The organism is Streptomyces sp. NPDC001970, assembly GCF_053594115.1.
In genome coordinates, this window is record NZ_JBSFDW010000022.1 from 57,672 (window position 1) to 113,839 (window position 56,168).

Annotated in this window: 51 protein-coding genes, 4 tRNA genes, 1 other RNA gene and 5 pseudogenes (2 of these 61 cut by a window edge); 29 read left to right on the forward strand and 32 right to left on the reverse strand. The window is 70.9% G+C overall.

Going from position 1 to position 56,168, the window contains the following annotated elements; translation table 11 throughout:
* The 4 genes from purM to ACWCP0_RS24985 form a co-directional block, all read right to left on the reverse strand.
* Nucleotides 1-163: the start of a phosphoribosylformylglycinamidine cyclo-ligase gene (gene purM, locus ACWCP0_RS24970; RefSeq protein WP_451081020.1), read on the reverse strand. 905 nt of this gene lie to the left of the window's left edge; 163 of the gene's 1,068 nt are visible here — the first part of the coding sequence; it begins with the start codon at nt 161-163; the stop codon falls past the left edge of the window.
* A 36-nt stretch (nt 164-199) separates the two neighbouring features.
* Nucleotides 200-1,717, reverse strand: coding sequence for an amidophosphoribosyltransferase (gene purF / locus ACWCP0_RS24975; RefSeq protein ID WP_451081021.1), 1,518 nt, complete (start codon nt 1,715-1,717; stop codon nt 200-202).
* 295 nt (nt 1,718-2,012) lie between these two features.
* Nucleotides 2,013-2,831 (reverse strand): META domain-containing protein, encoded by an 819-nt coding sequence (locus ACWCP0_RS24980; protein WP_451081022.1) that lies wholly within the window; start codon nt 2,829-2,831, stop codon nt 2,013-2,015.
* Between the two features lie 60 nt (nt 2,832-2,891).
* Nucleotides 2,892-3,695, reverse strand: a complete 804-nt coding sequence (locus ACWCP0_RS24985) for a sterol carrier family protein (protein WP_451081023.1) — start codon at nt 3,693-3,695, stop codon at nt 2,892-2,894.
* 44 nt (nt 3,696-3,739) lie between these two features.
* On the opposite strand from ACWCP0_RS24985, the pseudogene ACWCP0_RS24990 reads away from it, so the two are divergent.
* Together ACWCP0_RS24990 and ACWCP0_RS24995 are read left to right on the forward strand one after the other, a co-directional pair.
* A pseudogene (locus ACWCP0_RS24990) lies at nt 3,740-3,891 on the forward strand (bifunctional DNA primase/polymerase); the annotation flags it as partial.
* Nucleotides 3,892-3,980: 89 nt separating this feature from the next.
* On the forward strand, nt 3,981-4,388 hold the full coding sequence (locus ACWCP0_RS24995; RefSeq protein ID WP_451081024.1) for a nuclear transport factor 2 family protein: 408 nt from the start codon (nt 3,981-3,983) through the stop codon (nt 4,386-4,388).
* Between the two features lie 99 nt (nt 4,389-4,487).
* On the opposite strand, the gene purL is transcribed toward ACWCP0_RS24995, so the two are convergent.
* From purL to purS, 3 genes are read right to left on the reverse strand one after another with little or no spacing between them, the layout of a single operon-like run.
* On the reverse strand, nt 4,488-6,737 hold the full coding sequence (gene purL, locus ACWCP0_RS25000) for a phosphoribosylformylglycinamidine synthase subunit PurL (protein ID WP_451081025.1): 2,250 nt from the start codon (nt 6,735-6,737) through the stop codon (nt 4,488-4,490).
* Nucleotides 6,737-7,417 (reverse strand): phosphoribosylformylglycinamidine synthase subunit PurQ, encoded by a 681-nt coding sequence (gene purQ / locus ACWCP0_RS25005; RefSeq protein ID WP_451081026.1) that lies wholly within the window; start codon nt 7,415-7,417, stop codon nt 6,737-6,739. The genes purL and purQ overlap by 1 nt, the downstream gene beginning before the upstream one ends.
* Nucleotides 7,414-7,659: a phosphoribosylformylglycinamidine synthase subunit PurS gene (gene purS, locus ACWCP0_RS25010; protein ID WP_215092426.1), complete on the reverse strand. Its 246-nt coding sequence runs from the start codon at nt 7,657-7,659 to the stop codon at nt 7,414-7,416. Before purS ends, purQ begins: the two co-directional genes overlap by 4 nt.
* 344 nt (nt 7,660-8,003) lie before the next feature.
* Here purS and ACWCP0_RS25015 point away from each other — a divergent pair, with 344 nt between their 5' ends.
* From ACWCP0_RS25015 to ACWCP0_RS25040, 6 genes and pseudogenes are all read left to right on the forward strand, one after another.
* Complete coding sequence (locus ACWCP0_RS25015) at nt 8,004-8,333, forward strand: histone-like nucleoid-structuring protein Lsr2 (protein WP_451081027.1); 330 nt, start codon at nt 8,004-8,006, stop codon at nt 8,331-8,333.
* A 137-nt stretch (nt 8,334-8,470) separates the two neighbouring features.
* Nucleotides 8,471-8,542, forward strand: a tRNA-Gly gene (locus ACWCP0_RS25020).
* A 79-nt stretch (nt 8,543-8,621) separates the two neighbouring features.
* Nucleotides 8,622-8,694: transfer RNA gene (locus tag ACWCP0_RS25025), tRNA-Gly, on the forward strand.
* Nucleotides 8,695-8,828: 134 nt separating this feature from the next.
* A pseudogene (locus ACWCP0_RS25030) lies at nt 8,829-9,631 on the forward strand (ABC transporter ATP-binding protein); the annotation flags it as partial.
* Nucleotides 9,580-10,203 carry a response regulator gene (locus tag ACWCP0_RS25035; protein ID WP_451081097.1) on the forward strand — a complete coding sequence of 208 codons (624 nt, stop codon included), beginning with the start codon at nt 9,580-9,582 and terminating at the stop codon, nt 10,201-10,203. The pseudogene ACWCP0_RS25030 and the gene ACWCP0_RS25035, both read left to right, overlap by 52 nt.
* 22 nt (nt 10,204-10,225) lie before the next feature.
* Nucleotides 10,226-10,298: transfer RNA gene (locus ACWCP0_RS25040), tRNA-Gly, on the forward strand.
* 47 nt (nt 10,299-10,345) lie between these two features.
* On the opposite strand, the gene ACWCP0_RS25045 is transcribed toward ACWCP0_RS25040, so the two are convergent.
* The 6 genes from ACWCP0_RS25045 to ffs form a co-directional block, all read right to left on the reverse strand.
* Nucleotides 10,346-11,245, reverse strand: coding sequence for a phosphoribosylaminoimidazolesuccinocarboxamide synthase (locus ACWCP0_RS25045; RefSeq protein ID WP_451081028.1), 900 nt, complete (start codon nt 11,243-11,245; stop codon nt 10,346-10,348).
* Nucleotides 11,246-11,326: 81 nt separating this feature from the next.
* Nucleotides 11,327-12,784, reverse strand: coding sequence for a N,N-dimethylformamidase beta subunit family domain-containing protein (locus ACWCP0_RS25050; RefSeq protein WP_451081029.1), 1,458 nt, complete (start codon nt 12,782-12,784; stop codon nt 11,327-11,329).
* A 205-nt stretch (nt 12,785-12,989) separates the two neighbouring features.
* Nucleotides 12,990-14,888 carry a hypothetical protein gene (locus tag ACWCP0_RS25055; protein WP_451081030.1) on the reverse strand — a complete coding sequence of 633 codons (1,899 nt, stop codon included), beginning with the start codon at nt 14,886-14,888 and terminating at the stop codon, nt 12,990-12,992.
* Between the two features lie 211 nt (nt 14,889-15,099).
* Nucleotides 15,100-16,350 carry a phosphoribosylamine--glycine ligase gene (gene purD / locus ACWCP0_RS25060; protein WP_451081031.1) on the reverse strand — a complete coding sequence of 417 codons (1,251 nt, stop codon included), beginning with the start codon at nt 16,348-16,350 and terminating at the stop codon, nt 15,100-15,102.
* A 61-nt stretch (nt 16,351-16,411) separates the two neighbouring features.
* On the reverse strand, nt 16,412-18,700 hold the full coding sequence (locus ACWCP0_RS25065; protein WP_451081032.1) for a DNA polymerase III subunit gamma and tau: 2,289 nt from the start codon (nt 18,698-18,700) through the stop codon (nt 16,412-16,414).
* An 86-nt stretch (nt 18,701-18,786) separates the two neighbouring features.
* Nucleotides 18,787-18,881: signal recognition particle sRNA small type (gene ffs, locus ACWCP0_RS25070), an RNA gene on the reverse strand.
* A 73-nt stretch (nt 18,882-18,954) separates the two neighbouring features.
* Between ffs and ACWCP0_RS25075 the strand changes: the two genes are divergently transcribed.
* Nucleotides 18,955-19,042, forward strand: a tRNA-Ser gene (locus tag ACWCP0_RS25075).
* A gap of 89 nt (nt 19,043-19,131) precedes the next feature.
* On the opposite strand, the pseudogene ACWCP0_RS25080 reads toward ACWCP0_RS25075, so the two are convergent.
* The 8 genes and pseudogenes from ACWCP0_RS25080 to ACWCP0_RS25115 form a co-directional block, all read right to left on the reverse strand.
* Nucleotides 19,132-19,404 (reverse strand): annotated as a pseudogene (locus ACWCP0_RS25080) (site-specific integrase); the annotation flags it as partial.
* Nucleotides 19,405-19,660: 256 nt separating this feature from the next.
* The gene (locus ACWCP0_RS25085) at nt 19,661-19,798 is read right to left on the reverse strand and encodes a DUF6959 family protein (RefSeq protein ID WP_451081033.1); all 138 of its coding nucleotides are present in this window, start codon (nt 19,796-19,798) and stop codon (nt 19,661-19,663) included.
* A gap of 37 nt (nt 19,799-19,835) precedes the next feature.
* On the reverse strand, nt 19,836-19,967 hold the full coding sequence (locus ACWCP0_RS25090; RefSeq protein WP_451081034.1) for a DUF6959 family protein: 132 nt from the start codon (nt 19,965-19,967) through the stop codon (nt 19,836-19,838).
* Nucleotides 19,968-20,208: 241 nt separating this feature from the next.
* Nucleotides 20,209-20,832, reverse strand: a complete 624-nt coding sequence (gene kdpC, locus ACWCP0_RS25095; protein WP_451081035.1) for a potassium-transporting ATPase subunit KdpC — start codon at nt 20,830-20,832, stop codon at nt 20,209-20,211.
* Between the two features lie 19 nt (nt 20,833-20,851).
* Nucleotides 20,852-22,975, reverse strand: a complete 2,124-nt coding sequence (gene kdpB, locus ACWCP0_RS25100; RefSeq protein WP_451081036.1) for a potassium-transporting ATPase subunit KdpB — start codon at nt 22,973-22,975, stop codon at nt 20,852-20,854.
* Nucleotides 22,975-24,639 (reverse strand): potassium-transporting ATPase subunit KdpA, encoded by a 1,665-nt coding sequence (gene kdpA, locus ACWCP0_RS25105; RefSeq protein WP_451081037.1) that lies wholly within the window; start codon nt 24,637-24,639, stop codon nt 22,975-22,977. The genes kdpB and kdpA overlap by 1 nt, the downstream gene beginning before the upstream one ends.
* The gene (locus ACWCP0_RS25110) at nt 24,639-24,728 is read right to left on the reverse strand and encodes a K(+)-transporting ATPase subunit F (RefSeq protein WP_451081038.1); all 90 of its coding nucleotides are present in this window, start codon (nt 24,726-24,728) and stop codon (nt 24,639-24,641) included. The genes kdpA and ACWCP0_RS25110 overlap by 1 nt, the downstream gene beginning before the upstream one ends.
* A 643-nt stretch (nt 24,729-25,371) precedes the next feature.
* Nucleotides 25,372-25,674 (reverse strand): annotated as a pseudogene (locus ACWCP0_RS25115) (integrase core domain-containing protein); the annotation flags it as partial.
* A gap of 120 nt (nt 25,675-25,794) precedes the next feature.
* Between ACWCP0_RS25115 and ACWCP0_RS25120 the strand changes: the two are divergent.
* Entirely contained in the window at nt 25,795-26,817 is a 1,023-nt protein-coding gene (locus tag ACWCP0_RS25120; protein ID WP_451081039.1) for an arsenic resistance protein, read from the forward strand.
* 411 nt (nt 26,818-27,228) lie between these two features.
* On the opposite strand, the gene ACWCP0_RS25125 is transcribed toward ACWCP0_RS25120, so the two are convergent.
* Entirely contained in the window at nt 27,229-29,463 is a 2,235-nt protein-coding gene (locus tag ACWCP0_RS25125; RefSeq protein ID WP_451081040.1) for an FG-GAP repeat domain-containing protein, read from the reverse strand.
* 561 nt (nt 29,464-30,024) lie between these two features.
* On the opposite strand from ACWCP0_RS25125, the gene ACWCP0_RS25130 reads away from it, so the two are divergent.
* From ACWCP0_RS25130 to ACWCP0_RS25140, 3 genes are all read left to right on the forward strand, one after another.
* Entirely contained in the window at nt 30,025-30,336 is a 312-nt protein-coding gene (locus ACWCP0_RS25130; RefSeq protein ID WP_451081041.1) for a hypothetical protein, read from the forward strand.
* Nucleotides 30,337-30,937: 601 nt separating this feature from the next.
* Nucleotides 30,938-31,150 carry a DUF4287 domain-containing protein gene (locus tag ACWCP0_RS25135; protein WP_451081042.1) on the forward strand — a complete coding sequence of 71 codons (213 nt, stop codon included), beginning with the start codon at nt 30,938-30,940 and terminating at the stop codon, nt 31,148-31,150.
* A gap of 261 nt (nt 31,151-31,411) precedes the next feature.
* Nucleotides 31,412-32,110, forward strand: coding sequence for a L,D-transpeptidase (locus tag ACWCP0_RS25140; RefSeq protein WP_451081043.1), 699 nt, complete (start codon nt 31,412-31,414; stop codon nt 32,108-32,110).
* 28 nt (nt 32,111-32,138) lie between these two features.
* On the opposite strand, the gene ACWCP0_RS25145 is transcribed toward ACWCP0_RS25140, so the two are convergent.
* The 3 genes from ACWCP0_RS25145 to ACWCP0_RS25155 are packed head-to-tail and all read right to left on the reverse strand — an operon-like array spanning nt 32,139 to nt 33,807.
* A complete protein-coding gene (locus ACWCP0_RS25145) occupies nt 32,139-33,110 on the reverse strand; it encodes an NAD(P)-dependent alcohol dehydrogenase (protein WP_451081044.1) in 972 nt (323 codons plus the stop codon).
* Complete coding sequence (locus ACWCP0_RS25150; protein WP_451081045.1) at nt 33,107-33,400, reverse strand: helix-turn-helix transcriptional regulator; 294 nt, start codon at nt 33,398-33,400, stop codon at nt 33,107-33,109. The genes ACWCP0_RS25145 and ACWCP0_RS25150 overlap by 4 nt, the downstream gene beginning before the upstream one ends.
* Nucleotides 33,379-33,807, reverse strand: a complete 429-nt coding sequence (locus ACWCP0_RS25155) for a hypothetical protein (protein ID WP_451081046.1) — start codon at nt 33,805-33,807, stop codon at nt 33,379-33,381. The genes ACWCP0_RS25150 and ACWCP0_RS25155 overlap by 22 nt, the downstream gene beginning before the upstream one ends.
* A 145-nt stretch (nt 33,808-33,952) precedes the next feature.
* On the opposite strand from ACWCP0_RS25155, the gene ACWCP0_RS25160 reads away from it, so the two are divergent.
* Nucleotides 33,953-37,237: an ATP-binding protein gene (locus ACWCP0_RS25160; protein ID WP_451081047.1), complete on the forward strand. Its 3,285-nt coding sequence runs from the start codon at nt 33,953-33,955 to the stop codon at nt 37,235-37,237.
* 6 nt (nt 37,238-37,243) lie between these two features.
* Here the strand turns inward: ACWCP0_RS25160 and ACWCP0_RS25165 are convergent, their stop codons facing one another.
* From ACWCP0_RS25165 to ACWCP0_RS25175, 3 genes are all read right to left on the reverse strand, one after another.
* Entirely contained in the window at nt 37,244-38,515 is a 1,272-nt protein-coding gene (locus tag ACWCP0_RS25165; protein ID WP_451081048.1) for a cytochrome P450, read from the reverse strand.
* 67 nt (nt 38,516-38,582) lie between these two features.
* Nucleotides 38,583-39,413: an ABC transporter permease gene (locus tag ACWCP0_RS25170; protein WP_451081049.1), complete on the reverse strand. Its 831-nt coding sequence runs from the start codon at nt 39,411-39,413 to the stop codon at nt 38,583-38,585.
* Nucleotides 39,410-40,381: an ATP-binding cassette domain-containing protein gene (locus tag ACWCP0_RS25175; RefSeq protein ID WP_451081050.1), complete on the reverse strand. Its 972-nt coding sequence runs from the start codon at nt 40,379-40,381 to the stop codon at nt 39,410-39,412. The genes ACWCP0_RS25170 and ACWCP0_RS25175 overlap by 4 nt, the downstream gene beginning before the upstream one ends.
* A gap of 167 nt (nt 40,382-40,548) precedes the next feature.
* Between ACWCP0_RS25175 and ACWCP0_RS25180 the strand changes: the two genes are divergently transcribed.
* The 3 genes from ACWCP0_RS25180 to ACWCP0_RS25190 all read left to right on the forward strand — a co-directional run bounded on the left by ACWCP0_RS25180 (nt 40,549) and on the right by ACWCP0_RS25190 (nt 43,079).
* Nucleotides 40,549-41,004 carry a DUF6153 family protein gene (locus ACWCP0_RS25180; protein ID WP_451081051.1) on the forward strand — a complete coding sequence of 152 codons (456 nt, stop codon included), beginning with the start codon at nt 40,549-40,551 and terminating at the stop codon, nt 41,002-41,004.
* Between the two features lie 103 nt (nt 41,005-41,107).
* Nucleotides 41,108-41,806, forward strand: a complete 699-nt coding sequence (locus ACWCP0_RS25185) for a DUF305 domain-containing protein (protein ID WP_451081052.1) — start codon at nt 41,108-41,110, stop codon at nt 41,804-41,806.
* Nucleotides 41,807-42,320: 514 nt separating this feature from the next.
* Nucleotides 42,321-43,079 carry a CAP domain-containing protein gene (locus ACWCP0_RS25190; protein ID WP_451081053.1) on the forward strand — a complete coding sequence of 253 codons (759 nt, stop codon included), beginning with the start codon at nt 42,321-42,323 and terminating at the stop codon, nt 43,077-43,079.
* A 43-nt stretch (nt 43,080-43,122) separates the two neighbouring features.
* On the opposite strand, the gene ACWCP0_RS25195 is transcribed toward ACWCP0_RS25190, so the two are convergent.
* Nucleotides 43,123-43,266: a hypothetical protein gene (locus ACWCP0_RS25195; protein WP_451081054.1), complete on the reverse strand. Its 144-nt coding sequence runs from the start codon at nt 43,264-43,266 to the stop codon at nt 43,123-43,125.
* A 276-nt stretch (nt 43,267-43,542) separates the two neighbouring features.
* On the opposite strand from ACWCP0_RS25195, the gene ACWCP0_RS25200 reads away from it, so the two are divergent.
* Nucleotides 43,543-44,394, forward strand: coding sequence for a nitroreductase/quinone reductase family protein (locus tag ACWCP0_RS25200; protein ID WP_451081055.1), 852 nt, complete (start codon nt 43,543-43,545; stop codon nt 44,392-44,394).
* Nucleotides 44,395-44,398: 4 nt separating this feature from the next.
* Here the strand turns inward: ACWCP0_RS25200 and ACWCP0_RS25205 are convergent, their stop codons facing one another.
* Nucleotides 44,399-44,782 (reverse strand): ArsR/SmtB family transcription factor, encoded by a 384-nt coding sequence (locus ACWCP0_RS25205; RefSeq protein WP_451081056.1) that lies wholly within the window; start codon nt 44,780-44,782, stop codon nt 44,399-44,401.
* A 97-nt stretch (nt 44,783-44,879) separates the two neighbouring features.
* On the opposite strand from ACWCP0_RS25205, the gene ACWCP0_RS25210 reads away from it, so the two are divergent.
* From ACWCP0_RS25210 to ACWCP0_RS25245, 8 genes are all read left to right on the forward strand, one after another.
* Nucleotides 44,880-45,857: a quinone oxidoreductase family protein gene (locus ACWCP0_RS25210; protein WP_451081057.1), complete on the forward strand. Its 978-nt coding sequence runs from the start codon at nt 44,880-44,882 to the stop codon at nt 45,855-45,857.
* Nucleotides 45,854-46,840 (forward strand): 2-dehydropantoate 2-reductase, encoded by a 987-nt coding sequence (locus tag ACWCP0_RS25215; protein WP_451081058.1) that lies wholly within the window; start codon nt 45,854-45,856, stop codon nt 46,838-46,840. The genes ACWCP0_RS25210 and ACWCP0_RS25215 overlap by 4 nt, the downstream gene beginning before the upstream one ends.
* 111 nt (nt 46,841-46,951) lie before the next feature.
* Entirely contained in the window at nt 46,952-47,371 is a 420-nt protein-coding gene (locus ACWCP0_RS25220) for a YciI family protein (protein WP_451081059.1), read from the forward strand.
* Complete coding sequence (locus ACWCP0_RS25225) at nt 47,368-48,600, forward strand: RNA polymerase sigma factor (RefSeq protein ID WP_451081060.1); 1,233 nt, start codon at nt 47,368-47,370, stop codon at nt 48,598-48,600. The genes ACWCP0_RS25220 and ACWCP0_RS25225 overlap by 4 nt, the downstream gene beginning before the upstream one ends.
* A gap of 127 nt (nt 48,601-48,727) precedes the next feature.
* Complete coding sequence (locus tag ACWCP0_RS25230) at nt 48,728-49,981, forward strand: YncE family protein (RefSeq protein ID WP_451081061.1); 1,254 nt, start codon at nt 48,728-48,730, stop codon at nt 49,979-49,981.
* A 129-nt stretch (nt 49,982-50,110) separates the two neighbouring features.
* On the forward strand, nt 50,111-50,872 hold the full coding sequence (locus tag ACWCP0_RS25235; RefSeq protein ID WP_451081062.1) for a class I SAM-dependent methyltransferase: 762 nt from the start codon (nt 50,111-50,113) through the stop codon (nt 50,870-50,872).
* A 45-nt stretch (nt 50,873-50,917) separates the two neighbouring features.
* Complete coding sequence (locus tag ACWCP0_RS25240) at nt 50,918-51,499, forward strand: HhH-GPD-type base excision DNA repair protein (protein WP_451081063.1); 582 nt, start codon at nt 50,918-50,920, stop codon at nt 51,497-51,499.
* A 160-nt stretch (nt 51,500-51,659) separates the two neighbouring features.
* Nucleotides 51,660-53,201, forward strand: coding sequence for a M28 family metallopeptidase (locus tag ACWCP0_RS25245; RefSeq protein ID WP_451081098.1), 1,542 nt, complete (start codon nt 51,660-51,662; stop codon nt 53,199-53,201).
* A gap of 186 nt (nt 53,202-53,387) precedes the next feature.
* On the opposite strand, the pseudogene ACWCP0_RS25250 reads toward ACWCP0_RS25245, so the two are convergent.
* Nucleotides 53,388-53,870, reverse strand: a pseudogene (locus tag ACWCP0_RS25250) (helicase HerA-like domain-containing protein); the annotation flags it as partial.
* 239 nt (nt 53,871-54,109) lie between these two features.
* Here ACWCP0_RS25250 and ACWCP0_RS25255 point away from each other — a divergent pair.
* Together ACWCP0_RS25255 and ACWCP0_RS25260 are read left to right on the forward strand one after the other, a co-directional pair.
* Complete coding sequence (locus ACWCP0_RS25255; protein WP_003999914.1) at nt 54,110-54,406, forward strand: type II toxin-antitoxin system VapB family antitoxin; 297 nt, start codon at nt 54,110-54,112, stop codon at nt 54,404-54,406.
* A gap of 207 nt (nt 54,407-54,613) precedes the next feature.
* Entirely contained in the window at nt 54,614-55,234 is a 621-nt protein-coding gene (locus ACWCP0_RS25260; protein ID WP_451081064.1) for a LytR C-terminal domain-containing protein, read from the forward strand.
* Nucleotides 55,235-55,367: 133 nt separating this feature from the next.
* Here the strand turns inward: ACWCP0_RS25260 and upp are convergent, their stop codons facing one another.
* Nucleotides 55,368-56,003 carry a uracil phosphoribosyltransferase gene (gene upp / locus ACWCP0_RS25265; protein WP_351231118.1) on the reverse strand — a complete coding sequence of 212 codons (636 nt, stop codon included), beginning with the start codon at nt 56,001-56,003 and terminating at the stop codon, nt 55,368-55,370.
* 99 nt (nt 56,004-56,102) lie between these two features.
* Between upp and ACWCP0_RS25270 the strand changes: the two genes are divergently transcribed.
* On the forward strand, nt 56,103-56,168 hold the start of the coding sequence (locus ACWCP0_RS25270) for a hypothetical protein (RefSeq protein WP_451081099.1). It continues 162 nt past the right edge of the window; the window shows 66 of its 228 coding nt (coding positions 1-66); its start codon is at nt 56,103-56,105; the stop codon falls past the right edge of the window.

Here is a 56,168-nt window from a genome sequence, read left to right on the forward strand (position 1 = left end):
TGAGCGCGGAGGCGTCGAAGAGGCCGGCGAAGCCGCCGATGCCGCCGAGGACCTCGGGGCGCCGCGTCTTCTTCACCCACTCCTTCATGAGCTCGACGGCGCGGTCGCCCGCCTCGATGTCGACGCCCGCAGCCGCGTAGGAAGCACCAGCAGTCTCAGACATTGCCTGAAATCTTTCGATTGGTTGAACGGGGCCTGATTACGGACGACGGAGCGCGTCGGCGGCGTCGGCGCCGCCCGCAAGCTCGGTCTCCAGCAGCTGCTTGCCCAGCAGCTCGGGATCGGGCAGCTCCATCGGGTACTCGCCGTCGAAGCAGGCGCGGCACAGGTTCGGCTTGGCGATGGTGGTCGCCTCGATCATGCCGTCGAGGGAGATGTACGCGAGGGAGTCGGCCCCGAGCGAGGTGCCGATCTCCTCGATGGACATGCCGTTCGCGATGAGCTCGGCACGGGTGGCGAAATCTATGCCGAAGAAGCACGGCCACTTGACGGGCGGCGACGAGATCCGGATGTGGACCTCGGCGGCGCCGGCCTCACGGAGCATCCTGACCAGGGCGCGCTGGGTGTTGCCGCGGACGATCGAGTCGTCGACGACCACCAGGCGCTTGCCCTTGATGACTTCCTTGAGGGGGTTCAGCTTGAGGCGGATGCCGAGCTGGCGGATGGTCTGCGAGGGCTGGATGAAGGTCCGGCCGACGTACGCGTTCTTGACCAGTCCCGCGCCGTAGGGGATGCCGGAAGCCTCCGCGTAGCCGATGGCGGCGGGGGTGCCGGATTCGGGCGTCGCTATGACGAGGTCGGCCTCGGCGGGCGCCTCCTTCGCGAGGCGGCGGCCCATCTCCACACGGGAGAGATAGACGTTGCGCCCGGCGATGTCGGTGTCGGGGCGGGCGAGGTACACGTACTCGAAAACACAGCCCTTGGGCTTCGCTTCTGCGAAGCGAGAGGTGCGCAGGCCGTTCTCGTCGATCGCGATGAGCTCGCCCGCCTCGATCTCGCGGACGAAGCTCGCACCGCAGATGTCGAGGGCGGCGGTCTCGGACGCGACGACCCAGCCGCGCTCCAGCCGGCCGAGGACCAGAGGGCGGATGCCCTGCGGGTCGCGGGCGGCATAGAGCGTGTGCTCGTCCATGAAGACGAGGGAGAAGGCGCCCTTGACCTCGGGCAGGACCTTGGCGGCCGCTTCCTCGATGGTCAGCGGCTTGCCGTCCGCGTCGGTCTGCCCGGCGAGCAGCGCGGTGACGAGGTCGGTGTCGTTGGTGGCGGCGACCTGGGTGGCGCGGCCGTCCTTGCGGGGCAGATCGGCGACCATCTCGGCGAGCTGCGCCGTGTTCACCAGATTGCCGTTGTGGCCGAGCGCGATCGAACCGTGGGCGGTGGCCCGGAAGGTCGGCTGCGCGTTCTCCCACACGGACGCACCAGTGGTCGAGTAGCGGGCGTGACCGACCGCGATATGCCCCTGGAGGGAGCCGAGGGAAGTCTCGTCGAAGACCTGGGACACAAGGCCCATGTCCTTGAAGACGAGGATCTGGGAGCCGTTGCTGACCGCGATACCCGCGGATTCCTGGCCCCGGTGTTGGAGGGCGTAGAGCCCGAAGTACGTGAGCTTGGCGACCTCTTCGCCCGGAGCCCAGACACCGAAGACGCCGCAAGCGTCCTGGGGGCCCTTCTCGCCGGGGAGCAGGTCGTGGTTGAGTCGTCCGTCACCACGTGGCACGGCACCGAGTGTAGGCGAGATCGACCACTGGTCCGAATTGGGGACGGGGCGGGAGCGGGCCCGAAGGGCTCGGAGGTTCCCACAAAAGCCGCGTAACGAAGCCTTTGGGGGCTTGTACGGGCCGTTGGGGGACGTCCGGAGGCGTGCCGCACATCACTCTCCGCACTGTCCCGGCAGGCCGCTGCCGAGCCCTTGTGCGCCCCGCGAGGCTCCGGCCCACCGCAGACCATCGGTGACCGCACGGTCACGCTCATGGAGCGCCGACATGCCGACCGCACAGGGCCCGTCCGCGAGCTCAGCCGGCCGTCGCCGCCAGCCCCTCGCCGCCCTGCGCGGTGAGGGTCAGGCCGCGGTGCTGCAGCTCGTACGTCACCCTGCCCCGCAGGACCTTGGCCACGGCCCGCTCCAGGGTCGTCTCGGGGCCCGGGCACATCCTGCGTGTGGTGGCCAGCCGGCCGAAGGTGATCTCGGATCCGGAGATCTTCGCGGCGCCGCTGAAGGTGTTGCAGCCGAGGCTGCCGCGTACGGAACCGTCCTTGCCGAAGACGAAGTGCGCCTTCTTCTCCGTGCCGGCCGGCAGGGAGGCAGCCGTGTCGCCCGTCAGCAGGGACGTGACCGTCCACTCGGTGCCGACGAGCGGGGCGGCGGTCTGCCTGGTCAGGGCGATGGAGTCGCCGCTCGCCGTCGTCAGGGTGAGGTTCTGGTTCCTGTCCGACAGCTTCGCCGTGAGCGTGCCGGAGAACGCCTTGGTCATCGCCTGCTCGAAGGCCGCCAGGTCGTCCGGGCAGCCGATGAGGGTCGTCTCGACCGGTCCTACCGTGATCGTGTCGCCCTCGACGGTGACGTCGGCGCCGAAGTGGTTGCAGCCGGAGTTGCCGGTGGCCCGGCCCTTGGTGCCGATCTCGACGTGGGCGCCTTCGGGGGCCGCGGTCTTCTTCCCGCCGACGGTGACGCTCTGGACGGTCCAGTGGATGCCGGTGACGGGCACCTCGGGCCGTACGGAACCGCCCGCGCTGCCCGAGCCCGAGTCCGAGCCGGCCTCCGTGCCACAGGCGGTGAGCGTGAGGACGGCGGTCACGGCGGCCGCGACGGGAACGATCAGCTTGGTTCGCATGCCGATGTGACGGTGCGGCCGCGACAGCGGTTCCCTCGTCGGCCCGGCCGGAACGGCGGCTCAGCCCAGCAGGGGCAGCAACCCGGACAGGTCGGCCCGCTCCCCGCTCGCGCTCACCTTCGCCGCGCCGACCGCCTCACGCCACTCCGTACGCCCCGTCGCCAGCCGGATCCAGGTCAACGGGTCGGTCTCGACGACGTTCGGCGGGGTGCCACGCGTGTGCCGTGGCCCCTCGACGCACTGCACCACGGCGTACGGCGGGATCCGCACCTCCACCGAGCCACCGGGCGCCTTCACGGCGAGCGCGTCCGCGAGCAGCCGTACGCAAGCGGCGAGCGCCTGCCGGTCGTACGGGACGTCGAGGCCGGTCGCGGCGTTGAGGTCGTCGGTGTGGACGACGAGTTCGACGGTCCGGGTGACCAGGTGGTCGCCGAGCCGCATCGCTCCCGTCCGGGCCTGGATCAACCGGTCGTCGGAGGTCGCCGCCAGTGTGTCGGCGAGCTCCGCGGCGGTGCGCTCGTACAGCGCGTGGAGCGCGTCGAGGTCCTGGGCCGCCTCGGTGATGGCGCGCGTGTCCTCGTCGATCACCCCGGCCCGCTCGGCCGTCGTGAACGGCCAGTCCAGCAGCGCGACGTCCCGCTTCGGCGGCTCCGGCTGTCCGGCGTTCCGGGCGACGGACCCGACCGCGAGCGCGAAGTGGGCGGCCAGCTCGCGGACGGTCCAGTCGCCGAGCCGCGTGGGCAGGTCGAGCTGCTCGGGCGTCAACGCCCACACCGCCTCCCGCACATGCCCGAACTGCGCGAGCACGGCGGCACGGATCTTGGCGGAGTCATAGCTGCGGGTGCGCTTCCTGGCCGGGGGCATGGAGCGAGGCTAGCCTCCCCCGGAGCTTCGCCCGGGAGGTGCCCTCATCCCACCGCCGCGACCCGCAGCCGGTCCTCTGCCGCGGCGAGTGCGGGCTGCCCGGGCACGGTGTGTACGACGCCACGACGGACCCGGCCGGCGTACGCGCCCTGTTCGCCGCCCCTGGGCCACGGGGTACGGCATCGCCTGCGGACGGCTCCGCCTGGCAGGTGGTACGGACCCGGCGGAGGATGGGAGAGGGCGGATCCATCACGGACGTACTCGTACGAAAGGCGTGAAACGATCATGGCTGAGCACCCGGACAGCGCCCTCGTACGCCGCGGCTACGAAGCATTCCGCAAAGGCGACTGGGACACCCTCGCGTCCATGACGACAGCGGACGTCGTCCACCACGTTCCCGGGAACAACCCGGTCTCCGGGCACCACAAGGGCCGCGACGCGGTGCTGGAGCTCTACGGGAAGCTCGCCGAGCTGACGCATGGCACCTACCGGACCGACCTGAGGACGGTGTCCGCCGACGGCCGCGGACACGTCATGGCCTTCCACCGGACCTTCGCCGAGTGCGGCGACCGCGGGATCGAGATGAACAACGGGCTGTTCTTCACCATCGTCGGCGGCAAGATCAGCGACATCGACGAATGTGTCGAGGACATCGACGAGTCGGACGCGTTCTGGCACGCCGCCGCAGCCTGAGCCGGGAGCCCGCGCTCCGACGGCACGCGGCCCCGCTCCCTGGTGGGAGCGGGGCCGCGAACGCGTCCGAGCAGGGCGCCTGGCGTCAGGCCTCAGGCCTCAGGCGAGCAGAGCCGGAATGGTCTCCTCGTGCGCGGTGCGCAGCTCGCTCAGCGGAATGCCGAACTCGCCCTGCACCTCCACCGCGTCCCCGTCGACCACACCGATCCGCGTCGCCGGCAGACCCCGCGCGCCGCACATGTCGGTGAAGCGGAGCTCCTCGCTGCGCGGGACGGCGACGACCGCGCGGCCCGCCGACTCGCTGAAGAGGAACGTGAACGCGTCGAGGCCGTCGGGGACGACCAGGCGCGCGCCCTTGCCGCCGCGCAGGCACGACTCGGTGACCGCCTGGATCAGGCCGCCGTCCGACACGTCGTGCGCCGCGTCGACCATGCCGTCGCGGGAGGCGGAGATCAGGATCTCGCCGAGCAGCTTCTCCCGGTCCAGGTCGACCTTCGGCGGCAGGCCGCCGAGGTGGTCGTGGACGACCTGCGACCAGGCCGAGCCGCCGAACTCCTCGCGCGTCTCGCCCAGCAGGTAGAGCAGCTGGCCCTCCTCGGCGAAGGCGATCGGCGTACGGCGCGTGACGTCGTCGATCACACCGAGGACGGCCACGACCGGCGTCGGGTGGATCGCCGTCTCGCCCGTCTGGTTGTAGAGCGAGACGTTGCCGCCGGTCACCGGCGTGCCGAGCTGCAGGCAGCCGTCCGCCAGGCCGCGCGTGGCCTCGGCGAACTGCCACATGACGGCCGGGTCCTCGGGCGAGCCGAAGTTCAGGCAGTCCGAGATCGCGAGCGGCTTGGCACCCGACGCGGCGACATTGCGGTACGCCTCGGCCAGGGCGAGCTGCGCGCCCGTGTACGGGTCGAGCTTCGCGAACCGGCCGTTGCCGTCCGTGGCGACCGCGACACCGAGGTTGGTGTCCGGGTCGATCCGGATCATGCCGGAGTCCTCGGGCTGGGCGAGCACGGTGTTGCCCTGCACGAAGCGGTCGTACTGGCCGGTGATCCACGCCTTCGACGCCTGGTTCGGCGACGCGACGACCTTGAGCACCTGCGCGCGCAGCTCCTCGGCGGTCGCCGGACGGGGCAGCGCACCCGCGTCGTCGGCCTGCAGCGCGTCCTGCCACTCGGGGCGGGCGTAGGGGCGCTCGTACACCGGGCCCTCGTGCGCCACGGTCCGCGGCGGCACGTCGACGATCTGCTCGCCGTGCCAGAAGATCTCCAGGCGCTCGCCGTCCGTCACCTCGCCGATGACGGTGGCGATGACGTCCCACTTCTCGCAGATCTCCAGGAAGCGGTCGACGTGCTGGGGCTCGACGATCGCGCACATGCGCTCCTGCGACTCGCTCATGAGGATCTCCTCGGGCGAGAGCGTCGCGTCACGCAGCGGCACGGTGTCGAGCTCGACCCGCATACCGCCGGAGCCGGCGGAGGCGAGCTCGCTGGTGGCGCAGGACAGACCGGCGCCGCCGAGGTCCTGGATGCCCGCGACCAGCTGCTCCTTGAAGATCTCGAGCGTGCACTCGATGAGGAGCTTCTCCTGGAACGGGTCGCCGACCTGGACGGCCGGGCGCTTGGCCGGGCCGGTCGAATCGAAGGTCTCGCTCGCCAGGACCGACACGCCGCCGATGCCGTCGCCGCCGGTACGGGCGCCGTACAGGATCACCTTGTTGCCGGCGCCGGACGCCTTCGCGAGGTGGATGTCCTCGTGCTTCATGACGCCCACGCACAGGGCGTTGACCAGCGGGTTGCCCTGGTAGCAGGAGTCGAAGACGACCTCGCCGCCGATGTTCGGCAGGCCCAGGCAGTTGCCGTAGCCACCGATGCCCGCGACGACGCCCGGCAGGACGCGCTTGGTGTCGGGGTGGTCGGCCGCGCCGAAGCGCAGCGGGTCCATGACGGCGACCGGGCGGGCACCCATGGCGAGGATGTCGCGGACGATGCCGCCGACGCCGGTGGCCGCGCCCTGGTAGGGCTCGATGTAGCTGGGGTGGTTGTGCGACTCGACCTTGAAGGTGACCGCGTACCCCTGGCCGACGTCCACGACGCCGGCGTTCTCGCCGATGCCGACGAGGAGGGCGTCGTTCTCGGGGGCCTTCTCGCCGAACTGGCGCAGGTGGACCTTGCTGCTCTTGTACGAGCAGTGCTCGGACCACATGACGGAGTACATGGCGAGCTCGGCGCCGGTGGGCCGGCGGCCGAGGATCTCGCGGATGCGCGCGTACTCGTCCTCCTTGAGGCCGAGCTCCTTCCAGGGCTGCTCGACCTCGGGCGTCTCGGTGGCGTGCTTGACGGTGTCGAGAGTCATCAGACGTTGACCAGCTTCTTCAGGATCGAGGTGAAGAATCCGAGGCCGTCGGTGCGGCCGGTCCCGATCAGCGGCTCCACGGCGTGCTCGGGGTGCGGCATCAGGCCGACGACGTTGCCGGCGGCGTTGGTGATGCCGGCGATGTCGCGCAGCGAGCCGTTGGGGTTCACGTCGACGTAGCGGAACGCGACACGGCCCTCGGCCTCCAGCTCGTCGAGGACGCGCTCGTCCGCGACGTACCGGCCGTCGATGTTCTTGAGCGGGACGGAGATCTCCTGGCCCGCTTCGTAGTCGGCCGTCCAGGCGGTGTCCGCGTTCTCGACGCGGAGCTTCTGGTCACGGCAGATGAAGTGCAGGTGGTTGTTGCGCAGCATCGCACCGGGGAGCAGGTGCGTCTCGGTGAGCACCTGGAAGCCGTTGCAGATGCCGAGAACCGGCATTCCGGCCTTCGCCTGGTCGATGATCGTCTCCATCACCGGCGAGAAGCGGGAGATCGCTCCGGCCCGCAGATAGTCGCCGTAGGAGAAGCCACCGGGCAGGACGACCGCGTCGACCTGCTTGAGGTCCTTGTCGCGGTGCCACAGCGACACCGGCTCGGCGCCCGCGATACGGACGGCACGCAGTGTGTCCCGGTCGTCGAGCGTTCCGGGGAAGGTGACGACTCCGATGCGAGCTGTCACGACTCCACCTTTACGACGAAGTCCTCGATGACGGTGTTGGCGAGGAACGTTTCGGCCATCTCGTGGATGCGGGCGAGGGCGGCGTCGTCGACGGGCCCTTCCACCTCGAGTTCGAAGCGCTTTCCCTGACGTACGTCGGCGATCCCGTCGAAGCCCAGGCGGGGCAGTGCGCGCTGCACCGCCTGCCCCTGCGGGTCGAGGATCTCCGGCTTGAGCATGACGTCGACTACGACGCGTGCCACTGGCACTCCCGGTGGTGTGGTGCTGAAGGCGGTTCCCTCAGCGTACCCGCCCGAAAAATCTACGCGCATAGATATCCGGAGAGCCCCGGTGAAACCCCATGTGAAAATCCAGAGAAAAACCTTCCCGCCCCATTGCGGAAGACACGCTGATGCAATTGGCTGGGCTTCACAATGCGATGCCGACCGCTGTACAAAGGAATACAGCGGAAAGCAGCATTGCCCACGCATCAGCCGGAATACCGGTACCGCCGCATGTCAACACCGACCGGATGGCAATCCGGTCGCGATCCGGTCGCATCCGACCGGTCCCGACACGGCGAAACCGCAGGAAAGGACCGATATCCGTGGCTCAGCGCGTAGTGGTCACGCTCTTCGACGACATCGACGGCGGAGAAGCGGCGGAAACGGTCACGTTCGGCCTGGACGGGAAGTCGTACGAGATCGACCTGAATCCCGCCAATGCAGAGAAACTGCGCAACGCACTCGCCCCATACGTGGCGGCAGGACGCAAGGCGTCCAGGCACGCGGGCAAGGCCCGCGCGGAGTACCGGCACACCGCACTCGAACCCGCCCCGGCCGCCGTCCGCGCCTGGGCCCAGTCCAACAAGATGGACGTGCCGGCCCGCGGCCGGATCCCCAAGCGGGTCTACGAGGCCTTCCGCGAAGCGAGCTGAACCCACCCCGGAACACCGGCAGAAGACCCCCCGGAACCTCGTCGCCGACGAACCGAGTTGCACTCCACCCCCGCAGGTGGGCTAGAGTCTGGATCACGCCGAGGGGCGAGGCCGGAAGGCCGGACCTCGCGGAGCGTGCGGGTGTAGTTCAGTAGCAGAACAGCCCTCTTCCAGAGGGAAGGCGCAGTGTGCAATTCCTGTCACCCGCTCCGCACCACTCATCGACCACTCCGGTGGATCAGGTACAGTGGTGAACGCACCGCCCAGTGAGAGCTGAGCGGCAGCAATGCGGACGTGGCTCAGTTGGTAGAGCATCACCTTGCCAAGGTGAGGGTCGCGAGTTCGAATCTCGTCGTCCGCTCAGAGAGCGAAGGCCCTGGTCATCACGACCAGGGCCTTCGTCGTTCCCCTCCCGCCATCGGCACTGACATTTGTCATCTGCGGTGATGACAGCGCGCACTGCCCGACGCCCCGATCCGGCGGAAGCCTTGCAGCATGAAGACCGATGGCTCCATGAGACACGTGATCGAAGCCGGTGAACTGGGCCGCAGTTGCGCGGGCGACTTCGAGGCCGTGAGCGGAATCACCTTCTCCCTGGCGCGCGGTGAGCTCTTCGCGCTGCCCGGCACGAACGGCGCGGGCAAGACCTCCACGGTCGAACTGCTGGAGGGCATGGCCGCCCCGAGCGGCGGCACCGTACGGGTGCTCGGCCACGACCCGACCGCGAACGGGCCGCCGTACGCCCCCGGATCGGGGTCATGCTCCAGGAAGGCGGCTTTCCCTCCGAACTGACGGTCACCGAGACCGTGCGGATGTGGGCCGGCTGCACGAGCGGCGCCCGCCCGGTGGCGGAGGCACTGGACATGGTCGGCCTCGGCGGCCAATCCGGTGTGCGCGTCAAGCAGCTCTCCGGCGGGGAGCGGCGGCGGCTCGATCTGGCGCCGGCCCTGCTCGGCAGCCCCGAGGTCCTCCTTCTCGACGAGCCGACGACGGGGCTCGACGCGGAAGGGCGCCGGGACACCTGGAGTTGGTGCGCCGCCTGCGGGACGGCGGGACGACCGTGCTGCTGACCACGCACTACCTGGAGGAGGCGGAGGCGCCCCCCGATCGCCTGGCGATCATGCACCAGGGGCGGATCGTGGTGTCCGCAACCCCGGCGGAGGTGACCGCCTCGCGCCCCTCCCGTCTCCGCTTCCGTCTCCCATGAGGGCGTCCCTGCGGCGCGGCTGCCGCTCACCCTGCGGCCATCTGCGGACGGACGGCGCATCGAGATCCGCACCCGAGAACTGACGACGAGCACCTCATCCGGGTGGCGCTCGCCGCGCTGCTCGGGCTCGGGGAGGATCTCGTCGTCGCCGAGGCGGCCTCCGGACCCGAGGCGCTCGCCATGGCGCGGGCCCACCGGCCCGATGTGGCGGTGCTGGACCTCCGGATGCCGGGCGCCGACGGTGTGAACGTGGCCACATCGCTGCGGGCCGAGCTGCCGGAGTGCCGGACCATGATCGTGACCGGCCACGGTCGCCCTGGGCATCTGAAGCGGGCCCTCGCGGCGGGGGTGCGCGGCTTCGTGCCGAAGCCCCTCAGCGCCCAGCAGCTCGCCGAGAACATCCGCACCGTCCACCGGGGAAACCGTTACGTGGACCCCGAATTGGCCCGCGCCGCGATCTCCGCCGGCGACTCGCCGCTCACCGCGCGCGAGGCCGAGGTGCTGGAACCGGCCGGGGACGGGGCGCCCATCGCGGAGATCGCGGAGCGGGCCTCACTGTCCCAGGAAACGGTCCGCAACTACCTGTCGTCGGCGGCCGCGAAGCCCGGCGCCGAGAACCGGCACACGGCGGTGCGCCTCGCACGCGAGCGAGGTTGGGTATAGTGGTTCCCGCGCTACGGCGCATGCGGACGTGGCTCAGTTGGTAGAGCATCACCTTGCCAAGGTGAGGGTCGCGAGTTCGAATCTCGTCGTCCGCTCTGTACGAACGAAGCCCCCGGCCGACCGGCCGGGGGCTTCGTCGTGCTCAGGACCAGCTCGTACCGGTCAGCCGCTCGTACGCCTCCACGTACTTGGCGCGGGTCGCGTCCACGACGTCCTGCGGCAGCGCGGGCGGCGGCTGTTCGCTCCTGCGGTCCCAGCCGGAGGCCGGGGAGGTCAGCCAGTCGCGCACGTACTGCTTGTCGTACGAGGGCTGGGCGCGGCCGGGCTGCCACTGGTCGGCGGGCCAGAAGCGCGAGGAGTCCGGGGTCAGCACCTCGTCAGCGATGATCAGCTGCTCGCCTTCGAAGCCGAACTCGAACTTGGTGTCCGCGAGGATGATCCCCCGCTCACGGGCGATGTGGCGGGCGCGGCCGTAGACGGCGAGGGTCTTCTGGCGCAGCAGGGCGGCGGTCTCGGCGCCGACCTGGTGGACGACTTCCTCGTACGGCACGTTCTCGTCATGGTCGCCGACGGCCGCCTTCGTGGCGGGGGTGAAGATCGGGGCCGGGAGCTCGGAGCCGTCCACGAGGCCTTCGGGGAGGGCGAGGCCGCAGACCGTGCGGGACTGCTCGTACTCGGCGAGGCCGGAGCCGGTGAGATAGCCACGGGCGACGCACTCGACCGGCAACATCTCCAGGGCCTTGCAGACGAGCGTGCGGCCCGCCCAGTCGGTGGGGGCCCCGGCCGGGAGGTCGGTGGAGATCACATGGTTGGGGACGAGGTCCGCGAGGCGATCGAACCACCAGAGGGACAGCTGTGTGAGGACCCGCCCCTTGTCGGGGATCTCGGTGGGCAGCACCCAGTCGTACGCGGACATCCGGTCGCTCGCGACCATCACGAGCTCACCGGCCTCGGTCTCGTACAGGTCGCGCACCTTGCCCGTGTGGAGGTGGGTCAGACCCGGAACCTGAAGCGGCTCGGGCTTTTCTACGAATCCGGACACGGTTCCTCCGCGTAGATTGATCCAGGAGCGCTTCGATTCTCCCGTATGCGACGCGGACCGGCCCCCGTGGGGGTCCTGTGGTCAGTCGCGCTTGCAGATGCGGTCGAGGAGATTGGCCGTCGCGCGCTGGATACGGGTGTCCACATGGCCGGGGCGGTCGAGGGCCGGGGACCAGGCGAACGTGCCGGACGCGAAGACGAGAGCACCTGAGGGGGCGCGGTAGAGGGACGTCTCCTGGTGGCGGAGGACGCCGTCGCCGTCCTGGTAGGGCGAGTGCGCGAGGAGGATGCGGCCCTGGTGATCGGGGAGCGGGGTGCGGGGGAAGTAGCGGTCGGCCTCGCCGGCGACCAGGCCCGGGATCTCGTCACCGTCGCCCGCGCCGGTCGCCTCCCAGAGCCAGTGCTCCGCGTTGCGGACCACCAGAGGGTGGGGCTCGGGGACCCGGCCCACGTACTGGATGCCGAGCAGCTGCTGCTCCGCGCGGTCGACCTCGCGCCAGAGGGCGGGGCGGCCGGGGCCTCGGCGCTTGCGGCAGGTGAGGAGTCGGTCGCCGACGCCGGAGGGGGACGGGCCGAGCTCGACCTGCCAGTACATGGTGTTGGCGGAGAGGAAGACGAGGGATGTGCCGTGCTCGCGGGCGAGCTCGGCGGTGCGGCGCATGGGCGCCGACCAGTACTCGTCGTGGCCGGGAAATACCAGGCCCCGGTAGCGGGTGGGGTCGACCCGGCCGGCGTGCAGATCGCGGGTGTCGGCGTAGGCGAGGTCGTAGCCGTACCGCTCGGCCCAGCGGATGAAGTCGTACGCGTGCCCCACGTGCAGGGGGAGGCCCGCGCCCGCGTACGGGCGGTCGAAGGAGACCGTGATCGCGGCGTCCTCCTCGCCGAGGAGCCGGCCGTGCTCGTCCCAGGCGTGGTACAGGCTGGCGCCGGTGCGGCCGTCCTCCGGATAGAGGTTGTACGCCTGCCAGGTGACGTCGGGGAGCAGCAGGAGCAGATCGGCCGGATGGCTGTCGCGGACGGTGAAGGGGATGTGCGAGCGGTATCCGTCGGCGGTGGTCAGGACCGCGACGTAGGCCCCGATCGACCAGAAGGAGGGGATCTGCAGCCGCCAGGAGAGCCACCAGTGGTGACAGGAGACCGTGCGGTCGGCGGTGAGCGGGGGTGGCTGGACGATGCCGGAGAGGCGAGGGCTCGTGGTGATCTTGGCAGCGCCGTCGCCGCTGTAGTGACCGATCCGGTAGACGTCGACGGAGAACTGCTGCGGCGGGTCGACCGTCACATGGAAGTCGATGGCCTCGCCCGGGGCGACGGCGCCGGTGGAGGCGAAGCCCTTGATCTGGCGGCGTACGTCGTCGGCGGTGCGGGGGCCGCGGGCGCTCCGGCCGCGATCGGGGTCCGCGTACCACGGAACGACCTGGCCGGTGTCGTCGAAGTAGTGCTCGCTGCCGCGCAGCCAGGGCAGAGGGCCCTGGCCGAAGGGGTCGGTGACGGCGTGGGCGAGGGCGCCCGATTCCCACCGCCGGATCTGCTCCGCCCCCATGGCGCCCCTCCTTCGACTCCCCCGCGACCGCTGGTGATGAAAGCCGTTGATGACCACGACGGGCTGCTGACACCCGTGCCGACAGCGGTCGATGGAAGCGCCTGCTGTCAGTGCCAGTCCCAGCACATCACATAACGCACGCACTCCGTCACCGTTCGTCGTGAATTGACGTGAACGGAATGCGCTATTCCGCTCAGGTCCGGTCTCAGACCAGGCGGACGGGCTTCTCGGAGCGGATTCCGACGGAGGTGAACCAGTCGCGCAGGGGCCCCGGATCGCCGTCCTCGACCAGGCTCAGCACCCGGCCGCCCAGGTCCGCGCTGCGCTCGCCGCGTATGAGGAGGGCCGGTCCGTCGAGCCAGTCGAGCCCGGGCACGGCACCCGCGGTGTCGACGGCCGCGCAGCAGACCATGGCGGTGACGTGGTCGGCGAGCAGCTCGCGGTCGGAGCGGGGCGGCAGGAGCGGGAAGAGGGGCAGCGGGTCCGTGCCCCACATGGCCGCGGCGCCGCTCACCGGGTCGGCGACGGGGGCGCCGCATGCCGTGGCGCCCGCGGACCGTTCACGCGCGGCCTCTTCGCGTGCCACCTCGGCGCTGATCCTGACGGCGAGCGCGGCGCCGGGGACGGCGGACGCGGGGAGACGGCCGGCGTCTTCGCCGGGTTCCTCGACGGCGGCGGTGGCGGCGGCTGCGGCGTCGGCGGCCTCGGGCGACTCTGTCGCGGGGCGGCCGGACCCGGGGTCGGCCGGCGCATGCCCGGCACCTGCGGCTCCGGGAGCGGCCGCGGGTACGGCGGCGCCCGCATCACCCTTACAGCCGGGACCGGCGCCGGAGAGGTAGTCCACGACCCGGGCGAGGGTCGGCCCTGCGGGCGCCGCGGCGGGGCGGACCCCCATCGCGTCCAGGACGCGGTGCAGCCGGGCCGCCTCCGTACGCCACTTGCGGTCGACGACCTCATCCGGATACGCCTGCCAGTCCACCGGCGACCAGTCGGCGCCACCCTCGGCCGGGCCGCCGTGGAAGAGGCGGGCGGCCAGCAACGATGCGGCCTCGTCGACCGCGCCGGGCTCCTCCAGGAGATCGCAGGCGGGGCGCTCGCCCAGCCGGGAAGCGAAGCCCTCCGCCAGCCGGTCGCGACGGGACAGCTCGGTCAGCGCGGAGACCACGCCGGCGTCGAGGCGGGAGGGCCAGCGCCCCATCCGCCAGGCGGGCAGCGCGACCCGGGTCAGCAGCCGGTCCCAGCCGGCATAGGCGAGCCCGACCTGCTCCTGGGCGACGATCCGCAGACCGTAGTCCACAGTCTGTGCGCGCTCGGACGCGGCGGCGGCGACGCCCCGCTCCATCTGGGCGGCATGGCCACGGCAGCTGCGCAGCAGGACCTTGGCGACCCCGCCTGCCAGGCCCAGCGCCGGGCCGCGTATCGGACCGAGCCCGGGGCGGGCGGCGGCGCCCACCGCTGCGTCCAATCCGCGCACGAAACGGCGGGCGGCGGCTATGTCCGGGTGTGCGGACGGGCCCGTACCGGCGACGACCGGGGCGAGCACGGCCCGCAGCTCGGCCACCCGCATCCACCACAGGAAGGGCGAGCCGATGACCAGCACAGGTGCGTCGGCAGAACGGCGGACGCCGCCCGGTATCGCGCCGGGCGGTCGGCTGCCGGGGCGCCCGGCGGCCTGTTTCGCCTGGGTCGCCGGATGCGTACGGTCCTCGAGCCAGCTGTCGCAGTCCGGCGTGAGGGCTATCGCGGACGGCACGGGGACGTCCAGTCGGCCGGCGAGGTCCTCCACCAGCCGGTACAGATCCGGGGCCGCCTTCTCGGCCAGCTCCACCGTCGGGCTGACGGCCGGCCTGGCCCGGGCGATCACCGCGGCGACGGCCGCCGCGACGAGCAGCACCACGACCGCGGTGACCGTCGCGACCCAGCGGGCGGTCTCCCAGCTTCCGCCGCCCGTACGTCCCGTGGCCTCGCCTGCGAGCAGGACGACGGCGACGGCCGCGGGCAGCAGCGCGACGGCCAGCGCCCTGCTGCGGATGCGCAGCAAGGCGAGGGCTCGGGAGCGCGCAGACAGCGCGCCCGCCTCCTCACCGATACCGGTTCCGGACACGGCCGGACTCACCCCCTCTGCCCTGCGGCGGTGTAGCTCACTCCCCCACTGTGGCACCCGCCACCGACATCGCAATGCCGGTGGGCCAAGTGCCGGAATGCCTGCGCCGCACCCTAGTTGGGGCGTCGACAGGCGTCATCCGGATGGGGCAGCCGTCACTCGATGGAATGGCTTTGGGCAAAGGTGATGACGGCCGTCGGCGGCCGTGGGATCAGCCTTCCGCGGCCTTGCGTGCGATGTCCGTACGGTGCTGCGAACCGTCGAGCCGGATACGGCCGACTGCCGCGTACGCGCGCTCGCGGGCCTGCGTCAGGTTCGATCCGGTGGCGGTCACCGAGAGCACACGGCCGCCGGCGCTCACGATCGCGTCGCTTTCCTGCCGGGTCCCGGCGTGCAGGACGTACGCGTACGGCGAATCCTGCTCCGCGACCGCGTCGAGTCCCTCGACCGGGTCGCCGGTGCGCGGTGTACCCGGGTAGTTGTGCGAGGCGATCACGACGGTGACGGCGGCGTCGTCGTGCCAGTTCAGCGGGGGCTCGACGTCGAGCGTGCCGCGCGCCGCGTTGAGCAGGACGCTCGCGAGCGGGGTCTTGAGGCGGGCGAGGACCACCTGGGTCTCGGGGTCGCCGAATCGGGCGTTGAACTCGATGACCCGCACGCCACGGCTCGTGATCGCCAGACCGGCGTACAGGAGTCCCGCGAACGGGGTGCCGCGGCGGCGCAGCTCGTCCACGGTGGGCTGGAGCACGGTCGCCATGACCTCGTCGACGAGCTTGGGGTCGGCCCACGGGAGCGGGGAGTACGCGCCCATGCCGCCGGTGTTCGGGCCCTCGTCGTCGTCCAGCGCGCGCTTGAAGTCCTGGGCGGGCTGGAGGGGAAGCACGGTCTCGCCGTCGGTGATGGCGAAGAGGGAGACCTCGGGCCCGTCGAGGTACTCCTCGATGACGACGCGTTCGCAGGCGAGCGCGTGCTCGCGGGCCTTCTCCGGGTCGCCGGTCACGACGACGCCCTTGCCGGCGGCGAGTCCGTCGTCCTTGACGACGTACGGGGCCCCGAAGGCGTCGAGGGCCTCGTCGATCTCCTCGGGGGTGGTGCACACGTACGAGCGGGCGGTGGGCACGTTCGCCGAGGCCATCACCTCCTTGGCGAAGGCCTTGGAGCCTTCCAGCCGGGCGGCCTCGCGGGACGGGCCGAAGCAGGCGATGCCCGCGGCCCGTACGGCGTCGGCGACACCGGCGACGAGGGGCGCCTCGGGGCCGACGACGACCAGGTCCGCCCGGAGCTCGGTGGCGAGCGCGGCCACGGCGGCGCCGTCGAGGGCGTCCACCGGGTGCAGCTCGGCGACCCCCGCGATTCCGGCGTTGCCGGGCGCGCAGTGCAGAGCGGTGACGTCGGGGTCGAGGGAGAGAGAGCGGCACAGGGCGTGTTCGCGGGCGCCGCCGCCGATGACGAGGACCTTCACGGCAGCCAGGGTAGCCCGCGCGGTGCCGGTACCCTTGTGCGGGCCACCGAAGCTCCCGTCCCTACTCGTTCGTGTATTCCTCCACGACCGTGGCGCCGAGCTCCCGCACGATCAGGTCGTGGCCGGAGAGCGCGGAGTCCACAAGGTCCGGATCATCCTCTTCCGGGATGTCGTCCTCGGGCGCGACGGGCACCGGCTGAGGCTGCGCATGTCCCTGCGACCGCGGGCCTGCGGCGGTGGGCGTCGCATGCGCGGGCTCGGGGGCGGACGACTGCGGCGCGGGGCCTTGGCCCTGCGGAGCCTGGGGGGCCGGCGCCGCCTGAGGCGCGTGCTGCGCCGGGCGAGGCGGCGCGGCGGCGGGCGCGGGGGCCGCCGGGGGACGGCCCGCGTAGCCGCCACCGCCGCCGCCGGCGGGGCCGGCCGGGGGCTGACCGACGCCGCCCGAGGGGTCGATGATCGCCTCGATCTTCCACTGGACGTTGAACTGCTCGGCGAGTGCCTGCCGCAGCACGTCCTCACTGCCGCTGCTCGCGAAATTGTCACGGGCACCGGCATTGATGAAGCCGATCTGGAGGGTCGTGCCGTCGAAGCCCGCCACCTGGGCGTTCTGGCTGAGCAGGATCCAGGTGAACCGGCGGCGGTTCTTGACCGCCTCCAGGATGCCGGGCCACATGTTCCGTACCTGGGCCGCGCCTTGGGCGGCTCCCGGCGCGACGGCCTGGGCCGGCTGCGGGGCGGGAGAAGCGGAGGGCGTGGCAGGCCCGGCCGTCGGAGCCGGAGCGGGGGCCGGGGTGGCGGCGGGCCGCCCCTGGCCCGGGGCGGCGGCGGAGGGCCAGGCGCCGGGGCGCTGGGCCGCCGGGGCGGGCGCGGCGGAGTCCTGGGATGCGGGGCCCTGCGGGGCGGCGGTCTGGGAGGCGGGGCTCTGCGAAGTGGGGACCGCAACGGCACCGGCGGTCGCGGCGCCGGGCCAGGCACCGGGCCGCGGTGCGGCGGCGGGTTCCTGGGCAGGCGCGGGCGGAGCCTGGACCTCGGACGCCGCGGCCGGAGCGGCCTGCGGCTCGGGGGCCTGCCACCGTACCGCCGAGCGCGCGGCGGTCGGCCCGCCGACGGGGCCCACGGGGCCGGGCGGCATATGGGCGTCCGTCGCCGGTACGTACCCCATGGCCGGCGCCTGCGCGCCCGTCGAGAAGGTGGCCCCCCGCTCCAGCCTGTCGAGCCGCGCCTGCAGCGAACGCTCGTCGTCGAAGGCCGCGGGGAGCAGCACCCGGGCACAGATCAGCTCCAGCTGCAGCCGCGGCGAGGTCGCGCCGCGCATCTCCGTGAGCCCAGTATTGACGAGATCCGCGGCTCGGCTGAGCTCGGCGGCCCCGAACACCTGGGCCTGCGCCTGCATCCGCTCGACCACATCGGCGGGGGCGTCGATCAGCCCCTTCTCCGCCGCGTCCGGCACCGCCGCGAGGATCACCAGGTCGCGCAGCCGCTCCAGCAGATCGGCGACGAAGCGCCGCGGATCGTTCCCGCCCTCGACGACGCGGTCCACGATCTCGAACGCCGCGGCCCCGTCCCCCGCCGCGAAGGCGTCCACGACCGCGTCCAGCAGCGACCCGTCCGTGTACCCGAGCAGGGCCGTCGCCATGGCATACGTCACACCGTCGTCGGCCGCACCGGCGAGCAGCTGGTCCATCACGGACATCGAGTCACGCACCGACCCGGCACCGGCCCGCACGACCAGCGGAAGCACCCCGTCCTCGACGGGAATGCCCTCCCGGCCGCACACCTCCGCCAGGTAGTCCCTGAGCGTCCCGGGCGGCACGAGCCGGAACGGATAGTGATGCGTCCTCGACCGGATCGTCCCGATGACCTTCTCGGGCTCGGTCGTGGCGAAGATGAACTTGAGATGCTCCGGGGGCTCCTCGACCACCTTCAGCAGGGCGTTGAAGCCCGCCGACGTGACCATGTGGGCCTCGTCGATGATGTAGATCTTGTACCGGCTCGACGCGGGCCCGAAGAACGCCTTCTCCCGCAGCTCACGGGCATCGTCCACACCACCGTGCGACGCGGCGTCGATCTCGATGACATCGATCGAGCCCGGCCCGTTCCGGGCGAGGTCCTGGCAGGACTGGCACTCCCCGCAGGGCGTCGGCGTGGGTCCCTGCGCGCAGTTCAGGCACCGCGCGAGGATGCGCGCACTGGTCGTCTTGCCACAGCCGCGCGGCCCGCTGAACAGGTACGCGTGATTGACCCGGTTGTTCCGCAGCGCCTGCTGCAGCGGGTCGGTGACATGCTCCTGCCCGATGACCTCGGCGAAGGACTCGGGACGGTAGCGGCGGTACAGCGCGAGGGACGACACGCCTACGAGGTTATCGGGGCGCACCGACAACCGGCCCCGCCGCACAGATCCACCGCGGAACCACGCTCAGGACCCGCTACGGAACGCAAAACGCCCCTCACGCACCCGCCAGAGCCGACCTACCCTTGCTGCCTTCCGGCCCTGGGGGAGTTCAGTCAGATAGCGCCACGTGAGGGGCTCCGCACAGAGTACCTGATGGTGGGGGTGGAGAACGAGTTCGCGAGCACTCCTCGCCGTCATGTAATGTTTCCGGCGGAGGATTCGCCTAGAGGCCTAGGGCGCACGCTTGGAAAGCGTGTTGGGGGCAACCCCTCACGAGTTCGAATCTCGTATCCTCCGCCATTGCTCTCACCGGGCAATTCGACGAAGGCCCCGACCGTCCGCGGTCGGGGCCTTCGTCGTGCTCCGTCTCGGTTTCCGTCCCAGTTGGCCTTGGGCGGCTCCCAGAGGGCATCGCCGACCTGCTGCGCGACCTTCCGCAGCATCGGCCCGGTGATGTGCGTGTACCGGGCGCGCATCCTGGCCGCTCCCCCGGGCTCCCAGCCCGTGATCGAGTCCACGACGACGTCCGGGACGCCGAGGAGGAGAAGGGCTGTCGCCGCGGTGTGACGTGCGTCACGCAGACGACCGTCCCGCACGTCCGCGTCCCGAAGCAGCCGCTTCCAGACGTGGTAGTCGGTGTTCGGGCTGTGGCGGTGCCCCAGCCGACACGTCTGGTGGCAGTGGATGGACCGTCCGGATGGGTCTCCGGAGCCCTGCCCGGTCCCGGGGCTGTTCCGCTGACTTCCCACGCTGACATCATCGCAAGCGGCTACCGCACCAGATGCGCACCAGTCAGGGCAGGGAACACCGGTCAACCACGGATGCAGCGAGCGGCCGTCACAGGTGGTGGTCCGGGCAATGGCAGCAGGTCAGGCTTGGTTTCAGCGCGAGACGATCAGTGCTTCCCAAGCTCAGAGCTCAGGGCCGGTGAGGCAGCGGGATCTCGTGGGCTTCCAGCGCAGCGGAGTAGCGCGCGAGCAGCGCGTCGAGGTCGTCCGGGAGAAGGCCGGCAGTTTCGCGGGCTCCAGCCGCGTCGCCCTGGTCGAAGGCCTCCACCACTTCAGCGACGTCGCTACGGAGGATGGAGAGAGAGTCACCCCTGGATCAGTACACCGAGGAAGCGGCGACCTGGCAGGCGCACCAGTGCACTGTTGCCACCATCCGTGAACAGCTCAGCCTCGACACGCTCCATACGACCATCCAACCTGACATCACCCGGCGACATCAACGACAGCGGACAGAGCCGGCGTTGAGCGACCGTGAACGGTCATGCCCAGGCGGTCGGATGCTCCCCAAGGCCCGTCCGCTCGAGTCTGCCAGGACGGCGCGGGGCGGTGCCGGCGGCCGTGGCCGGGACGACTGGTTGCGTCACCGGGAGTCCTTGCGTGGGTGTCACGCCGCCCGCGGCGCAGGTGTTCCCTGCGCCGCGGGCGGCGTGGTGCGGTTGGACCGATCGCGTCACGGCGTCACTTGAGGCCGGCGAGCGCGAGGTTGAGTTCCACGATGTTGACCCGCTCCTGGCCGAGGAAGCCGATGATCCGGTCCTGCATCTGGTCGTCCACCAGCTTGCGCACGGTGGCGGCGACCAGGCCACGGGCCTGGGCGACCCGGTTGACCTGCTGGTAGGCGTAGTCGGGCGAGATGTGCGGGTCGAGGCCGGAGCCGGAGGCCGTGATGGCGTCGACCGGGACGTCCTCGGGCGCGACGCCGTCGAACTCGGCGACCGCGGCGCGGCGCTCCTTGATGGTCTTCAGCAGCCCCTCGTCGTTCGGTCCGAGGTTGGAGGCGCCGGTGACCAGCGGGTCGTAGCCGCCGGGACGCGGCTGGAACCACTTGGGGTCGGGCTCGGCCACCTCCTCGGTGTCGTCCGGGTTCTTCTTGGGCAGGTTGAAGCTCTGGCCGATCAGGCTGGAGCCGACGGTCTTGCCGTCCTGGGTGACCTTGGAGCCGTTGGCCTGGTCGGAGAAGACCGCCTGGGCGACTCCGGTGACGGCCAGCGGATAGACGATGCCGGTGATCACGGTGAACACCAGCAGCATCCGCAGCGCGGCCAGATGGTTCCGGACCGCGGTGGGAAGAGAGCCGTGCATGATGGGTTGCCTTCTTCTGTCAGCTGAATCCGGGGATGAACTGGATGACCAGGTCGATCAGCTTGATGCCGACGAACGGGAGCACGAGTCCGCCCAGCCCGTAGACCCAGATGTTGCGGTTCAAAAGCGAGGCCGCCGAGGCGGGCCGGTAGCGCACGCCGCGCAGCGCCAGCGGGATCAGCACCACGATGATCAGGGCGTTGAAGATGATCGCCGAGGAGATCGCCGACGTCGGGCTGTGCAGCTGCATGATGTTCAGCTTGTCCAGGCCCGGGTAGACCACCGCGAACATCGCGGGGATGATCGCGAAGTACTTCGCCACGTCGTTGGCGATGGAGAAGGTCGTCAGCGCGCCGCGGGTGATGAGGAGTTGCTTGCCGATCTCGACGATCTCGATGAGCTTGGTCGGGTTGGAGTCGAGGTCCACCATGTTCCCGGCCTCCTTGGCGGCCGAGGTACCGGTGTTCATGGCCACGCCCACGTCGGCCTGGGCCAGGGCCGGGGCGTCGTTGGTGCCGTCGCCGGTCATCGCGACGAGCTTGCCGCCGGCCTGCTCCCGCTTGATGAGCGCCATCTTGTCCTCGGGAGTGGCCTCCGCCAGGAAGTCGTCGACGCCCGCCTCCTCGGCGATCGCCTTGGCGGTCAGCGGGTTGTCACCGGTGATCATCACCGTGCGGATGCCCATCCGCCGCAGCTCGTCGAACCGCTCCCGCATGCCGTCCTTGACGACGTCCTTCAGGTGGATGACGCCCAGCACGCGGGCGCCTTCGCCGTCCTTGACAGCGACCAGCAACGGCGTGCCGCCGGTGGCGGAGATGGTGTCGACGGTGCGCTGCGCGTCGGGGGCGATGGTGCCGCCGTTCTCGGCGACCAACGCGGTCACCGCGGACGCGGCGCCCTTGCGGACCTGGCGGCCGTCGACGTCGACGTCGACGCCGGACATCCGGGTCTGGGCGGTGAAGGGCACGAACTCGGCGTGGCCGAGCTCGCCCTCGTGGCGGGCCCGCAGACCGTACTTCTCCTTCGCCAGGACGACCACGGAACGGCCCTCGGGGGTCTCGTCGGCCAGCGACGACAGCTGCGCCGCGTCGGCGAGCTCCTCGACGGTGACAGAGCCGACGGTCAGGAACTCCGCCGCCTGGCGGTTGCCGAGGGTGATGGTGCCGGTCTTGTCCAGCAGCAGGGTGTTGACGTCACCGGCGGCCTCGACCGCACGGCCGGACATGGCCAGCACGTTGCGCTGCACCAGGCGGTCCATGCCGGCGATGCCGATCGCCGACAGCAGGGCACCGATCGTCGTCGGGATGAGCGCGACGACCAGGGACACGAGGATGACGATGCTCTGCTCGGCGCCCGCGTAGATCGCGAACGGCTGCAGGGTGACGACCGTGAGCAGGAAGACGATGGTCAGCGAGGCGAGCAGGATGTTGAGCGCGATCTCGTTGGGCGTCTTCTGCCGGGAGGCGCCCTCGACCAGGGCGATCATCCGGTCGATGAAGGTCTCACCAGGCTTGGACGTGATCTTGACGACGATCCGGTCCGACAGGACCTTGGTGCCGCCGGTGACCGCCGAGCGGTCGCCACCGGACTCCCGGATGACCGGGGCCGACTCACCGGTGATCGCCGACTCGTCGACCGAGGCGACACCCTCGACGACGTCACCGTCGCCGGGGATGATCTGCCCCGCCTCGACGACCACGTCATCGCCCAGGCGCAGCCCGGAGGCGTGCACCTCCTCCTCGCGGAGCGAGGTCGCTCCCGGCCGCCAGTCGGTGAGCCGACGCGCGACGGTGTCGGTCTTGGTCCGCCGCAGGGTCTCCGCCTGCGCCTTGCCGCAGCCCTCGGCCACGGCCTCGGACAGGTTGGCGAAGACGACGGTCAGCCAGAGCCACACGGTGATGACCCAGGCGAAGTTGCTCGGGTCCTTGATCGCCGAGAGGGTGGTCAGGACCGCGCCGACCTCGACCACGAACATGACCGGGTTCTTGATCATCATCCGGGGGTCGAGCTTCTTGAACGCGTCGGGGAGCGAGGTGACCAGCTGCTTCGGGTCCAGCATGCCGCCGGAGACCCGGTGCGGCTCCCGCGGCCCGGTCGGAGCGTCCCCCGGCGCGGCGGGCGGTTCGAGGGTGGTCAGGGACATCAGGACAGACCTTCCGCGAGCGGACCCAGCGCGAGGGCCGGGAAGTAGGTGAGGCCGACGACGATCACGATCACGGCCGTCAGCAGGCCGACGAACTGCGGCCGGTGGGTGGGCAGGGTGCCCGCCGTGGCCGGGACCGGCCGCTGCTGGGCCAGAGAGCCGGCCAGCGCAAGGACGAACACGATCGGCAGGAAGCGGCCGAAGAGGCCAACCAGGCCGAACGCCACGTTGTACCAGACGGTGTTGACGGTCAGACCAGCGAAGGCCGAGCCGTTGTTGTTGGCGACCGAGGTGAAGGCGTACAGGACTTCGGAGAAGCCGTGCGGGCCGGAGTTGAGCATGCCCGCGCGCTCACCCGGCAGCGCCATGGCGACGCCGGCGCCGATCAGGGCGAGCGCCGGGGTGGTGAGGATGTAGAGGGAGGCGAACTTCATCTCGCGGCCGCCGATCTTCTTGCCCAGGTACTCCGGGGTGCGGCCGACCATGAGTCCCGCGATGAACACCGTGATGATCGCCAGGACGAGGAAGCCGTAGAGGCCGGAACCGACACCGCCGGGGGCGATCTCACCGAGCATGATGTTGAAGAGCGCCATCCCGCCGCCCATCGGCGAGAACGAGTCGTGGAAGGAGTTGACGGCGCCCGTGTTGGTGAGCGTGGTCGACGCCGCGAACAGCGCCGAGCCCCACACGCCGAACCGCTGCTCTTTGCCCTCCATCATGCCGCCGGCCAAGTGGCCGGCCTGGCTGCCCACACTGTGCAGCTCGTTCACGGTGATGATGGCGACCGAGGCGGCCCAGATCACGCCCATCACGGCGATGATCGCGTAGCCCTGCCGCTTGTCACCGATCATCGTGCCGAAGGTGCGCGGCAGGGAGATGGGGATCACCATCAGGAGGTAGATCTCCAGGATGTTGGTGAAGGCGTTGGGGCTCTCGAACGGGTGGGCGGAGTTGGCGTTGTAGAAGCCGCCACCGCTGCTACCGAGCTCCTTGATCGACTCTTGGGAGGCGACCGGGCCACCGGTGAGGGTCTGGTGGTCCCCCGCGATGGTCGTGATCGACTGGAAGCCGTGGAAGTTCTGGATGGCGCCCGCGGCGACCAGCACGATCGCGAAGACGAACGAGATCGGCAGCAGCACACGCAGCACGATGCGGGTCAAGTCCACCCAGAAGTTGCCGACGTGGGCGGTCTTCTTCCGCGTGAAGCCGCGGATCAATGTGGCCACCACAGCGATGCCGACAGCGGCCCCGACGAAGTCCTGCACCGCCAGGCCTGTCATCTGCACCAAGTGGCCCAGCGCTGATTCGCCCGAGTACGCCTGCCACTGAGTGGTGCTGGCGAAGGCCGCCGCTGTGTTGAACGCCAGGTCCGGCGCCATCCCCTTCATTCCGAGCGACAGCAGAAAGTGGTTCTGCAGCCGCAGGAACCCGTAGAGGAAGAGAATGGAAACCAGCGAGAAAGCCAGCAGGCTGCGCAGATACGCGCCCCACGGCTGCTCGACGTCTCCGTTCACACCGCCTACGCGGTAGAACACACGCTCCAGCCGCCAGTGCTTGCCGGCGGTCAGGACGTGCGCCATGTAGTCGCCGAGCGGACGGTAGCTCAGCGCCAGCGCGCCCATGAGGGCCATGATCTGGAGCCAGCCCGCGAGAGTCTCATTCACTAGAACCGCTCCGGGAAGTTCAGGCAGCGGACCAGGTAGACCACCAGGTACACCGCGACTATCAGGCCGACAATGTTCTCGATGCTCACAGCCGCTCCGCCCCCTTGGCCGCCAGCCCGAGAAGGCCGAAGACCGCGAAGGTGAGCACGATAAAAACCACGTCGGACATGAAGAAACCCCGGAACAGAGAACGATGAACGGAGCCGCCCGAGCCCTACCGGGCGTGGGGAACACGGGGGCCAGGAGCGGTGCCGGTGGACCGGCTGGGACAGTGAAGCGCCACACCAGCGCTCACGGACAGGGCGCTAGCGCTTTCCTGGCACGCCTGCCGATTGACCTGATGCCACCTTGACAGTCCGCAACTGCAGCGACATCCAGCCGTTGCCTCCCTGTTAGTCCACTCCATGGAGGTTCGCTGACGCCCGGCCCTCCCCCATGTCACCGGCGTTCGTGACGCGTCCCATGGACAGGCAGCAGGTCGACGTCAAGGAAACATCAAATGGGCAGCTCGCCGCGTAGCGGCACCGTCGATGAAAAACGTCGCCGGCGCCGTGAGGAGTTCCATTGCCCGTGCAAAAGGACCGACGCCGGCACTGGAAGGCAGGCCGCAGGCTGTGATCGCGATTCCGAGCGGTCCGGCGATGGATGCCGCCAGGGCCTGCGGGTGCCGATAGCGAGCGGATGGTGGGCGGTCGTCCGCGTCTGCGGGTGCCGATACATCATCCGGCCTGCTCAGGCGGCATGTTGGTACTCGTGCAGGGTTCCGCCGAGTCGGTCTCGTCGCCGGACCTCAAGATGCTTCATCTCTGCCGGCACGTTGATCGGTTTGGGTAGTGGGCGAAGTGGCGCGGCTTGCTTCAGCGCTCGGTGCGGTCGACGCCAGTTGTGGAAGGACTCGAACTCGCGGAGCGCGTGCAGGAGGTGGCTCTGGTTCCAGATCAAGGTGCGATCCAGGAGCTCGCGCCGGCACGTCTGTATCCAGCGCTCCATAAGGGAGTTCATGCGCGGCATCCGGATGCCGGTGACGACGACCTTCGGCCGGCGGCGACGGACAGCACGCCATCGCGGTGAGGCGGCGCAGTGCTGGTGTCCGAGCCGGCGGCGTGACCTGTGAGGATGGGCGAGTGACTGCCGCCCGGCGGTCCGTAGGACCACATGGGAGCAGTCAGGGTGTCGCAGCAGGGACCGCAGGGCCTGGTCGAGCGGATGGAGCGCCACCAGGTCGCGATCTACCTCGCGGCGATGGCCGCCGGTGGGCTGCTGGGCTGGCTGGCCCCGGCCGCCGGCCCAGGGCTGGAGCACGCGATCAACCCGGTACTCGGTGCCCTGCTGTTCGTGACCTTCCTCCAGGTCCCGGCCGTTGAGCTGGTTCGCTCGCTGCGTGACGGGCGCTTCCTGTCCGCGGCCCTGGTGGTGAACTTCGTGATGGTGCCGCTGGTCGTCGCGGCGATGTTCACGTTCCTGCCCACCGACCAGGCCGTGCGGGTCGGGGTGCTGCTGGTGCTGCTGTGCCCGTGCGTCGACTACGTGATCGTGTTCTCTGGACTGGCCGGTGGCTCCAGCCGCCGCCTGCTGGCCGCCACCCCGCTGCTGCTCGTGGCCCAGATGCTGCTGCTGCCGGGGTTCCTGTACCTGTTCATGGGTTCCGGACTGGCCGACATCGTCGAGGTCGGCCCGTTCCTCGAAGCCTTCGTGTTCCTGATCGTCATCCCCCTCGCGCTCGCCTGGGCCCTGCAGGCGTGGGCCGCGCGCCGCCCGGCCGGACAGCAGGTCTCCGACGCGGCGACCACCACGATGGTGCCGCTCATGGCCGCGACTCTGCTGACCGTGGTTGCCTCCCAGGTCCCCAAGCTCGGCGGCAGCCTGACCGACGTTGCCGCCGTCGTTCCCTTCTACGCCGTGTTCCTGCTGGTCATGGCGTTCGCCGGAAAGGCCGTGGCCCGGCTGTTCCGACTCGACACCGGCGCCGGGCGTGCGATCGTCTTCACCGGCGCGACCCGCAACTCCCTGGTCGTGCTGCCGCTGGCCCTGGCACTGCCCGACGCACTTGCGGTGGCCGCGGTCGTCGTGGTCACCCAAACCCTCGTCGAAGTCCTCGGCATGGTCGCCTACGTCCGCCTGGTTCCCCGGCTACTGCCCGCCAGGGAGGCGACTGCGAAGGAACCCGCCGCGTCCTGACCCCGCCGCCGGTCAGCAGCAAGAGCATCCCGGGCGGCAGCCGCAGGCGTCCGACTCGGCTCCGCCAGACGCAAGTGACGCGGCGCCAGGGGCGCGCAGCAGCCCTTGCCCTGCCAGGCGTCGCGGCCGCCGCGCCTCATCGAGTGGTTCCGCGGGCGGCGCGCACTCGATGCGCGCCGCCCATCGGCTTTCCTGACCGCAAGATCCGCTCGTCGGCGAGCGGCTGGAGGACCGTTCCCCAGGGGACCCCTTCGCCCCCTGCTGACGCGTCCCAGATCCGTGCCCCTCACGGCCGGCGGCGACGTCCGAAGACCATCTGGTAGGAGATGTCGACAGCGTTTTGCTCATCCAGCAGCCGGTCGTCGGCAATGCCCACAGGGCCCGAAGAAATCGAAGGATTGTACGTTCCGGTCAGGAAACCGAGTTGAACTTGGATCCCTCACCCGCGTACAGCGTCGTCGTCTGCCGGGTGAACACCGACGTCGTCGAGCCCGTCGAACCGTAGACGTACGTGCCGCCCGCCCCGTACGCGACGAGGTCGGGGCGGCCGTCGTTGGTGACGTCCCCGGCGCCGACGAGCTGGGAGAAGACCTGCCAGCCGCTGCCGATTCTGACCCGGGTGGCGAACGTGCCGTCGCCGCGCCCCTGGTAGAGCCACAGCACGCCGGTCCTGTCCCGGGCGACCAGGTCGCCGGCGGCACTGCCGGCCACATTGCCCACGGCGGTGATCTGGTTGTACGCCTGCCAGCCGCTCAGTCCGATCTTCTTCCGCACCGCGAACGGCTTGGAGGTGCTGCCGGTGCCCTTGTAGAACCACAGGACGCCGGAGTTGTCCGTGGCCACCAGGTCGGACCTGCCGTCGCCGTCGAGGTCGGATCCGCCGGTGAGCTTGTCGTAGACCTGCCAGCCACCGCCGATCTGCTGCCGGGCGGTGAAGGTGCCGTCGCCCTTGCCGAGGTAGAGCCACAGGACGCCGGAGCCGTCGAGCCCGACCAGGTCGCCGTGGGCGGCACCGCCGATGTTGCCGACGGCCTCGATCTGCTTGTACGTCTGCCATCCCGGGCCGATCTTCGTCCGGCGGGCGGACTTGTACTGGCCGTTCACGGGCCCGTCGAAGAGGTCGTCCCGCCACAGCACACCCGCGGCGTCCCGGGCCAGGACGTCCGTCGAACCGTTGTCGTTGAAGTCGTGCGGGTTGGCCTGGCGCGAGACCTGGAAGCTCCCCGAGGCGGTGGCCGGGCCGCCTGCGCCGTCGGTCGGGGTCGCGGTGATGCCCCAGCTGTAGGCGCCGTTGGGGGCGCTGATGCCGTCCAGCACGCCGTCCCACGTGAAGGTGAAGCGGCTGCCGGAGGCGGGCTGCGGCAGGCGCTTGGTGAGCTTCTTGCCGGTGGCCACGTGCGTGAGCGTGACGTCCACGGTGGCGTCCACCCGGGACAGGGTCCACTGCATCGGGACCGTGGTGCCGCCCTTCTCCAGGTTCACCGCGGTGGGGACCGTCGACCCGGTCACCGTCAGGTCCAGGATCTGGCCGGTGTCCGCCACGAGCGTGACCTCCGGGCGAGCGCCGCCGACCCCGTTGGCGACCCGGAACAGCCCGTCGGCGTCGGCCGCAGCGCCGCGCACCATCAGGCTGCCGTCCGGCGCGTGGGCCGCGCTGGAGAAGTGCTCCAGGAGCTTGTACGGCTCGGCACCTGCGGTGACGAGATCCTGCGCGTACAGCGGGCTCACCGGGTCCCCGGCGGCCGTGCCCGGGACCCCGTAGAGCAGCACGTCACCGACGATGCCCACGACGACCACGCCGCCCATGGCGGCGCCCAGGTCGAACCGCTTCCCGGTGGCGCCCGCGTCCACGACGATCGCGTTGCCCCCGGACGGGTGCTCGATCCACGCCTCGTACCCGGCGGCGAGGGCCCCCGTCGCGCTCGGATTCCACGCGGCGATGCTCTCCCGGCCCTGCATGTCGATGACCGTGCCGTAGTTGACGTTCGTGTGCGCCTTCCAGTACTCGGTCCGGAAGGTCGGCCCCGAGAACACCCGGGAGGTGCCCAGGACGAGCAGGTTGTTGCCGGCGGAGGCGACCACCTTGTAGCCGGTGTTGTAGGAGTTGAACGAGAGTTTGGTCTTCTGCGAGTGCCCGTTGACGTCGGCGAGCTGGTACAGCTCCTGGTAGTCCCCTGTGGTGGGCACGCTCACGAACAGGTTTGCGCCGACCACCCCGACCAGCTTCGCCCCGGGCTTGAACTCGTACGCGAGGTCGAAGACCTTGGACCAGGTGGAACCCGCCTCCATGTCCCGCAGGAAGACCGTGCTCGCGCCGTCGCTCGTGACGACGATGTCGGAGTTGCTGCCATGGCCCATGGTGCCGCTGTTGATCGGCAGGACCGAGCCGTCGGCGTACGACCGCCACTCCAGGACCGTGTTGCCGAAGTCGTCTTTACGGGAGGTGAGGTAGCCGGTGTCGCCAGTGCTGACGACCTCGGCGTCGACGGGCAGCTTCACCTCTTCGGCGACGGCGGTGGCCCCGGCCACGGCAGCGGGTGCGGCGGCGATGGCCGGGACGGTGAGGAGCGTCCCCGTCACGGCCGTGACCGTGGACAGGGCGAGGACCGCGGCGGCGAGCCGACGGCTGGAGATGCGATGGTGCACGTGCCTGACCTTTCCGGTTCTCTGGAAGGCGGAGTCGAAAAACCCTGGGACATGCCGGTGCCCGCGGCAGGGCGAGACGGCTGCCACGCCGGGTCAGACATGTGATCGAACCAAGTGGTTGTAGGGAGATCACTTGAATGTTTGACGTGTCGTCGCCCCGGCCTGGCGTCTCTCGCCAGGCGGCGGGCACTGCGTCGTCCGTGTCGCCCGGCGGCGGTCTGCTGTGATCCCCCGGCAGGTGGTGCGCATTGTCCTGGGCATGCCCGGTTCGCAGATGACCCCCACCGTTCAGCGCCGTACGGGCGCTCCGTCCTACCTGCGCGGCGTACTGCGGCGAACGTCGCCGTACTGCCGGACGGACAGCCGGAAAGCGTGTGGGGGGCAACCCCTGACGCGTGGGAATCTCGTATCCTCCGCCACTGCTCTCACCGGGTAATTCGACGAAGGCCCCGACCGATCACGGTCGGGGCCTTCGTCGTGCGCCGTCTCGGTTTCCGCCTCGGTTTCCGTCTCGGTCGGCCCCTGATGACATGCCCTTCGCGCTCTGACATGCTGCGCGCCATGTTCATGATCTCCGTCGCATCCGCGGGCGCTTCCCGCCCGACAGGGCTCCTGATCTGCCTCGCGGCCATGGGAGCCGCGGCGGTCTACGGCGGGGCACGGTGGGCGTTCAACCTGCGCGGAGCCGTCGACGCGACGCTGCAACGTCGACGTGCGGTTCTGGAGTTGAAGGGCCAACGGTCGGGCGACTTGAACTTCGCGGACAACAATCATGTGAGCCCATGGCTCTTCCGGCTCGCCGGAGGCGTCATGGGCGTGGCAGGGCTCGCGCTGTTGGCCATGAGTCTGATCCTGGTGATCCCGAGCGGCTGAGGCGAACCGGCCCTGTGCCCACAGGAAACGGCCCAGGTGTCACCCCGGCGCGCGTTGCTTCCCAGACAGGCGCGTGAGTGCGCCCACAGCCACATCGACGAAGGCCCCGACCGATCACGGTCGGGGCCTTCGTCGTCGGGCCGGGCGAAGACGCAGCACCCACAGCTCACGCCGTGGCGGCGTCGATCAGCACAGCGGCGATGGATCGGGCGCAGGGGCCGGTCCCGGTGCTGTCGAGCGCGGTGCTGCGGGCGACGGCGCCGTCGCAGAGGAGGGCGAGCTGTTCGCCCAGGGCCTCGGGGTCGCTGGCGCCGGCCTGGCGGGCGAGGCCGGTGAGGCGTCGGGCGAACTCGGACTCCGGGTGTACGGCAATGGAGACGGCTGCGGCGCTCCGAATTCATCGCGCCGCTCGATGCCTCCAGAGTGATGCAGCGCACATGGTCGTACGCCTCCCGAACAGATGTGACTCAGGACACGTCGGCGAACCGATCACTCTGCTCTTCGCCGCCGGTCCTCCGGACAGCAACACCGCGGCGCCCCGGCACCGCGGCGGACGAAGCAACACTCCAGGATCACTCGACACCGATGGATGGACTCGGACATGACCGAACCCGTGAAGGGCCCTGCGAGCTACTTCCCTTCGATCGAGAAGAAATACGGCCGCCCGGTCGCGGAGTGGAAGGACCTCATCCGCTCCTCGCCGCTGACCAGGCACATGGAACTCGTCTCCTGGCTCAAGGCGGAGCACGGACTCGGCCACGGCCACGCCAACGCCCTTGTCGCGCACACCTTGGCCGAGGACAGCGGCAGGTGATCGTCAGGACGACACCGGGGCCTACGAGCACTGACGACGCCACCGGCCACCGCGCCGGGCGAGAGGGCCGGACCGTTTCGACGGTCCGGCCTTCGTCGTCACCGTGGAGAAGCCGGTGAACGACTCCCTCCGCGGCAGGTGATCGCGGCCGTTACGGAACTGTCCCCTTCCCGCGTGCAACTACTCCGCACCCTTGCCCGTCTACCAGGCGGAACACGCACCACGTGCGCCACGCACGAAGGACATGAGGAGTCGACAGCAGTGGGGGACACACGCCGACGAGGAGTCGTCGCACTGGGGATCGCCGCGCTCGTGGCGCCGCTCACGCTCGTCATGGGGACCACGACCGCTCAGGCCGCGACCTCGTGCACGACGCAGACCGGGCCCTACCAGAAGCAGGTCGAGAAGTTCCTCGGTCTTCCGGTGGACGGAAGGCAGTCGGCTGCCGACTGCAAGGCGATACAGGCATTCCAGACGAAGCACTCGATCAGCCCGAACGCCGGGCTGGCGGGGCCCCTCACCTGGGGCGTCATGGATCTGATGAACAAGCAGAAGGCCGTCGGGAAGACCCCGAACAAGGCCGGCAAGTGCCCGACGAACAAGGGCCGTATCGCCTGCGTCGACCTGACGCTCCAGCTGAGCTGGATCCAGGACGGCACGAAGCTCGTGTACGGACCGGTCCCGGTGCGTACCGGACGCGACGGGCACGAGACGCGCACCGGGCCGAAGAAGATCTACTGGCGGCACATCGACCACGTCTCCAGCCTGTACGACGTGCCGATGCCCTACAGCCAGTTCTTCGACGGCGGCCAGGCCTTCCACTCGGTCGGCATCAGCGTCTGGGCGCCGCCCGGGTCGCACGGATGCGTGAACATGACCAAGACCGACGCCGCAAAGTACTGGAGCCTGCTGCGCAACGGCGACGACGTCTTCGTCTACGGCCGCAAGCCCGGCACCTGACACACCCCCGGCAGCGCTCGCGCCCACATCACACCGTGATGACGACCTTGCCGCGAGCGTTGCCCTCCTGGAGGCGGCGAATGGCCTGGGGGACCTCGTCCAGCGAGTACGTCGCGCCGATGACCGGCGCGACCTTGCCCGCCTCGACGAGTTCCCGCAGGGTCCGAAGGTCCTCCTGGCGCTCCACCGAGACCAGCCCACGCAGCCGGTGGCGCACGAACGGTGACAGCATCAGCGCCCGCAGGACGCGGTCCGTGCCTCCGAACCACCGTCCGCCGCCCTCACTCCCGACGATGACCAGGGTTCCCCGCGGGGTGAGGGCGCGCCGGAGGCGGGACAGCGGGCGGTTGCCCGCGGTGTCGACGACGAGGTCGTAGTGGCGCGTCCCGTCGGTGGGGTCCTCGCGGGTGTAGTCGATGACGTCGTCCGCGCCGATCGAGCGGACCAGGCCCGTCTTCGTCGTGCTGCAGACGCCGGTGACGTGCGCTCCGAACGCCTTGGCCAGCTGCACCGCGAAGGTCCCCACGCCGCCCGCCGCGCCGATGACCAGAACCTTCTGCCCTGCCCGCACCTGCCCCGCGTCGCGCAGGGCCTGGAGTGCGGTGACCGCGGATATCGGGACGGCCGCCGCCTGCTCGAGGGTCAGGTTCGCGGGCTTCGGTACGAACCTGTCCTCCGGGGCGCTCGCGTACTCGGCGAAGGAGCCTTCGCAGAAGCCGAACACCTCGTCGCCCGGCCGGAACCGGGTCACTCCGGCGCCGACGGCCTCGACGCGGCCCGCGACCTCCCTGCCCCGGACGCGGACCTTGGGGGCGCGGAGCCCGTACCCGACAAGGCGCAGGAGATAGGGCAGGCCGGTCATGAGGTGCCAGACGCCCGCGTCGACGCCGGCTGCGCGCACCCGTACGAGCACATCGCCCTCGCCGGGCGACGGCTTCTCGATGTCCCTGAGTTCCAGCACGTCGATGGAGCCGTAGGTGTCGTGCACGATGGCCTTCATGGTGCCTCTCCTCCGCGTCCTTCGTTTCCTGCGCTTCCTTCGGGTCCCTCGCTCCCTTCGGCGTCCGGGTACTGGAACACCTCGTCGAGCGGAACTCTGAACACGCGCGCGATCTGGAAGGCCAGTTCGAGCGAAGGCGAGTAGCGGCCCTTCTCGATGGCGATGACGGTCTGGCGGGTCACGCCGATGCGATCCGCCAGGTCCGCCTGGGTCATCTCTCCGTGCGCGAAGCGGAGGGACCGGATCGAGTTCGTGACGCGGGTCGGCTTCACCACGGCTGGAAGCCCCACCGGTAGGCGGCGATCCTGGCGCCGGACCCGAGGACCGCGGACAGGACGAAGGCCAGGTAGATCGCGTTGGCGATCCAGAAGTGGTTCAGCTCGGCCATCGACATGCCGAGGGCCGCCAGTCCGCCGATCACGACGAACGCCTGGCCGGTGTACTCACCGAACCGGGCGATCTCCCTGTCCCGCTGGTCCTTCCTGTTGGCGTCCTTGGGCGAGGCCATCGCGACCACGACTTCGAGTGCGATCGCGGCCGCGACAGCGGCGCCGACCGTCCACAGCAGCACCGGCACGTACGACACCTCGGCCAGAGGGGTGTGCTCGGCCCGTCCCAGAACGACGGCGACGTAGGCCGCGTACGCGCCTGTCGCGACCACCCCCATGATCCATGCACGCTTCTCCTCGAAGGTCACACCCATCCCCCTGTAAAGCAAACTTGACACAAGCCGACAAGGGGAATGTAAGGCCGCGCGTACATGACGTCAAGGATTCTGTACATCGCCCGCGATGATCCCGTCATGACCGGTGCGGTTGCGGACCGCTGGCTAACCTTCTGTGGTGACCACCGAGTTGACGCTGCTGCCGCGAGTCGCCTACCGCGACGAGGAGATCACCGCGCCCCGGCTCCGCGGTCTTCTCGCCCTCCTCGCCGGCGAGTTGCGTACAGGCTGCAGCACCGCGCTGCTGGTGGACGGGCTCTGGCCGGACGAGGACGAACAGCCGGAGAACCCGACCAAGGCGCTGCAGATCCTGGTCTCGCGTGCCCGAGCACGCCTCGGCGCCGACGTGATCGCCAGCACCCCGACCGGCTACCGCCTCGCGCTGGGCGAGGACCAGGTCGACACGTCCGCCGTCGTCGTCAGGGCCGCCGCGGGCGCGGAGCGCTCACGGGCCGGGGACCACACGGCGGCACTCGCGCACGCCGAGGCCGGGCTCGCACTGTGGGGCGCCGACGGCGCCGGAACCGGTGGCGTCGCCGGCAGCACCGGATCCCGCGCCGTCGGCGCGGTCCACCCCGGCTCCATATCCGACGACCCGGTTTCCGCGCTGCGTGCCGAGCGCGCCCCGACGCGCCGGTCGCTCATGCGCGTTCGCGCCCTCGCCCTCGCCCGGCTCGGGCGCCGCGACGAGGCGGTCGAGCCGCTCACCCGCCTGGTGCGCGAACTGCCGCGCGACGAGGAGGTGCTGCTCGAGCTGTTGCGCTGCGAGGCCGCCACCGCGGGGCCATCCGCCGCTCTGGCCACGTACGACAGCTACCGCCGTACGCTGCGCGACGAGCTCGGCACCGACCCGGGGCCCGCGCTGCGGGCCGTGCATCAGGAGCTGTTGCAGGGCGAGGCTCCTGCCGTACGCCGCGGGGTGCCGCACGAGCCCAACCCGCTGCTCGGCCGCGACGCCGACATCGCCGCCGTGGCGGAGCTGCTGCGCACGTCCCGGGTCACCTCGATCGTCGGTCCCGGCGGCCTGGGCAAGACCCGGCTCGCGCATGTGGTGAGCCGTGAGGCGGAGCAGCGGGTGGTGCAGCTGGTCCCGCTCGCCGGTGTCACGCGTGACACCGATGTGCTCGGTGAGGTCGCCTCGGCCCTCGGCGTCGGCGAGTCGATGCGCACCCCCGTGAGCCACTTCGGGATCCCCGCCGATGTGCTCACCGGCATCGTGGGCGCACTCGGCCCCGGCCCCGCGCTCCTCGTGCTCGACAACTGCGAGCAGGTCATCGGCGGTGTGGCGGAGCTGGTCCAGGCGCTGGTGTCGATGACCCGCGACCTGCGGGTGCTCACCACCAGCCGGGCCCCGCTCGGCATCTCCTCCGAATCGGTGCACCTGCTGCCGGAGCTGAGTCCGGCGACGACCGTGGAGCTGTTCGAACAGCGGGCGCGGGCAGCGCGCCCCGGCGTCGAGCTGCCCGGGGCGACGGTGGCCGAGCTCTGCCGGCATCTGGACGGGCTGCCGCTCGCCACCGAGCTGGCGGCGGCGCGCGTACGGGTCATGTCGGTCGACGAGATCGCCCGCAGGCTCGAGGACCGGTTCGCCCTGCTGCGGGGCGGAGCGCGCGACGCACCCCGGCGCCACCGCACCCTGCACGCCGTCGTCGACTGGAGCTGGAACCTCCTGGACCCGGCCGGGCAGGCGGCGCTGCGCGCGCTGTCCGTCTTCCCCAACGGCTTCACGGCGGACGCGGCCCGGCAACTGCTCGGTACCGGGAGGCCGTTCGGCGGCAGCGGCGATGACACCGACGCCCTGCACGTGCTGGACGTGCTGGACGTGCTGGAGAACCTGGTCGACCAGTCCCTGCTCAAGGTCACCGACACCGGTTCCGGCACGCGCTTCGGAATGCTGGAGACCGTACGGGAGTTCAGCACGGCCCGCCGGGCGGAGGCCGGCGAGGACGACCATGTGACCGGGCGGTTCATGGCGTGGGCACGCGACTTCGGGACGGCCCACCACGATGCGCCCTTCGGTCCCGAACCCTTCGCGTCCTGGGTGCGGATCAGGGCCGAGCAGGACAACCTCGTCCAGGCGCTGCGCCTCGGCCTCGACCGGGGGGACGGCGCCACGGTCGCGGCGACCACCGCCGTGCTCGGGAGCCTGTGGACCACCGAGGCCAACTACTCCCGTCTCGTCCCGCTGACCCAGGACACCGCCCCGCTGCTCTCCCACTTCCGGCCCGGGCCCGACCTCGTCGAGGTCACCCGGACCGCCGCGGTCATGTGCACCGCCAATCTGTTCCTGGGCGTCGGCCCCGGGGCGGTACGACCCCTCGTCACCCTGCGGCGGCTGCCTCCCGCGTCGCCGGACACCCTGATCGGGGCCCTCTCCGTCGTGCTGGGCGCCGCACCCGAGCTGCTGGGCCGGGACGACCCGGACCATGCGGCGCTCGACGCACTGTGCGACAGCGACGAGCCCCTGCTCGCCGGCGTCGCCAACTGCGTGGCCAGTTATGTCTGGGAGAGCGAGCACGACCTGGACCGCGCGCTGGCGGCGGCCCGCCGCATGCTCGCGGTCTTCGAGGACCGGCGGATCCCGTGGGCGCAGATCATGGCGCCCTGCCGGATGGGCGAGCTGTGTCTGCAGTCCGAGCGGGGAGGTGAGGCGGTGCCCCACCTGAAGTCGGCCCTGCACGTCCTCGAGAAGCTCGGGGTGTGGACCGACTCGCTCGGGATCCGCTGGGGAATCGTGCTCGGCGGACTGCAGACCGGCGAGCTCGACGAGGCGGAGCACTGGCTGGAGCAGGTGATGCTGAACCAGGCGCGCGAGACGTCGGACGTCCTCACGCCCGGCCTCGGGGCACGCGCGGAGATCGCGCTCGCACGGGGCGAGACCGAGACGGGCCTGCGGCTGTGGCGCCGGGCCGTCGACCAGGTGCAGCACAGCACGAACCCGGTCTTCGGCGCCGAGCTGAATCTGGAGCCCTGGATCCTGGAGGTCCAGGCCGTCGCCGTGACCGCTCATGCGCGCCACGGCCGGCTCGGCCTCGTCGAGGGGATCGCCGGTGCCCTGCAGGACCGGCTCACGACGTTGCTGACCCGCCACGACGGCCTGCCGGCCCTGGTGGACTTCCCGGTGTGCGGTGCACTTCTGCTCGCGCTCGGCACGGCCGATCTCGATCGCGGTCGTACGGGATCGGGGACGCGGCTGATCGCCCTGGCGGACCGCTTCCGTCACCTGCGGAGCTTCCAGCCGACCATGTCCTCCGCCCGGGCCAGGGAAGCGGCCGAACAGGCCGACGGGGCGGCGTACGCCGACGCCGTGTCGGAGTACGCCGCCCTCGGCCAGGACGGACTGCGGGCCGCCGCACTGGCGGCGCTGGCGGAGCGCGCCACCCTTGAGATCCCGTCCGGGTAGGTCCTGTCACGCCTGGAGCCGCACCGGCAGCCGGAGCAGGTGGAAGCCGTCCGCCGGCCAGTGCCCGAACTCCAGCTCGTCCCGGCCGACGGCGAGCGCGGTGCCCGGCCGCCGGACGAGCACCTGGTCGAAGACCACCGAGGTGACCAGGCGGCCCAGGGCCGCGCCCAGGCAGTAGTGGGCGCCGTGGCCGAAGGCGAGGTGACCGTCGCCGCGGCCGAACTCCCGGGTGATGTCGAGACGTTCCGGGGAGTCGCCGTACTCCTGCGGGTCGTGGTTCGCGGCGAGCAGGGCGACCGTCACCGTCTCGCCCTTCTTCAGCGGCGTCCCGGCGAACTCGAAGTCCTCGGTGGCGTACATCGAGGCGCCGATCCGTACGGTGGTGACCCAGCGGAGCAGTTCGGGGACGGCCCGCCCCAGCAGCTCCGGCTCCGTGCGCAGCCGGGCCAGCTGGTCCGGGTGGTCGAACAGGGCGAGGACCGCGTGGGCGAGGAAGAGGGCGGGCGGGGTGATACCGGTGTTGATCAGGAGGAAGACCACCGAGACCAGCTCGTCCTCCGTGAAGGGCTCCTCTCCCTCCCGGCCGCCCTCGATCAGCGCGGAGATGAGGTCGTCCGTGGGCTCCGCCCGGCGCCGTGCGATGAGTTCCCTGACGTGGTCGACGATGCCGATGAGCCCCTCGGCCATGCGGCTGCCGTCCCCGTAGGCGAAGTCACGGATCCACTCGCAGACCCGCGACCGGTCCTCCTCCTCGACGCCGACGAGCTCGCAGATGACGACGGTGGTGAGCGGGTAGGCGAACTCGCCCAGCAGGTCGGCCGGTTCGTCCTTCGCGGCGAGCTCGCCGATCAGGTCCCCCGCGGCCCGCTCCACGAACGAGCGGAGGGCTGCGATGCGCTTGGCGGTGAACGCCCGGGTGAGCGGGGCCCGGCGCCGTGCGTGGTCCTCGCCGTCGAACAGCGCCAGATGGTCGGTCATGTACTTCACGTACTCGGCCGGGAAGGCCTCGAACGCGGCTGCCATCATCTCGTCCTGGGCGTCGGAGCCCCCGGTGCCGCCGGGGAACTTGGAGCGGTCCCGGATCAGCCGGGGCTCGGTGAGGGCGGCCTTGACGTCGGCGTAGCGAGTGATGAGCCGGACCGGGGTCCGCAGCTCAGGGAGCACCACGTGGGGGAGCTCGGCCCGGGTGCGGAGGTCCGCGTAGCCGCGGACGGGGTCTTCGACGAGCTCGGGCGTCAGGTGGACGGTGTTCTCGGCGCTCACGGTGTTCTCGTTCACGATGTGCCTTTCCGTGCAGTGGAGTTGAGGTTTCGGCTCGGCGGGACGGTCCGGCGAGGGTTTCGGGTCAGCGTTGCGGGTCGCGGTTGAAGAGCTGCTTCGACCAGAGGTGGCCGACCACGGTGATGGCGAGGCACCAGGCCACGGTGTACAGCCCGTTGGTGCCGATCTCCGTGCCGTTCAGCAGCCCACGCAGGGTCTCGATCACGGTGGTGTACGGCTGGTACTCGGCGAACCAGCGGATCCAGGACGGCATCGAGTCGACCGGCACGAAGGCGCTGCTGATGAAGGGCAGCAGGAACGACAGCGGCAGGGTGGCGTTGCTCGCGGCCTCGGGCGCCCGGCTGGCGAGGCCCAGGCCGACCGCGAGCCAGGTGAGCGCGAAGGTGACCAGCGCCAGGACGCCGGCCGCGGCCAGCCACTCGACGGCCGTCGCGTCGGACCGGAATCCGATGGCGAGGGCGACACCGACCACCAGGGCCAGGCTGACCAGCGTCTGGATCACGCTGCCGACCACATGACCGATCAGGACGGAGGAGCGGGAGATCGCCATGGTGCGGAAGCGGGCGACGATGCCTTCGGACATGTCGCTGCAGACGGCCACCGCGGTGGGCAGGGCCCCCGAGCCCACGGTCATCAGCAGGATTCCGGGCACGACGTAGGCGAGGTAGTCGGCGCGGTCGCCGCCACCACCGAGGCCGTTGCTCAGCGCGCTGCCGAGGACGTACACGAAGAGGAGCAGGATGATGATCGGCATGCCCACGACGGCGATCGTCATGGAGGGGTAGCGCCTGGCGTGCAGCAGATTGCGCCGCAGCATGGTCATGGAGTCGCGCAGCGGGTACGAGGGAGTGGTCGTCGTGCCAACGGTCTTCGTGCGCGCGGTCGTTGTGCTCATCGGGCCTGCACCTTCTCGTTGTCGGGGCGGCCGGTGACCGCGAAGAAGACGTCGTCGAGATCGGGGGTGTGCACGGACAGCTCGTCGACCTCGATCGACGCGGCGTCGAGCACATCGAGGACGGCCCGCAGTCCGCGTACGCTGCCGTCGTTCGGGACGCTCAGGGTGAGCGCCTCCGCGTCCCGCTGAGCCACGCCGAAGGCACGGGCGGCCGCTTCGAAGGCGAGCCCGTCGCCGAACCGCAGACGGACATGACCGCCGGGGACGAGACGCTTGAGCTCGTCCGGGGTGCCCTGGGCGACCAGCTGTCCCTTGTTGAGGACCGCGATCCGGTCCGCGAGCTGGTCGGCCTCCTCCAGGTACTGCGTCGTGAGGAAGACCGTGACGCCACCGGCCACGAGGTCGCGGATGATCTCCCACATGTTGTGGCGGCTGCGCGGGTCGAGTCCGGTGGTGGGCTCGTCGAGGAAGATCACGCTCGGGGCGCCGACCAGGGTCATCGCGATGTCGAGCCGGCGGCGCATACCGCCGGAGTAGGTGGAGGCCGGCTTCCTGGCCGCGTCGACCAGGTCGAACCGCTCGAGCAGCTCGGCGGTGAGCCGCCGGCCCTCACGGCGGCCCAGGTGATGCAGGTCCGCCATGAGGGTCATGTTCTCCTCGCCGGTGATCATGTTGTCCACCGCGGAGAACTGTCCGGTCACGCCGATCGCGGCGCGTACTGCCTGGGGGTTCGTGGCCAGGTCGTGCCCGGCGACGCTCAGCCGGCCGCTGTCGGCGGTGATCAGCGTGGACAGGATCTGGACCGCGGTGGTCTTGCCGGCGCCGTTCGGGCCGAGCAGCGAGAAGACCGTTCCCTCGTCGACGTTCAGGTCGATGCCGTCGAGCACGACCTTGTCGCCGTACGACTTGCGCAGCCCGGTGGCGGCGATGGCCGGTCCGGTCGGGGTGAGGCGTTGGTGAGAAGTCATGCCGCAGAGCGTGCGGGCGGTGGGCTTCAGCGCGGCTTCACCGCGGTTTCAGGGGGTGCTTCAAGGGGTGCGGACCCGTGGAACCGGAGCCTCGACCGGCCGACGGAGCCGGGGCGGAAGCCTGCTGGGCGCCTCCCCTTCGGTACGCTCCCGGGGGAGGTACGGGAGTGACCGCGAGCAGGCACGGACGGGCGGCAGGAGCCATCGGCCATCTGCTGCTGGTTGTCGTGCTCGCCCTGGGCGTCTTCGTGATGCACACCCTCGGCCATCCGGACGAGGAGTCCGGCACGGACGCCCACGCCTCCCACAGCGCTCTCGTCGGGGTCGCAGTTGCCCCGGATGCGGCCGGCCCCGGCCCCGAATCCGGCCCCGGCCCTGGCAGCTCCGAAGCCGACAGCGACGGCGACAAGGCGGCACCCGACCCGGCCACCGCCATGGACATGGCCTCGCTGTGCGTCGCTGTCCTGCTCACCGCCTGGGCGGCGGGGGCACTGCTGCGTGCGGGATCGGCCCGCCTGACGGAGTGGTTGGCAGCCGTACGTGCCCGACTCGCCGGTGTGCCACGGTCGAACGCGCCGCCGCGACCACCCGACCTCGCTCAACTGTCCCTGCTGCGGATCTAGGCCGACGCGCCTGCGCGTCGGGCGGCTTCGGGCCGCCTGCGCACACCCGCGTACGGCCCACACATCCGGAGCATCGACAGACACAGAGACGAGGCGTTTCGCCATGACCTTCTCCCCGCGCGCCCTGCGCCGCCCCCTTAGCGCCCTCCTCCCCATCCGCCGCCGGATCGCTCTGGTGGGCGCTGTCGCCGCGGCCGGCCTGCTGCTCGCGGCCTGCGGCGGCGACAGCGGCAGTGGCAGTGACAGCAACGGTCACGGCACGGGCGGCGACACGAATCCGGCCACCTCCACCCCCTCCGCCGGCGGGAACCCGGCGCCGGGCGCCTTCAACGACGCGGACGTGACGTTCGCGCAGCAGATGATCCCCCACCACGAGCAGGCCCTGGAGATGGCGGAGCTCGCGGACGGCCGCGCCGCGGACGCGGAGATCAGGACGCTCGCCGGGCTGATCGAGAGGGCCCAGGACCCGGAGATCCGGACGATGAAGTCCTGGCTGAAGGGGTGGGGCAGGCCCGAGTCGTCCGGCATGGACCACGCAGCGGGCCACGACGGTTCCGGCGGCACGGCCGGAATGATGTCCGAGCAGGACATGGCCGCGCTCAGGGACCTGACCGGCGCCGACTTCGACCGCACGTTCGCGCAGCTGATGATCGCCCACCACAACGGGGCGATCGAGATGGCCGAGGACGAGCAGCGGAACGGCCGCAACGCCACCGCCAGGAAGCTCGCCGCCGCCGTCGTCGAGAACCAGTCGGCCGAGGTCGAGCAGCTCGGCAGGATCCTCGACCGGCTCGGCGCCTGAGCCGCCGCCCGGTCACCGCACCCGACCTGTCGCGACACCGTTCCGGGCGGCCCCCGCGCCGCCCGGAACGGGCCGGCGGACGGTGCCCGATGCGCAGACCGGAACCAATGGTTCCGTGACATCCGTCACTTCCGCTTCGGGCACTAAGGCTGCCGAATAGTAGATAGCGCCCTGGCGACATAGTGAGATTTGTCCGTCTTGACGTTGACATATGTCGTGCGGGGTTCGAGGGCGCTCGGGCCGTCCGGCGTCCTCGCTCGTTTCTTCGGCAAACAGGCGCTTCTGACGAGACGACAGATTCCCCGGAAGTCCCGGAAGCCCGGTCAGCACGCCTGTGTCCCCTTTTCAAGGGCCCTGCACCGCTACGAGCACGCGTAGTACCGAGGCTCATTGCCCTGCCCTCGGAGTGCTTCTAAGAATGGCGCCCGCAAAGGCGTCCCCGCCGCTCAGGTGCAGTGTCTGGACAGAGGCGGCCGCACCGGGGGCGCTCCGCGATCACCGAGTGAGGTCATGCATGAGGAAGCACCGCAGGAAGACGCACTACCGGAAGATAGCCATCGCCGCCGTCACCTTGGGCGCAGTGGGTGTGCCCTCCGTCGCCATGGCCTGCATGGATCCGCAGGAGGGCCAGGACGGCAGGTCCTGGGGACAGGAGAGCCAGGACGGCAGGTCCTGGGGACAGTGGAAGAACGCGTCCGCCGATGAGCGGTGGTCGGGCGGCGACCGTGACTGGAAGCAGAAGCAGGGCAACGAGTGGGGCGGGGCGGAGCAGCCCGCGCCGGCCACGCCGAAGCCCACCGCGCCGCCGAGCACCTCGAAGCCCGGCGCCCCGGCCAAGCCCGCTGCTCCGGCCACCACCGCCCCGGCCAAGCCCGCCGCGCCTGCCGCCCCCGCGTCCGGCGCCGTGGCCCGCGTCGTCCAGCTCGTCAACAGCGAGCGCAGCAAGGCCGGTTGCTCGCCGGTGAAGCTGAACGCCACGCTGACGAAGGCCGCGCAGGACCACAGCAAGGACATGGCGGCCCACCGGAACATGTCCCACACGGGCTCCGACGGTTCGAACCCGGGCGACCGGATCACCCGCGCCGGTTACAACTGGAGCACCTACGGCGAGAACGTCGCCTACGGCTACTCCACCCCCGAGAGCGTCATGCAGGCCTGGATGACCAGCCCCGGCCACAAGAAGAACATCCTGAACTGCGCGTTCAAGGAGATCGGCGTCGGCCTGGCGCAGCCCAACGACTACTGGACCCAGGACTTCGGCGCAGCTCGATAGGCAGCCCGCTCAGCAGCCCGACATCGAGCACAGCGCCAGGCCGTCACTCGGCGCAGGGCAGACGCGTGGGCCCCGACCGCATGCGGTCGGGGCCCACGCCCGGCACCGAGAGCCCCGCGGCCGCCATGAACGACCGCGGCAGCGTCGTGCCGCGCAGCCTGCTCTCCGCGACCGGCGTGAAGATCACGTGGCGGTGGGGCGGGAACGGGCTCCACCGGCTGCACCGGGGTCACCGGGGTCACCGGGGTCACCGGGTGCAGGGTGCGGCGGTCGTCGGCGGGAGTCCCGATACGGCGTTGCCCGGCGGCCGTTGACACCTTACGGTTGACGCCGTGACTGCCGGGTCGGCCATGGGCCACGAGCGAGTGGGGTACCCGGCCCTGGCGTGAGCGCAGGGCGGGCGAGAGGCCCGCCGTTCTTCTTTCTTCTCCGTTTCCGTTCGACCCCGAGAAGAAAGCAGCGCATGCCCAACGCATTCAACCAGCAGATCATCGACGAGTTCCGTGCCAACGGCGGACGCGTCGGCGGCCCCTTCGAGGGCGGCCGGCTGCTCCTGCTCACCACCACCGGAGCGCGATCCGGCGCCCGCCACACCACTCCCGTGGGCTATCTGCCCGACGGAGGCGAGCGCGTCCTGGTCATCGCCTCGGCCGGTGGCGCGCCGAGGCATCCGGACTGGTTCCACAACCTGGTGGCCGATCCCCGCGTCACGGTCGAGGCCGGAGTGTTCACGTACGAGGCCGAGGCCGTCGTCCTGGAGGGCGCCGAGCGCGAGCGCGCCTTCGCCCGCGCGGTCGAGGCCGACCCCGGGTGGGCCGAGTACGAGGCCAGGGCGGAGCGGGTGATCCCCGTGGTCGCCCTCCAGGAGATTCCCGGTCCGCCGAACATCGCCGCGGCGTCGTTCGGCGCGGCCGTCAAGGCCGTGCACGACGGGTTCCGGCGGGAGCTGGCGCTGATCCGCGAGGAGATCGCCGGTTCCGGGTCCGGGACCGGACCGGGAATCGGCGCCCAGCTCCGCGTGAACTGCCTGACCGTCTGCGCCGGAGTGCACAACCACCACACCGGCGAGGACATCGGGATGTTCCCGTTCCTCGCCGAGCGTCATCCTGAGCTCGCCCCGGTCCTGGACCGGCTGCGCGACGAGCACGTGCGGATCGCCGAGCTCGTCGAGGACCTGCGGAAGGTCGTGTCGGCCGAAGGGGCCGACGCCGTACGGGTCCGCGCCGAGGTCGAGCGGCTCACGGAGGAGCTGGAGAGCCATCTGCTCTACGAGGAGGAGCAGCTGATCCCGGTGCTCGACCCGCAGGTGCCCTAGCTGTTCAGCCGCCGTCGGGAGCGCCGGGTCCGGCCTCCCGGCGGTGGTCCTCGTCCGTGCGCAGGACCAGGGCCAGCAGCCCCGGGAAACGTGCGTCGAACTCCTCGCGGCGCAGGCGGTTGACGCGCTTGGGCCCCTCGTCGCGCTGTTCGACCAGGCCGGCAGCGCGCAGGACCGAGAAATGGTGGCTGAGCGCCGCCTTGCCGACCGGTACGTCGAAACTGCCGCAGGTGCGCGCCCAGTCGGCGGAGCCCTCGAGCTCGCGGACGAGCTGGATGCGTACGGGGTCGGCGAGCGCCGAGAGGGCGGCCAGGACGGGGACCTCGTCGGGATGCGTGTGCACGGGTGCGGCGCGGTGTCCGCCGCTCGCCGTCGTCGCGTCGCTCATGGCGTGCTCGCTCCTCCCCTTGCCGAGTGTTCGATGAAAATCATACACTTCGAGTGTTCGACTTCCATTGAACACTCTTCGAGGGGCGTGTGTTTCTGTGCGTGCGGTCGAGATCCATGAGTACGGCGGTCCCGAGGTGCTGACGGTCGTGACGACCGACGCACCCGATCCGGGACCCCGCCAGGTCACCGTCGACGTCGCGTACGCGGGCGTGAACTTCGCCGACCTCAAGGCACGGGCCGAGGGCTACCGGGTGGAGGCCCTGCCCTACGTCCCCGGTCTGGAGGTCTCGGGCCGGATCCGGGCCGTCGGCACGGGCGTGACGGGCCTGCGCCCGGGGCAGGAGGTCGCCGCGCTCACCGCCGCGGGCGCGTACGCCGAGGTCGTGGCCGTACCGGCCGCCACCGTGTTCCCGCTGCCCGAAGGGGTCGACCTGCGGACCGCCGCCACACTGCCCACCGTGCTGCCGACCGCGCACGCCCTGCTGCACGAGGTGGGACGCCTGCGCTCCGGCGAGACCGTGCTGGTGCACGGCGCGGCGGGCGGCATCGGCACGGCGGCCGGGCAGCTGGCACGGGCGGCCGGCGCGCGGGCGGTGTACGGCGTGGTGTCCTCTGCCGCGAAGGCCGGGCACGCCCTGAAGCACGGCTACGACGAGGTGTTCACCGGCGACTCCTTCCCGGACGAGGTCCGCCGCGCCACCGGCGGCCGCGGTGTCGACCTGCTGCTCGACCCGGTGGGCGGCGACACCCTCCGCCGCGGTCTGGACGCACTCGCCGCCTTCGGGCGGCTCGTCTCGTACGGCAACGCGAGTGGAGCGGAGCCCTGGCACATCGGTCCCGCCGAGCTCTACGGATCCGGGCGCACGGTCGCGGGGTTCTCCATTCTCTCGCTCGCGCAGACGGCCCCCGAGGCACTGCGGGCCCTCGCCGAACGCGCCTTCCGCACCGTCACGGACGGCGTCGTGGAGCTGCCGGTCACCGCGGAGTTCCCACTGGAGGAGGCGGCCGCGGCGCACGCCCTGATGGGCGGACGCACCTCGACCGGCAAGCTCCTGCTGAAGGTGGCGCCATGAACTCCACGAGCCCCACGGGTCCCACGAGCTCCACAGGCTCCACGAGCCCTCTGAGAATCGCGGTCATCGGCACAGGCGGCGTCGGCGGCTACTTCGGTGGCCGCCTCGCGCTCGCCGGACACGACGTCGCCTTCGTCGCCCGCGGCGCCCACCTCGAAGCGCTCCGCCGCGACGGGCTCGCCGTGAAGAGCGTGGCAGGCGACTTCACGGTGCCGTCGGCCCGGGCGACGGACGCCACCGCGGAGATCGGCGAGGTGGACTACGTCCTGCTGTGTGTGAAGACGTGGCAGCTGGCGGCCGTCATCGACGCGCTGCCCCCGCTCCTGGGAACCGGCACCGCCGTCGTCACGCTCCAGAACGGTGTCGAGGCGCCCGCCGAGGTCGCGCAGGCCATCGGCCGGGACGCGGTCCTGCCGGGTACGGCGAAGATCATCGCCCATCTCGACGGACCCGGTCGCGTGCGCCATCTCGGCGGACCCGGCCTGCTGGCCTTCGCGGAGTGGGACAACCGGCCGACGGACCGGGTCGCACGGCTGCAGGCCGCGCTCGACGCGGCCGACGGCGTGACGGCCGTCGTCTCCGAGGACATCTGGGCCGAGCTCTGGGCCAAGTTCCTGTTCGTCGTGCCGCCCGGCGGCCTCGGCGCCGTGACGGACGCCCCGTTCGGGCCTCTGCGCACCAGGCCGGGTACGCGGCAGCTGCTCGTGGCCGCGATGACCGAGATCCGCCAGGTGGCGCGGGCGATGGACGTCAGACTGCCGGACGATGTCGTCCCGACGGCGATGGCGTTCCTCGACCGGCAGCCCGCCGCCGGCACGACATCGCTGCACCGCGACCTCGCCGCCGGGCTGCCCTCCGAGCTGGAGGCTCTCACCGGTGCCGTCGTGCGCATCGGCGAGCGGACGGGGACGGCGACGCCCGTCAACAGCGTCCTCTACGAGGTGCTGCGCCTGCGGGAGGAGGCGTCGCGCAGCACCTCCTGACATCGAGGGCAGAAAAACTTCCCGCGCCGTGTCGAGAAACCGTCGTCCGCTCCGACGTCCCCTGTGAGAGTTGCCCACAGGGGGCGGCCCCGCACCCGAGGGAGCGAAACCATGAAGTATCTGGTGATGGTCCAGGCGAGCCAGGCGGACTACGAGGCCATGCGCGGCAAGGGCTCCGAGCACAGCCCCGCCTGGAGCGAGAAGGACCTGCAGGCGATGTTCTCCTTCATGGAGGCCATCAACAACGACCTGGCCGAGTCCGGTGAGCTCGTGGACGGGCAAGGCCTGGTCGAGCCCGCGCAGACCCGCTTCGTGAGCGCGGGCGAGGACGGCCGGCCGGTGATCTCGGACGGGCCGTACGGCGAGACGAAGGAACTCCTCTGCGGCTACTGGGTGCTGGACTGCGAGAGCCTCGACCGGGTCACGGAGATCGCGGCGCGCATCGTGCAGTGCCCCCAGCCCGAGGGCACGCCCGACTACCCGGTGGTCATCCGCCCGATCGACGGAAGCGGAGGCGACCTGCGCCCGTGACGCGCGCGAACGGCATCGAGGACCTGCTGCGCCTGCACGCGCCGCAGGTCCTCGGCGCGCTCGTACGCCGGTACGGACACTTCGGCCCGGCCGAGGACGCCGTACAGGAGGCGCTGCTCGCCGCCGCGCAGCAGTGGCCCGATGCGGGTGTGCCGGACAATCCGCGCGGCTGGCTGATCAAGGTGGCCTCGCGCCGCCTCACCGACCAGCTGCGCAGCGACGAGGCGCGGCGCCGCCGCGAGGAGACGGCGGCGCAGCTGGCACCCTCGGACGCCTTCATCGCCCGGCCGCCCGGTGAGGGCCGGGCACCGTCCGAGGACGACACCCTCACGCTGCTGTTCCTCTGCTGTCATCCCGACCTGACGCCCGCCGCGCAGATCGCGCTCACCCTGCGGGCCGTCGGCGGTCTGACGACCGCGGAGATCGCGCGAGCGCTGCTGCTGCCCGAGGCGACGACGGCCCAGCGCGTCAGCCGGGCCAAGGCGAAGATCAAGGGCGTGCCTTTCCGCCGGCCGGGGCCCGAGGACCGCGACCAGCGGCTCGCGGCGGTCCTCCAGGTCCTCTACCTGATCTTCAACGAGGGCTACACGGCCTCATCCGGCGCCGCCCTGCACCGTGCCGACCTGGCCCAGGAGGCGATCCGGCTGACCCGTGCCGTACGCAGGCTGCTGCCGCACGAGGGCCCGGTCACCGGGCTCCTGGCCCTCATGCTCCTCACCGAGGCGCGCAGTGCCGCCCGCACCGGCCCGCACGGGGAGCTGATCCCCCTCGACGAGCAGGACCGGGCGCTGTGGAACCGGGACGCGATCGCCGAGGGCACGGCGCTGGTGGAGGAGGCCCTGGCCCAAGGTCCTGCGGGCGCCTATCAGTTGCAGGCGGCGATCGCGGCGCTCCACGACGAGGCGGCGCGTGCGGAGGACACCGACTGGCCGCAGATCCGCGCTCTGTACGACGTGCTCGTGCACCGCGCTCCGGAGCCCATGGCCGAGCTGGGACGGGCGGTGGCCGTGGCCATGGTGGACGGGCCGGAGTCAGGGCTCGCCGAAGTGGCGAAGCTGGAGGACCGGTTGGCGGGACACCACCGGCTCGACGCCGTACGGGCCCATCTGCTGGAGAAGGCCGGGGACCGGGAGGGCGCGCGGGCCGCGTACCAGCGGGCGGCCCAGCACACGCTCAGCGTCCCGGAGACCCGCTACCTCCGGATGCGGGCCGCCCGGCTGAACCCCTGAACACGGGGCCCGAGGAAGTCGGGAACGGAAGTCGGGAACGGACTATGGCCATTCATCCGACCCGCCATTACCTTACCGCGCAGTAAGTTCCTGCCTCCCTCCTGCCCCACACCCTCAGGAGCGCGCCGTGAAGACCGCACTCTCGCCTGCCATCACCGCCGTGGCCGCCGCTCTCGCGGTCACCGTCACGTCCGCCGCCCCGGCGGCGTCGGCCACGAACCCGGACGGGCTCCGGGAAGTGCTGTTCGTCGGCAACAACTGGGAAGGAACCGCCGACGTACTCGAATCGTCCGGAGCCCTCACGAAGATCGGCCGGGTGAACGTCGTCCCCGACAAGGACGAACGGCTGCTGGAGATCCACCTCAACCCCGTGAAGCTCGCCTACTTCCTCGGAATACGGATGACCGTGGGCGAGGGCCACGACCAGTACGTGGACGACATGTACTCGACGCCCGACGGGTCGGCCGTCGTCGTCTCCCGCCCGAGCTTCGCCGACGTCGTCTCGATCGACGTCGCGACCAACAAGGTCAACTGGCGCTTCCCCGTGTCCGGTTACCGCTCCGACCACATGGCCGTCTCCCCGGACGGCAAGCGGGTCGCCGTGTCCGCGTCCACCTCCAACACCGTGCATGTGCTGGACATCGCCACAGGTCACCAGACCGGCTCGTTCAAGACCGGCGACAAGCCGCACGAGAACGTCTTCACGGCCGACGGCAGGCACATCTGGAACTCGGCCATCGGCGAGGTCAACACCGCGCTGGACGATCCGCTCCTCGACTGGACCAAGGGCGACCGGAAGATCACGGTCGTGGACGCGAACACGTACCGGACCGTGAAGGTGATCGACATGCGGGAGCGGCTGGACGCCTTCGGCCGCAAGGACCTGTCCGACGCGGTACGGCCGGTGGCGTTCACGCCCGACGAGTCGAAGCTCTACTTCCAGGTGTCGTTCTTCAACGGCTTCCTCGAGTACGACATCGCCACCGACCGGATCACCCGCCAGAAGACGCTCCCGAAGAACCCGGCCACGAGCGAGGACCGGACGACCTGGGTCAACGACTCGCGCCACCACGGCATGTCGATGAGTCCGAAGGGCGACAAGCTCTGCATCGCCGGGACGATGGACGACTACGCCACGGTCGTCGACCGGGCGACGCTCCAGGAGGGTCCGCTCGTCACGGCGTCGAAGCCGTACTGGGCGACCGTGAGCGGGGACGGGAAGTCCTGCGTGATCTCCGAGAGCGGCTCCGACACGGTCACCGCGATCGACTTCGCGACCGGGCGGAAGGTCGCGTCCGTCGCCGTGGGCGACCATCCGCAGCGGGTACGGCTCGGCCATGTGGCCGCGGACTGGACGGGCCCTTCGGCCGGGCGGGACTAGCCTCCGCTACGTCCGAGGACGGACACCCGGTGGGGGGAACGCAGGGGAACGCGGAGAACCCGGAGAACCCGGAGAACCCCCCACCGGAAATGTGTGGCGGACGGTTCGGCCGGGCGCGACCATCGGAGCATGACCCGCACGTTCGACCACCTCGTCGCAGAGGCCGACTCCGTGTCCGTGGCCGGCTGGGACTTCTCGTGGCTCGACGGCAGGGCCACCGAGCAGCGCCCGTCCTGGGGCTACCAGCGTCTGATGAGCGAGCGGCTGGCGCGGGCGTCCGCCGCCCTCGACATCCAGACGGGCGGCGGGGAGGTCCTCGCCGGAGCGCCGGAACTGCCGCCGCTCATGGTGGCCACCGAGTCCTGGCCACCGAACGTCGCCAGGGCCACCCGGCTGCTCCACCCGCTGGGCGTGGCCGTCGTCGTCGACACCGACGAGCCGCCGCTCCCCTTCGGCGACGGGGCCTTCGACCTGGTCGTCAGCCGCCACCCGGTGACCGTGTGGTGGGACGAGATCGCCCGCGTGCTGCGGACGGGCGGCACGTATCTCTCCCAGCAGGTCGGCCCCGCCAGCGTCTTCGAACTGGTGGAGTACTTCCTGGGACCGCAGCCGGAGGAGGTACGCCGCGGCCGTCACCCGGACGACGCACGGGCGGCCGCCGAGGCGGCGGGCCTGGAAATCACCGACCTGCGGTCGGAGTCGCTGCGCACCGAGTTCTTCGACATCGGCGCGGTGATCTACTTCCTGCGGAAAGTGGTCTGGATGGTCCCGGGCTTCACCGTCGCCCAGTACCGCGACCGCCTCCGGGAGCTCCACGACCGGATCGAGGCCGAGGGCCCGTTCGTCGCCCACACGGCACGCTTCCTGATCGAGGCCCGCAAGCCCGGCTGACCTACGGGACGTGCGTGGCGCCCGCGGCCGAGTCATCATCGGGGCATGAGCCCCACTATTCATCTCGCCCAGCAGCCCGAAGCCGACGAACTCCTCGGACGCAGCCCGCTCGCCGCCCTGACCGGCATGCTGCTGGACCAACAGGTCCCCATGGAATGGGCCTTCTCCGGCCCGTACACGATCGCCCGGCGCCTGGGCACCGACGATCTGGACGCCCACGAGATCGCCGCCCACGACCCGGAGGCCTTCGTCGCGCTGCTGTCCGAGAAGCCGGCCGTGCACCGCTACCCGGGGTCCATGGCGAAGCGGATCCAGCAGCTGTGCCAGTACCTCGTGGACGAGTACGACGGCGATGCGACGGCCCTGTGGCGGGACGCGAAGACGGGCAAGGAGCTGCTCGCGCGGCTGAACGCGCTGCCCGGATTCGGCAAGCAGAAGTCGCAGATCTTCCTGGCCCTGCTGGGCAAGCAGTTCGGTGTCACGCCCGAGGGCTGGCGGGAGGCGGCGGGACCGTACGGCGAGGCGGGCTCGTACCGTTCGGCGGCCGACATCACGGGCCCCGAGTCGCTGGCCAAGGTGCGTGCGCACAAGCAGGAGATGAAGCGGGCGGCAAAGGCTGCGAAATGACCTACGTCTACGCCCGAAGACGTACAACTTGATGTCAATCCGGCTAAATATCACGTGAGTTGCGGCACAACTGTTCACAGAGCTCTCAGAGATCGCTAACTTCCCCTCAACCTCGTTCGCACCGGGAAGGACCTCTGTGACCGCAACCCATCGCAGAGCCGTGGCCACCCTGGCCGCAGCCGCACTCGCGACTCCGCTCCTGCTGGCATCCGCCTCCCCCGCAACCGCCCACCGGCACGACCCTGCCAAGGAAGCGGCGAAGGAAGCGGCCAAGCTCTCCAAGAAGCTGGTTCGCGAGTCGTCCGCCAAGGACGCCTTCAAGCACCTGCAGAAGTTCCAGCAGATAGCCGACAGCGCGGGAGGCAACCGCGCCGCCGGCACGCTCGGCCACGACGCGTCCGCCGCGTACGTGTACCAGCTGATGAAGAAGGCCGGGTACAACGTCTCGTACCAGGACTTCGAGTTCTTCTACACCGAGACCAAGGCCGAGAGGCTGTCGGTGGTCTCGCCCGCGCCGCGCGACGTCGCGATATCGGCGATGACGTACACCAAGTCGACGCCCGTCGGCGGTGTGAAGGCGGACCTGGTCGCCGCGCCCGTCGACGCCGACGGCACCACCGGCTGTGAGCCCGGCGACTTCGCCTCCGGGGCGTTCACCGGCAAGATCGCGCTGATCAAGCGCGGCGGCTGCACCTTCGCCGTCAAGCAGGAGAACGCGGCGGCCGCGGGCGCGCTCGGCGCCGTCATCTACAACAACACCGAGGGCGTGCTCTCCGGCACCCTCGGCGGCCCGGAGGCCGGCAAGATCCCGACCGGCGGCATCACGCTGGCCGAGGGCGAGAAGCTCGCCGCGGACCTCGCGCAGGGGCCGGTGAGCATCGACTTCGAGATCCGCCAGCTCCAGGAGAAGCGGACCACCCGCAACGTCATCGCGGAGACCAAGCACGGCAATGCCGCCAACACGGTGATGCTCGGCTCCCACCTCGACTCCGTCGTTGCCGGCCCCGGCATCAACGACAACGGCTCCGGCTCCGCCGGTCTGCTCGAAGTCGCCCTGGAGCTCGCCGAGTCCCACAAGCGGCCCGCCAACAAGGTGCGCTTCGCCTGGTGGGGCGCGGAGGAGAACGGCCTGCTCGGTTCGGACCACTACGTCGCGAACCTCAGCGAGCTGGGCAAGAAGGAGATCAAGCTCTACCTCAACTTCGACATGATCGCGTCGCCGAACTACGGCCTGTTCGTGTACGACGGCGACGACTCGGACGGTGTCGGCGCGCCGGCGGGCCCGGCGGGCTCCGCTCAGCTCGAGCGCGACATCAACGAGTTCATGGACCAGGTGGGCGCGCCGCACGAGGGCACGGACTTCACCGGTCGGTCCGACTACGGCCCGTTCATCGAGGTCGGCATCCCGTCCGGCGGCACCTTCACCGGCGCGGAGGGCATCAAGACCGCCGCGCAGGCACAGAAGTTCGGCGGCACGGCCGGGGTCGCGTACGACGCGTGCTACCACGCCAAGTGCGACGACATCAAGAACATCAGCATGAAGGCGTTCGACGTCAACATCGACGTCATCGCCAACGCGGTCGGCACCTACGCCCAGGACCTGAGCTCGCTGCGCAAGCCGGTCACCACCGTCCCGACGGACGGCGACGAGGGCAGCGGCGGCGGTCTCCACGACGGCCACGGCCACGAGGTCACGGAGTAACCCCTCCGCCCTTTTGAGAGGCGGGCCCTCGGCCCCGGCACCGTCCAGCGGACCCGCGTGTCCGTCCTCGATCGCCGGACGGGCTCCTTGTGAGCCCTCCGGCGATCGAGGTGGAGGTCCTCCCCACGCCCGCCAGGGCGTGGGGAGGCGGTCCGAGGCGGAGCCCCGGTGAGGGCTGGGGGCGCCCTACGGGCGGCGGGCCGTGCCGAAGAGGGAGCGGGAGATCTCGCGGCCCAGTTGCGTGCCGACCGAGCGCGCGAGGGACTTGACGAGACCGCTGCCCATGACCTGCCCGACGACGGACTCGTCATGACGCGGAGCGCGGGCCCCGCGGGCCGACTCCTTCGCCGCCCCTTTCGCCGACTCCGCCTCCCGCGCCGCTCGCAGCGCCGCCTCCTCCGCAGCCTGCTGCTCGGCCGTCAGCCGCTCGTACGCCGACTCGCGGTCCACAGCCTGTGCATAGCGCGCGTACAGCACCGACGACTTCACCGCCCGGTCCATCGCCTCCGCAGCGATCGGCCCCATCAGCGACTGCGGCGCCCTCAGCCGGGTGACGGCCACCGGAGTCGGCGCACCCGTCTCGCCCAGGACGGTGACCACCGCCTCGCCGATGCCCAGCGAGGTGAGCACCTCCTCCAGGTCGTACGCCGAGTCCGGGAACGTCCGCACCGCCGGAGCAGCGCACCCAGGTCGAGCGCAGCCCCCGGGACGGCGTAACCGGCCGCGATCTCCCCGGCCTCGGCGGGAAGCGCCCCCGGATGGGGCGAACCGGCGGGCTGCGGGGCGGTCGGTGACAGCTCGGGCTCGCTCATGACAGGGCCCCTATTACGGGTTTGAGGGGTTTTGACCAGCATCGCACCGGCGCCGCCTGGCTGCGCCGACGGCCGCTTGCCCGGTAGGCTTTCCGTGTGATCTTCAAGCGCATCGGCAACGGCCGGCCGTATCCCGACCACGGCCGGGAAAGCACCCGGCAGTGGGCTGACGTCGCGCCGCGCCCGGTCCGCCTCGATCAGCTCGTGACCACCAAGGGCCAGCTGGACCTCGAGACCCTGCTCGCCGAGGACTCCACGTTCTACGGCGATCTGTTCGCGCACGTCGTGAAGTGGCAGGGCGATCTGTACCTCGAGGACGGGCTGCACCGCGCCGTGCGCGCGGCGCTCCAGCAGCGCCAGGTGCTGCACGCCCGCGTGCTGGAGCTGGACTGAGAGCCTGGCGTCGGCCCGCCCGGTCCCCCTCCAGACGGCTGACCCGGCTCCCCACCGGACAGACGGCCGGCCGACCCTCGCGGGCATCGCTCCCCTGCGCCCTCCGAAGCGTTTTCCGACCCGTACGGGCGGAGTTTCCGACCCATACGGGCTCAGTGCGATGATCGTTTAGTAGGCAGAGCCGCGCGACCGCACTACGCTGCGCCCATGAGCATGCTCACTCCCCCAGGCATGGGCGGAAAGTACCGCATTACGGGCAACGCGTATCCACGCATGCGCCGCCCTCGACGCCGTCGCAGGATCGTGCTCGCAGTCGTCGCCGCCGGGGCCGTCCTCGGCCTCGGCGGCTGGGGGACGCTGCAGCTCATCGATGTGTTCTCGGGCGGCGGGAAGAAGGCCACGGCGGGCACCGACGCGGCGTCCTGCAAACCCCAGGTGGCGGTCTCCGCCGCGCCCCTCCCGCCGAAACCGGCCCGGATCACGGTGAACGTCTACAACGCGACCCCGCGCAGCGGACTCGCCAAGGCCACCGCCGACGAGCTGCGCAAACGCGGGTTCGCCATCGGCAAGGTGGGCAACGCCCCGGTGGCGTACGACAAGAAGGTCCCCGGCACGGCGATACTGCTGGGCGCCGCCACGGCGAACGACGGATCGTTCCGGGTGCTCGCCACACAGCTCGCGGGCACCCAGCTCAGGACGGACGCCCGCAAGACCGCGGACGTCGACCTGATCCTGGGCACCGCCTTCAAGACGCTCACCGCCAAACCGGCGTCGGACAAGGCGCTGGCTGCCCTGGCCACCCCGCCGAAGCCGGCCACGACCTGCTGAGAGCGGCCCGTACGTGCAGGAGCGGCTGCTCACCGAGCAGCCGCTCCTGATCACTGGCACGGCCCGTCGGCCGCGCACTCCCGCGTACGGCGGCGCGCACGGCCGGCGCGGTGCCGGGCGCAATCGCGCGGGACTACTCCGCCGCGCCGTACATCCGGTCGCCCGCGTCGCCCAGGCCCGGGACAATGTAGCCCTGCTCGTTGAGCCGCTCGTCGACCGAGGCCGTGACGACCGTCACCGGCGTGCCCGCCAGGTCGCGCTCCATGACCTCGACGCCCTCGGGCGCCGCCAGCAGCACGACCGCGGTCACGTCGTCGGCACCGCGCTTGATCAGCTCCTGGATCGCCGCCACGAGCGTGCCGCCGGTGGCCAGCATCGGGTCCAGGACGTACACCTGGCGGCCGGAGAGGTCCTCGGGCATGCGCGTCGCGTACGTCGACGCCTGGAGGGTCTCCTCGTTGCGGATCATCCCGAGGAAGCCCACCTCGGCGGTCGGCAGCAGCCGCACCATGCCGTCGAGCATGCCGAGCCCGGCCCGCAGGATCGGCACCACCAGGGGGCGCGGGCGGGAGAGCTTGACGCCCGTGGTCCGCGCGACCGGGGTCTGGATGTCGATCTGCTCGGTGCGCACGTCCCGCGTGGCCTCGTACGCGAGCAGGGTCACCAGCTCGTCGGCGAGCCGCCGGAAGGTGGGGGAGTCGGTGCGCTGGTCGCGCAGGGTGGTGAGCTTGTGCGCCACCAGAGGGTGGTCGACAACGTGGATCCGCATGGGCCCAACAGTAGCCGGGAGCCGCCACCCCCTGGCATCAATGGGCGCTTCGGAGGGAAGGTGGGACGTACCCCTTCCAGCACCGAGGTGGTGTGGCCGATGCCGGACCGGGAACATCAGGACCCGCGGGATCCGCCGGACCCGCGGGCATGGACGGAACAGGAG

Excerpts from the sequence above, each read along its gene's own strand:
- ACWCP0_RS25260 (WP_451081064.1), top strand. The coding sequence starts at position 54,614 with ATGAGCATGCTCACTCCCCCAGGCATGGGCGGAAAGTACCGCATTACG.
- kdpB (WP_451081036.1), bottom strand. The coding sequence starts at position 22,975 with ATGTCCCTGACCACCCTCGAACCGCCCGCCGCGCCGGGGGACGCTCCG.
- ACWCP0_RS25130 (WP_451081041.1), top strand. The coding sequence starts at position 30,025 with ATGTTCATGATCTCCGTCGCATCCGCGGGCGCTTCCCGCCCGACAGGG.
- ACWCP0_RS25175 (WP_451081050.1), bottom strand. The coding sequence starts at position 40,381 with ATGACTTCTCACCAACGCCTCACCCCGACCGGACCGGCCATCGCCGCC.
- ACWCP0_RS24995 (WP_451081024.1), top strand. The coding sequence starts at position 3,981 with ATGGCTGAGCACCCGGACAGCGCCCTCGTACGCCGCGGCTACGAAGCA.
- ACWCP0_RS24980 (WP_451081022.1), bottom strand. The coding sequence starts at position 2,831 with ATGCGAACCAAGCTGATCGTTCCCGTCGCGGCCGCCGTGACCGCCGTC.
- kdpC (WP_451081035.1), bottom strand. The coding sequence starts at position 20,832 with ATGCACGGCTCTCTTCCCACCGCGGTCCGGAACCATCTGGCCGCGCTG.
- ACWCP0_RS25190 (WP_451081053.1), top strand. The coding sequence starts at position 42,321 with ATGAGGAAGCACCGCAGGAAGACGCACTACCGGAAGATAGCCATCGCC.
- ACWCP0_RS25240 (WP_451081063.1), top strand. The coding sequence starts at position 50,918 with ATGAGCCCCACTATTCATCTCGCCCAGCAGCCCGAAGCCGACGAACTC.
- ACWCP0_RS25170 (WP_451081049.1), bottom strand. The coding sequence starts at position 39,413 with ATGAGCACAACGACCGCGCGCACGAAGACCGTTGGCACGACGACCACT.
- ACWCP0_RS25215 (WP_451081058.1), top strand. The coding sequence starts at position 45,854 with ATGAACTCCACGAGCCCCACGGGTCCCACGAGCTCCACAGGCTCCACG.
- ACWCP0_RS24985 (WP_451081023.1), bottom strand. The coding sequence starts at position 3,695 with ATGCCCCCGGCCAGGAAGCGCACCCGCAGCTATGACTCCGCCAAGATC.
- upp (WP_351231118.1), bottom strand. The coding sequence starts at position 56,003 with ATGCGGATCCACGTTGTCGACCACCCTCTGGTGGCGCACAAGCTCACC.
- ACWCP0_RS25205 (WP_451081056.1), bottom strand. The coding sequence starts at position 44,782 with ATGAGCGACGCGACGACGGCGAGCGGCGGACACCGCGCCGCACCCGTG.
- ACWCP0_RS25235 (WP_451081062.1), top strand. The coding sequence starts at position 50,111 with ATGACCCGCACGTTCGACCACCTCGTCGCAGAGGCCGACTCCGTGTCC.
- ACWCP0_RS25135 (WP_451081042.1), top strand. The coding sequence starts at position 30,938 with ATGACCGAACCCGTGAAGGGCCCTGCGAGCTACTTCCCTTCGATCGAG.
- ACWCP0_RS25200 (WP_451081055.1), top strand. The coding sequence starts at position 43,543 with ATGCCCAACGCATTCAACCAGCAGATCATCGACGAGTTCCGTGCCAAC.
- purL (WP_451081025.1), bottom strand. The coding sequence starts at position 6,737 with ATGACTCTCGACACCGTCAAGCACGCCACCGAGACGCCCGAGGTCGAG.
- ACWCP0_RS25050 (WP_451081029.1), bottom strand. The coding sequence starts at position 12,784 with ATGGGGGCGGAGCAGATCCGGCGGTGGGAATCGGGCGCCCTCGCCCAC.
- ACWCP0_RS25220 (WP_451081059.1), top strand. The coding sequence starts at position 46,952 with ATGAAGTATCTGGTGATGGTCCAGGCGAGCCAGGCGGACTACGAGGCC.
- ACWCP0_RS25185 (WP_451081052.1), top strand. The coding sequence starts at position 41,108 with ATGACCTTCTCCCCGCGCGCCCTGCGCCGCCCCCTTAGCGCCCTCCTC.
- ACWCP0_RS25145 (WP_451081044.1), bottom strand. The coding sequence starts at position 33,110 with ATGAAGGCCATCGTGCACGACACCTACGGCTCCATCGACGTGCTGGAA.
- ACWCP0_RS25120 (WP_451081039.1), top strand. The coding sequence starts at position 25,795 with ATGGGAGCAGTCAGGGTGTCGCAGCAGGGACCGCAGGGCCTGGTCGAG.
- ACWCP0_RS25090 (WP_451081034.1), bottom strand. The coding sequence starts at position 19,967 with ATGTCGCCGGGTGATGTCAGGTTGGATGGTCGTATGGAGCGTGTCGAG.